Origin of the sequence: Collinsella sp. AF39-11AT (genome assembly GCF_003474585.1) — a bacterium.
Classification (GTDB): Bacteria; Actinomycetota; Coriobacteriia; order Coriobacteriales; family Coriobacteriaceae; genus Collinsella.
Genome location: NZ_QROG01000022.1, coordinates 1 through 41248, shown reverse-complemented (window position 1 = coordinate 41248; position 41248 = coordinate 1). Strand labels below are relative to the sequence as shown.

Annotated in this window: 34 protein-coding genes and 1 tRNA gene; 24 read left to right on the top strand and 11 right to left on the bottom strand. The window is 60.4% G+C overall.

Annotated elements, in window-relative coordinates; genetic code table 11:
- Positions 1-100: 100 nt before the first annotated feature.
- On the bottom strand, positions 101-568 hold the full coding sequence (locus DW037_RS08560) for a hypothetical protein (RefSeq protein WP_117801082.1): 468 nt from the start codon (positions 566-568) through the stop codon (positions 101-103).
- 275 nt (positions 569-843) lie between these two features.
- On the opposite strand from DW037_RS08560, the gene DW037_RS08555 reads away from it, so the two are divergent.
- Positions 844-1275 (top strand): Hsp20/alpha crystallin family protein, encoded by a 432-nt coding sequence (locus tag DW037_RS08555; RefSeq protein ID WP_055251783.1) that lies wholly within the window; start codon positions 844-846, stop codon positions 1273-1275.
- An 81-nt stretch (positions 1276-1356) separates the two neighbouring features.
- On the opposite strand, the gene DW037_RS08550 is transcribed toward DW037_RS08555, so the two are convergent.
- Positions 1357-2166, bottom strand: coding sequence for an MBL fold metallo-hydrolase (locus DW037_RS08550; RefSeq protein ID WP_117736951.1), 810 nt, complete (start codon positions 2164-2166; stop codon positions 1357-1359).
- A 48-nt stretch (positions 2167-2214) separates the two neighbouring features.
- On the opposite strand from DW037_RS08550, the gene tilS reads away from it, so the two are divergent.
- The 5 genes from tilS to DW037_RS08525 all read left to right on the top strand — a co-directional run bounded on the left by tilS (position 2215) and on the right by DW037_RS08525 (position 8944).
- Positions 2215-3756, top strand: a complete 1542-nt coding sequence (gene tilS / locus DW037_RS08545; protein WP_199411036.1) for a tRNA lysidine(34) synthetase TilS — start codon at positions 2215-2217, stop codon at positions 3754-3756.
- Positions 3757-3903: 147 nt separating this feature from the next.
- The gene (gene hpt, locus DW037_RS08540) at positions 3904-4452 is read left to right on the top strand and encodes a hypoxanthine phosphoribosyltransferase (RefSeq protein ID WP_055251779.1); all 549 of its coding nucleotides are present in this window, start codon (positions 3904-3906) and stop codon (positions 4450-4452) included.
- A 61-nt stretch (positions 4453-4513) separates the two neighbouring features.
- A complete protein-coding gene (gene ftsH, locus DW037_RS08535; protein ID WP_233542321.1) occupies positions 4514-6583 on the top strand; it encodes an ATP-dependent zinc metalloprotease FtsH in 2070 nt (689 codons plus the stop codon).
- A 189-nt stretch (positions 6584-6772) separates the two neighbouring features.
- Positions 6773-7963, top strand: coding sequence for a pyridoxal phosphate-dependent aminotransferase (locus tag DW037_RS08530; protein WP_117817853.1), 1191 nt, complete (start codon positions 6773-6775; stop codon positions 7961-7963).
- A 159-nt stretch (positions 7964-8122) separates the two neighbouring features.
- Positions 8123-8944, top strand: a complete 822-nt coding sequence (locus DW037_RS08525; protein ID WP_117629855.1) for a phosphatase — start codon at positions 8123-8125, stop codon at positions 8942-8944.
- Between the two features lie 78 nt (positions 8945-9022).
- Here DW037_RS08525 and rlmD read toward each other — a convergent pair whose 3' ends face one another.
- The gene (gene rlmD / locus DW037_RS08520) at positions 9023-10249 is read right to left on the bottom strand and encodes a 23S rRNA (uracil(1939)-C(5))-methyltransferase RlmD (RefSeq protein WP_370448135.1); all 1227 of its coding nucleotides are present in this window, start codon (positions 10247-10249) and stop codon (positions 9023-9025) included.
- A gap of 557 nt (positions 10250-10806) precedes the next feature.
- On the opposite strand from rlmD, the gene DW037_RS08515 reads away from it, so the two are divergent.
- The 4 genes from DW037_RS08515 (at position 10807) to DW037_RS08500 (ending at position 15792) form a co-directional block, all read left to right on the top strand.
- Positions 10807-11664, top strand: coding sequence for a transporter substrate-binding domain-containing protein (locus tag DW037_RS08515; protein ID WP_118373178.1), 858 nt, complete (start codon positions 10807-10809; stop codon positions 11662-11664).
- Positions 11665-11814: 150 nt separating this feature from the next.
- On the top strand, positions 11815-12468 hold the full coding sequence (locus DW037_RS08510; protein WP_006235606.1) for an amino acid ABC transporter permease: 654 nt from the start codon (positions 11815-11817) through the stop codon (positions 12466-12468).
- A 188-nt stretch (positions 12469-12656) separates the two neighbouring features.
- Positions 12657-13406, top strand: coding sequence for an amino acid ABC transporter ATP-binding protein (locus DW037_RS08505; RefSeq protein WP_199578359.1), 750 nt, complete (start codon positions 12657-12659; stop codon positions 13404-13406).
- A 310-nt stretch (positions 13407-13716) separates the two neighbouring features.
- Positions 13717-15792 carry a translation factor GTPase family protein gene (locus tag DW037_RS08500; protein ID WP_118373174.1) on the top strand — a complete coding sequence of 692 codons (2076 nt, stop codon included), beginning with the start codon at positions 13717-13719 and terminating at the stop codon, positions 15790-15792.
- A 129-nt stretch (positions 15793-15921) separates the two neighbouring features.
- Here DW037_RS08500 and DW037_RS08495 read toward each other — a convergent pair whose 3' ends face one another.
- Both DW037_RS08495 and DW037_RS08490 read right to left on the bottom strand, forming a co-directional pair.
- Positions 15922-16899, bottom strand: a complete 978-nt coding sequence (locus DW037_RS08495) for a DNA/RNA non-specific endonuclease (protein ID WP_118373172.1) — start codon at positions 16897-16899, stop codon at positions 15922-15924.
- A gap of 382 nt (positions 16900-17281) precedes the next feature.
- Positions 17282-18160: an ATP-dependent sacrificial sulfur transferase LarE gene (locus DW037_RS08490; RefSeq protein ID WP_118373170.1), complete on the bottom strand. Its 879-nt coding sequence runs from the start codon at positions 18158-18160 to the stop codon at positions 17282-17284.
- 173 nt (positions 18161-18333) lie between these two features.
- On the opposite strand from DW037_RS08490, the gene DW037_RS08485 reads away from it, so the two are divergent.
- Positions 18334-18984, top strand: coding sequence for an HAD family phosphatase (locus DW037_RS08485; RefSeq protein WP_089573501.1), 651 nt, complete (start codon positions 18334-18336; stop codon positions 18982-18984).
- A gap of 237 nt (positions 18985-19221) precedes the next feature.
- Here DW037_RS08485 and DW037_RS08480 read toward each other — a convergent pair whose 3' ends face one another.
- Positions 19222-20355, bottom strand: a complete 1134-nt coding sequence (locus tag DW037_RS08480; RefSeq protein WP_233542314.1) for a LacI family DNA-binding transcriptional regulator — start codon at positions 20353-20355, stop codon at positions 19222-19224.
- Between the two features lie 312 nt (positions 20356-20667).
- On the opposite strand from DW037_RS08480, the gene glmS reads away from it, so the two are divergent.
- Positions 20668-22515 carry a glutamine--fructose-6-phosphate transaminase (isomerizing) gene (glmS, locus tag DW037_RS08475; protein WP_118373168.1) on the top strand — a complete coding sequence of 616 codons (1848 nt, stop codon included), beginning with the start codon at positions 20668-20670 and terminating at the stop codon, positions 22513-22515.
- 287 nt (positions 22516-22802) lie between these two features.
- On the opposite strand, the gene DW037_RS08470 is transcribed toward glmS, so the two are convergent.
- A complete protein-coding gene (locus DW037_RS08470) occupies positions 22803-23504 on the bottom strand; it encodes a GntR family transcriptional regulator (RefSeq protein WP_117635995.1) in 702 nt (233 codons plus the stop codon).
- Positions 23505-23697: 193 nt separating this feature from the next.
- Between DW037_RS08470 and DW037_RS08465 the strand changes: the two genes are divergently transcribed.
- The 3 genes from DW037_RS08465 to DW037_RS08455 all read left to right on the top strand — a co-directional run bounded on the left by DW037_RS08465 (position 23698) and on the right by DW037_RS08455 (position 26883).
- The gene (locus DW037_RS08465; RefSeq protein ID WP_117817017.1) at positions 23698-24732 is read left to right on the top strand and encodes a YeiH family protein; all 1035 of its coding nucleotides are present in this window, start codon (positions 23698-23700) and stop codon (positions 24730-24732) included.
- Between the two features lie 273 nt (positions 24733-25005).
- Positions 25006-26223, top strand: a complete 1218-nt coding sequence (locus DW037_RS08460) for a helix-turn-helix domain-containing protein (RefSeq protein ID WP_118373166.1) — start codon at positions 25006-25008, stop codon at positions 26221-26223.
- Between the two features lie 84 nt (positions 26224-26307).
- On the top strand, positions 26308-26883 hold the full coding sequence (locus DW037_RS08455) for a hypothetical protein (RefSeq protein WP_147330885.1): 576 nt from the start codon (positions 26308-26310) through the stop codon (positions 26881-26883).
- Between the two features lie 41 nt (positions 26884-26924).
- On the opposite strand, the gene DW037_RS08450 is transcribed toward DW037_RS08455, so the two are convergent.
- A complete protein-coding gene (locus DW037_RS08450) occupies positions 26925-27446 on the bottom strand; it encodes a nitroreductase (protein ID WP_117564325.1) in 522 nt (173 codons plus the stop codon).
- Positions 27447-27740: 294 nt separating this feature from the next.
- On the opposite strand from DW037_RS08450, the gene DW037_RS08445 reads away from it, so the two are divergent.
- From DW037_RS08445 to DW037_RS08430, 4 genes are all read left to right on the top strand, one after another.
- A complete protein-coding gene (locus tag DW037_RS08445; RefSeq protein WP_055251737.1) occupies positions 27741-28031 on the top strand; it encodes a hypothetical protein in 291 nt (96 codons plus the stop codon).
- A 181-nt stretch (positions 28032-28212) separates the two neighbouring features.
- A complete protein-coding gene (locus DW037_RS08440; protein WP_118373162.1) occupies positions 28213-28674 on the top strand; it encodes a MarR family winged helix-turn-helix transcriptional regulator in 462 nt (153 codons plus the stop codon).
- A 48-nt stretch (positions 28675-28722) separates the two neighbouring features.
- Positions 28723-30438 carry an ABC transporter ATP-binding protein gene (locus DW037_RS08435; RefSeq protein WP_233542313.1) on the top strand — a complete coding sequence of 572 codons (1716 nt, stop codon included), beginning with the start codon at positions 28723-28725 and terminating at the stop codon, positions 30436-30438.
- Between the two features lies 1 nt (position 30439).
- Positions 30440-32455, top strand: a complete 2016-nt coding sequence (locus tag DW037_RS08430; protein WP_117629837.1) for an ABC transporter ATP-binding protein — start codon at positions 30440-30442, stop codon at positions 32453-32455.
- A 111-nt stretch (positions 32456-32566) separates the two neighbouring features.
- Here DW037_RS08430 and cysE read toward each other — a convergent pair whose 3' ends face one another.
- On the bottom strand, positions 32567-33271 hold the full coding sequence (cysE, locus tag DW037_RS08425; RefSeq protein ID WP_089573511.1) for a serine O-acetyltransferase: 705 nt from the start codon (positions 33269-33271) through the stop codon (positions 32567-32569).
- A 224-nt stretch (positions 33272-33495) separates the two neighbouring features.
- Between cysE and DW037_RS08420 the strand changes: the two genes are divergently transcribed.
- Together DW037_RS08420 and DW037_RS08415 are read left to right on the top strand one after the other, a co-directional pair.
- Positions 33496-34143: a DedA family protein gene (locus DW037_RS08420; protein WP_117629836.1), complete on the top strand. Its 648-nt coding sequence runs from the start codon at positions 33496-33498 to the stop codon at positions 34141-34143.
- Between the two features lie 289 nt (positions 34144-34432).
- Positions 34433-35485 carry a branched-chain amino acid aminotransferase gene (locus DW037_RS08415; RefSeq protein ID WP_089573513.1) on the top strand — a complete coding sequence of 351 codons (1053 nt, stop codon included), beginning with the start codon at positions 34433-34435 and terminating at the stop codon, positions 35483-35485.
- Between the two features lie 561 nt (positions 35486-36046).
- On the opposite strand, the gene DW037_RS08410 is transcribed toward DW037_RS08415, so the two are convergent.
- Positions 36047-36598 (bottom strand): LemA family protein, encoded by a 552-nt coding sequence (locus DW037_RS08410; protein WP_089573514.1) that lies wholly within the window; start codon positions 36596-36598, stop codon positions 36047-36049.
- Between the two features lie 212 nt (positions 36599-36810).
- On the opposite strand from DW037_RS08410, the gene DW037_RS08405 reads away from it, so the two are divergent.
- Positions 36811-37395 (top strand): TetR/AcrR family transcriptional regulator, encoded by a 585-nt coding sequence (locus tag DW037_RS08405; protein WP_117757518.1) that lies wholly within the window; start codon positions 36811-36813, stop codon positions 37393-37395.
- A 3-nt stretch (positions 37396-37398) separates the two neighbouring features.
- Here DW037_RS08405 and DW037_RS08400 read toward each other — a convergent pair.
- A tRNA-Ser gene (locus DW037_RS08400) sits at positions 37399-37488 on the bottom strand.
- Between the two features lie 51 nt (positions 37489-37539).
- On the opposite strand from DW037_RS08400, the gene tadA reads away from it, so the two are divergent.
- Positions 37540-39321: a tRNA adenosine(34) deaminase TadA gene (gene tadA, locus DW037_RS08395; RefSeq protein WP_118289254.1), complete on the top strand. Its 1782-nt coding sequence runs from the start codon at positions 37540-37542 to the stop codon at positions 39319-39321.
- A 648-nt stretch (positions 39322-39969) separates the two neighbouring features.
- Complete coding sequence (locus DW037_RS08390; RefSeq protein ID WP_118373160.1) at positions 39970-41136, top strand: IS110 family transposase; 1167 nt, start codon at positions 39970-39972, stop codon at positions 41134-41136.
- Positions 41137-41248 lie beyond the last annotated feature (112 nt).

The following is a 41248-nucleotide window of genomic DNA, read 5'->3' as shown; positions in this document are numbered from 1 at the left end:
GAAGAAGGGGGAGGCCTCGCGGCCTCCCCCTTTTTTGCGTTTACGGGGCGTGAATGACTCAATTACACCAGACGATCTTGTTGTTTTCGGTATTGAGCCTTTATTTAAAGAAAATAAATCGTATAACAAGGGCAACTGCTATGGCCGCAATGATCATAAGCAGGATTGTCAGCTGATGCTGCTTGCGTCGTTTACTTGACGAAACGAAGATTGATTTTCCCTGTTTTGGAGTCTCGAGATAGCGAGCCGAATGCGTCAAGGTTTGCTTGGGTCGAGGCCCTCTTTGTTGATGAGCGGCGGATGCTTTCATCGGCTCATCACTAACTGCACTGTTTTTAGATAATGGTGCGTCTTTCAGATATACAGGGTCTCCCGAGGCAACGCCCATATGTTTACGTCCCGTTTGGGCTTCTTCGAGCGTTTGATATCGGTTTCTTGTCACATATTTGGGCTCTGGGCCATTGATGGGCTCTTGCGAGATGTGGGGGCGATGGAATCGAATCGGTTGCGGGCTGGATGCTTCGTCCTGCTCCGGCATAAACGTGTTGTCCTGTTTTTGATCGTCCATGATGCCCTTAGCTCGTCATCAATATCGTGTATGCGCCCATTGTAAGCCAGCCGTCTAGTTTTGATGGGATTGCATACATTATTTAAGCCTTCGTGCAAATTCCGTTTATTAGACAAAACCTTAGTCAACCAGACTTAGATATGCTTATATCAATAGACTCAAAAAACTTTATAGTCGATGTATATATAAGAAGCGGCTGGGCATATATAACAGCGTCAAAAGAAGTCCCAGTCACCTAGAAGATGACTCGGCAGTCCTTAAAAGGAGTGGTAAACATGGCAAGCATGGTTCCTTATCGTTCGGTTTTTGGCGTTCGTCCTTCTGCTAGCTCGCTGTTCGATTTGTTTGATGATATGACCGATCTTGCAAACAACTCGATTGCTTCCAAGGCGTTCCCCGTTGATGTCGAGGACAAGGGCGATGGTTATGAGGTCAAGGCCTATCTGACCGGCGTCGCTAAGGATGATATCGACGTTGAGCTTAACGAGGGTCGCCTGTCGATTAGCGTGAACGTTGTGGAGGACGAGGAGAACGAGGGCAAGAACTTCCTGCAGAAGGAGTTTAGCTCGTACAGCGCGACGCGCGGCGTGTATCTGAAGGACGCTTCGAGCGAGGGCCTTTCGGCTAAGTATGCTGACGGCATCCTGACCGTTACGGTTCCCAAGATTGTCGAGAAGAAGAACGTTACGAAGATCTCCATCGACTAACGATGGCTCTGCTTCAACCGAGAGTATGAGTTAAGGGGGGCTGGGAAGTGATTCCCAGCCCCCCCTTGTTGTCTTGAGGGGCTATTGAATGGTTGTCGGTTGATACTGGCTTGCAGGGCGTATCGAGAGCTTCCGTGGCCCTTGAAGACGGGTGGCAGAACTGCCGAGTTCATCATCGAGACTTGCATCAAGCGCGTTGGCATAGCTTTTGACGGTAAGGCTTGGACGATTATTGTCCTGGCTGATATGCATGGCGATGAGCTGTTCGGTGCGATCGGTAACAAGTTCGCGCGCGGCTTCGGCGGCCTGGTTGTTGGAGAGGTGCCCCTTTGTGGACAGGATGCGCTCCTGAAGAAAGCGGGGGTACGCTCCTTCGCGCAACATAGTTACATCGTGGTTACTTTCGAGCGCGAGAACTCGACAGTCTTTGAGGATGCCTATGGCCTTGCTCGATAACTCTCCGGTGTCGGTGGCAAACCCAATGGAATCATCGAGAGCATTAAATCGATAGCCGACAGGATTGATGACATCGTGCGATGTTGAGTAGGTTTGCACGTGGATGCCGGCAATGGGGAGCGTGTCGCCGGGGTCAAATTCCTCTACGGGCAGGTGCGCGAGGTTTTCTTTGCATGAAAGGGTGTCCCTGCTGGCAAAGAGGGGACCATGCCAGTGCTTGCACCATACATCGAGCCCCTTGATATGGTCACCATGCTCATGGGTGATTACAAGAGAGGCGACGTCGTCTGCCGAGAGGCCAAGCTCCGCCATGCGTTTAAGTGTCTCGCGGCGGGACAGGCCGTTGTCGATCATGATGAGCCCCTGAGGCCCCTCGACGAGTGCGCAGTTGCCTTTTGAGCCGCTGCCGAGGATATGAAGGTGCAGGCGAGACATAAGATTCCAAAGGATACAATGAGTGCGGACGAATAGAGGAGGAAGCGAATGCCAACGGTATCTCAGCACTATGGACATCATGCCGCGCCGAGGACGGATAAGAGCGCCCTGGCAACGCGGCGGGCCGCTGCCCCCGTAGTGCTCATGGTATCAGGCGGTGCGGACTCGACGGCGCTGCTCCTTATGGCTTGCACATCAAAGCTGGATATCCAAGACGGGCGCGGCGTCGCTCCCATTGCGCGCGAGCGATTGCACGTGCTGCATGTAAACCATCATCTGCGCGGGGAGGCATCCGATGGCGACGAGGCCTTTGTACGTGACCTGTGCGCGCAATACGGCTTGCCGCTGTGTGTTGAGCATGCCTATTTTGATGACGAATCGGGCAATATCGAGGCTGCGGCTCGCGAGGTGCGCTATGCCGCGGCACGGAGATATGTTCGCGAACTTTGTGCTGAATCGGGCGCACCGCGGACGGCGGCTCGTATCTGTACCGCGCATACTTCGTCGGACCGCGCGGAAACATTTTTGATGAATGCCATTAAAGGGTCGGGTCCCGCGGGTCTATCGAGCATTCCGCGCCGTCGGAACATTGTGGTTCGCCCCTTGCTCGACCTCACGCACGATGAGCTCGTGAGCTATCTGCAGGTGCACGGTCAGCCATGGCGGGAAGATGAAAGCAACGAGGACGTTTCGTACCTGCGCAACTATGTACGCCATCGGGTGATGCCGGTGGTGGCACGGCGCAACGCGAGCGTCTGTAAGACGATTGGCGCCGCTTGCGAAATTCTGGGCGACGAAGACGCCTTTCTTTCCCAGCTTTCGGCACAGGCGTTTCGAAGCTGCCTGCGCAAGGAAGCGGCGGGCGCACTGGTGCTCGATGCGCGCCGTCTTGCCGCCGCTGAGGTTGTGATTGCACGGCGTATCGTGCGGTTGGCGATTAAGCGCATCGATCCCGACGCGCGACCGGAGATGCGGCACGTGGAGCGCGTGCTCGCCTGCGTCGCTGCGGGCTCGGGCTCGGTTACGCTTCCTGCGGGAATTGATGCCCGTGTGGAGTTTGGCATGCTGGCGTTCAAGGCCCCGGCGGCGCGCGAGGGTTTAGTGGCCGATTGGATCTCCGTTCCCGGTTGTCTGCCGCTGGGGGCGGGGCATATGCTGACAGCGGAGCCGATGGCTGTGGAGCCGGGGTGCGATATCGTGCACCGTGCCCGCGAGCTTGCTGCTGCCGGAAAGGTTGCGGCCTTGGTGGATGCGGCGGCCCTGGGGTTTGCCGACCGCGATGGCGAGCGGATGTTAGCCGGCTCGCGCGGGGAGATCCCCACCGAGGCACGATCGGCGCGCCTGTGGGTGGATAGCCCTGTGCCGGGAGACGTGATGTGCCCGTTGGGGATGAACGGCCGAAGCAAGAAAGTGTCAGACCTGTTAAACGAGGCGCGCATTCCTGTTTCAGACCGCTCTGGCGTACCCGTGGTAAGAACGGCTCCGGGAGGTGCCGTAGTATGGGTCGCGGGCGTTCGCGCGGACGAGCGTTTTAAGTGCACGGCGGCGACGCGCGTGGCCTATCTGCTTCGCGTGGTCGATGCGGAATAGCGCTTCGCGCCAGCTATTCTGTGCGACGTTGACGGTATTCCCGCGCTGATGGCGCACGTGCTGGTAAATATACCCCGTGCGCTGCTAGAATGTGTAGTTCGCGTCCATGCGGCGGTGCGTGGGCGATAAGCACAAGAAAGGGTTGTCATGGCTTCTCAACATCCGGATATCGAGAAGGTTCTGTTTACGCAGGAGGATATCGACGGTATCGTCTCTCGCCTAGGCGAGCAGATTACTCGCGACTACGCGGGTAAGGATCTGGTGCTGATTGCGGTCCTGCGCGGCGCCGTGGTCTTTATGGGCGACCTGATGCGCAAGATCGAGCTGCCGACCAACATCGATTTCATGGCTGTTTCGAGCTATGGCGACGGTGTGAAGTCCTCGGGCATCGTGCGTATCATTAAGGACCTGGATATCGACATCCGCGGTCGCGACGTGCTGATCGTCGAGGACATTCTGGACTCGGGCCTGACGCTCAAGTATCTGATGAAGAACCTCGAGAGCCGCAAGCCCGCCTCGCTGGAGGTTGCCGCCTTCCTGTGGAAGGACGTTGAGGACCGTACCTCGGCCGTCACGCCCAAGTATGTTGGAACCCATTGCCCCGATGCCTTTGTGGTGGGCTACGGCCTCGACTATGCCGAGCGCTATCGTAACCTTCCGTATCTGGGCATTTTGAAACCGGAGGTTTATTCGTAAGATGCCCGACGACCGTAACGATAACAATTCTCAGACTCCCCGGGAGCCTAAGATCCCGGGGATGCCCGGAGGCAAGAAGCCCACGCGTACGGGCTGGCTGTATTTTATTTTGGCTTGCGCGCTTCTGGGCTACGCCTTCTTTAACATGGGCTCCGGCTTTGCCAATTCCAGCAATACCGTAAAGCTCGCGACGAGCGAGATGGTCAACGCCATTAAGCAGGATCGCGTCGAAGATTTGACCTATACGGTTCAAGACGGAAGCGTGGCGGGTCATTACTGGAAGACGAAAAAGGACAAGGGCGACACGAGCGAGCTCAAGAGCTTCTCCTCGACCTATGTCGGCTCCGATTCGCTTGCCGAGCTTATGGCGGAGCACCCCGATACCAAGTACATCGTCAACACCAATGACCCCGATTTTTGGGGCGACTTGGCGATGAGTGTGCTGCCGACGATCGCCCTGATTGCCATCATGTTCTACTTTATGCGCCAGATGATGGGTGCCAACAACAGGAACATGCAGTTTGGCAAGACCAACGCCAAGACCAACGAGGCCACGCGCCCCAAGGTTAAGTTCGAGGACGTTGCCGGCGTGGACGAGGCAGTCGAGGAGCTCGAGGAGATCCGTGACTTTTTGAGCGATCCGGATCGCTATCGCAAGCTGGGCGCCAAGATCCCGCGTGGCGTGTTGCTGGTGGGCCCTCCGGGCACCGGTAAAACGCTGCTGGCCAAGGCCGTTGCCGGCGAGGCGGGCGTGCCGTTCTTTAGCATCTCGGGTTCTGACTTTGTCGAGATGTTCGTGGGTGTCGGCGCCAGCCGCGTGCGTGACCTCTTTAAGGAGGCCAAGTCCCAGGCCCCGTCGATCATCTTCATCGATGAGATTGATGCCGTGGGACGTCAGCGCGGAGCCGGTCTGGGCGGCGGTCACGACGAGCGCGAGCAGACGCTCAACCAGCTGCTGGTCGAGATGGACGGTTTTGAGGAGAGCGAGTCGGTCATCCTGATCGCTGCCACCAACCGCCCCGACATTCTGGATCCGGCACTGCTGCGTCCCGGCCGTTTTGACCGTCAGGTCACGGTCGACCGTCCGGACGTAAAGGGCCGCGAGCAGATCTTGCGCGTGCATGCCGAGAACAAGCCGATGGACGAGGACGTGAAGTTCGAGAAGCTCGCCCAGATGACCGTTGGCTTTACTGGTGCCGATTTGGCGAACCTGCTCAACGAGTCTGCGTTGCTGGCCGCTCGCCGTCATCGTTCCGTGATCTCGATGGACGAGGTCGAGGAGTCGATGGAGCGCGTGATTGCCGGACCGCAACGCAAGGGTCGCGTGATGACCGAGGCCGAGCGCACCACGATTGCCTACCATGAGAGCGGTCACGCTTTGGTGGGCCACATCCTGGAGCACTCCGATCCGGTTCATAAGATCTCGATCGTCAGCCGCGGTCAGGCCCTGGGCTACACACTGCAGCTTCCGCAGGAGGATCACTTCCTCAAGACCAAGAACGAGATGCTCGACGAGCTCGCCGTGTTCTTGGGCGGTCGCGTTGCCGAGGAGCTCATGTGCGACGACATCACGTCGGGCGCGAGCAACGATCTGGAGCGCGCGACCAAGATGGCGCGCGAGATGGTCACGCGCCTGGGCATGAGCGAGGAACTGGGTACGCAAGTGTTTGGTGAGGCGCAGCATCAGGTATTCCTTGGTCGCGATTACGCCGATCACCAGGATTACTCCGAGGAGACGGCGCGCCGCATCGATATCGAGGTTCAGCGCATTATGCGTGAGGCCCATCGTCGTGCGGTCGAGATCCTGGACGCCCGTCGCGATCAGCTCGATCTGATGGCGAAGGTGCTGCTTGAGCGCGAGACTGTCGAGGGCGATGCCGTGAATGCCCTGCTCGATAACGAGTGGGACGCCTACCTTGAGCGCGAGGGCGATATCCTGGCGGCCAAGGAGGAGCGCAATGCCAAGGCGGCTGGCATGCCGACCAAGAAGCGTGCGCCTCGTATGAGCGAGGAGGAGCTGGCGGCTGATGCCGCGGCCTTTGCGCAGGCGGCCATGCAGGAGGATGCCGAAGCCGCATCCGATGATGCTGATGATGACCATGCCGTCGTCGATGCCGACGCCGACAAATAGCCTTTGTGGCGAAAGTCTCCGCGGGGAAACCTGCGGAGGCTTTTTCTTTTGAGCGATATGGGGCCGTCTGTTGATTGGGGACAGACTTAAATGAGCGTTTTCACGCATTTAAGTCTGTCCCCAATCAACATTGCTGCGGCACTTTGCTCAGCTAAAGCGTACAATAGCGCCTATGCGAAAGGGGAACAGATGATCAACGAAACTATGTATGCTCGCGGTGCGGAAAGCTCCATCATCCGTGAGATCTTTGGCTATGGCCTTGAGCGCAAGGCACAGATCGGTGCAGAGAACGTATTCGACTTCTCGCTGGGCAACCCGAGTGTTCCGGCGCCCGCTACTGTGGCTGAGTCCATTAAGAAGGCCTTGGAGCTGCCGAGTGACCAGCTGCACGGCTACACCCCCGCTCCGGGTCTGCCGCAATGTCGAGCAGCCGTCGCCGAATCGCTCAACCGCCGCTTTGGAACGAACTATGAGGGCAAAGACGTCTTTATGACGGTGGGTGCCGCGGCTTCGCTCACCTGCACGCTCAACGCCGTTACGAACCCGGGCGACGAGGTTATTGTTATCGCCCCATACTTTCCGGAGTATCGTGTGTGGATTGAGAAGGCCGGCTGTACGTGTGTCGAGGCGCTCGCCGATGAAGATACGTTCCAGCTGAGCGTGGATAACGTGCTCAAGGCGATTACCGATAAGACCGCTGCCGTCATTATCGACTCACCCAACAACCCGACCGGTGCCGTATATACACGCGACACGCTGACGCGACTGGCCAATGTTCTGCGCGAGGCCAACGCTCAGCGCGATTCCGAGAATCCGATTATGCTCATCTCTGATGAGCCGTATCGCGAGATTGTCTATGGCGCCGAGGTGCCTTGGGTGCCTTCGATCTACGAGCACACCATCGTGTGCTACTCGTATTCCAAGTCGCTTTCGCTACCGGGCGAGCGCGTCGGGTGGATCCTGGTTCCCAATACGAATCCTCAGGCAGCTCGTCTAATGCCCGCCGTTGCCGGTGCCGCCCGTACGCTGGGCTTCGTGTGTGCACCGGCCCTCTTCCAGCGTGTAATCATCGACTGCATTGATGAACCGAGCGATGTCGAGGCCTATGCGCGCAACCGCACCGCGCTTACCGATGCACTAGCGGAGTACGGCTACACCTATGTTGAGCCGGATGGCGCGTTCTACCTATGGGTGAAAGCGCTGGAGTCCGATGCGAATGCGTTCTGTGAGCGCGCGAAGAAGTATGAGCTGCTCGCGGTGCCTTCGGATAGCTTTGGCATGCCGGGCTGGTTCCGCCTGGGCTACTGCGTGAGCTATGAGACAATCGTCAACTCGCTGCCTGCCTGGAAGCAGCTGGCCGACGAATATCGTCGAAAGTAAAGCGCTCTGCTTACAATGTTTTACGTGAAACGGGGTTTGGTTTTAAGCCAGACCCCGTTGTCTATGCCGTTGTGTGATTGGGATGAAGCAGTTTTACGACTGCCGAAAGCTATGCGTACAATGAATATACGCGACGGCCATACTGGACAAGGAGACCCGATGCCCTACCTTCTTTCTTGTGATATTCATACTCATACGATGTTCTCTGCGCATGCGTACTCAACCATCGAGGAGAACATCTATTGGGCGGCGGAACGCGGCCTTCAGGTGCTCGGTTCCGCCGATCATTTAAGCTCGATGGTTACGCCTTGTCCCAATGACCTGCGCAGTTTCCAATTCTTTATTAACCAGGATATCTGGCCGCGCATTTGGAGCGGCGTGCTGGTGCTGCGTGGTGCCGAGGCTGATATCGTTTCGCTGGACGGCAGCTTGTTTGGCGAAGACATTCCCGTTTCGCTCGATATCGCCGGCGATTCGTATAGTCGTGAGCATTCGCTGTTCGATTTGGTGACGCGTAATTTGGATTATTTGGTGGCAAGCGTGCATAACCCGCAGTTTGCCGAAGGCGCGACGCTCGCCCAAACGACCCAGATGTACATCAATGCCCTGGAGCACCCCAAGGTGTTCATGCTTGGGCATGCGGGGCGCTCGGGCGTGCCGTTCGATATCGATGAGGTGCTGTTGGCGGCCAAGGCCAAGCACAAGATCATCGAGATCAACAACCATAGTCTTGAACACGGTGTCGACACTGAGCATTGGGCCGTATGCCGCAAGATCGCCGAGCGCTGCGCCGAGCTGGGCGTGGGTATTGGCGTGTCGACCGATGCCCACATTGGCATGGCCATTGGCAAGCTCGATCACGCGCGCAAGATGCTCGACGAGATTCACTTCCCGCTGGATTTGATCGTGACGCGCGACCGCGAGACACTGCTGCGCGAGATGGCGGCAGCCGGCGTGTGTGACCTGCGCAAGGGGATGTAGCGGAGTTCATAAACCAAGCGAAGGGGGCGGTCCAGACGGGCCGCCCCCTTTCTTGTCCCGAAAATCTACCGGGGTGGATTAGCGGCGCTCGAGGACCGCTACGGTTTCGGTGTGGTCGGTATGGGGGAACATGTCGACGGGCGTGATCTTGAGCAGGCGATAGCCTCCGTCGAGGAGCTGGTGCAGGTCGCGCTCTTGGGTCACGGGGTTGCAGCTGATATAGGTGATGCGGCGCGGCTTGAGTGCGCAGGCGGCTTCGAGGAACTCGGGGGTGGAGCCGGCGCGCGGCGGGTCGATGGAAAGGACATCGATCCGCTCGTTGTTGTCGGCGGCATCTAGGATGTAGTCGGTGGCGTCGTCGGCCATAAACCAAGTGCTGCGGGTGAGGCCGTTGAGCTCGGCATTGCGACGTGCGTCGGCAATGCCCGCCGGGTTGCGCTCCACGCCGAGCAGCATAATGCCGATGCCCTTGTCCTGGACATCCTTCGCGGCGCACAGGCCGATGGTTCCGCTGCCGCAGTAAGCGTCCATAAGAATGTCACCCTGCTGCAGGTCCATGCCGTCAATGGCAAGTCGATAGAGCAGCTCGGTTTGCTGCGGATTGGTCTGATAGAACGCGGTAGGGGAGATGTCGAATTCACAACCGAGCAGCTGGTCGCGCATGCATTCGGCGCCATAGACGATACGGGTCTCCTCGCTCAAGATGGCATTTCCGGGGCGACCGTTGATGTTCTGAGCGACGGTGACGATATGCGGATCAAGCGCCGCGACGGCTTCAAAGAACTCCTGCGCATGCGGCAGGTCGCGTTGAGCGGTCACGAGGGTGACCATAATCTGGTCGGTGCGCCAGCCGCAGCGAACGACGGCATAGCGAAGCAGCCCCAGATGCTTGTCTTCGTTAAAGGCGGGAATATGCAGCCGCTCAGCTTCGCGCGCGATGCCGTTGAGAATCTGACGAGCGCCCGGCGCCTCGACAGGGCATTCAGGAACAGCAACGATTCTGTGTGTCCCACGTTCAAAAAAGCCGCAGCGGACAGCGCCCCCTTTGCCGGGAGCAAACGGAGTGGCAGCCTTATGACGAAAACCACGCGGCGCAGGATATTTGCCCGGGTCTCCCAGGGTGACTCCCATACCGCGAATGGGGTCGACGCTAATGCCCTCGCGCTCGCAGAGCTCAGCAAACAGCTCCTCCATAGCAGCCTGCTTGGCCGCCAACTGCTTCTTATAAGGACGATTGAGTGCCGTACACCCACCACAAGTTTTCATGATGGAACAAGGAGACTTGGGGTCCGTGGCCTTACGCACGGATGGAACCGAATCATTATGCGGACGCTTGGAACGAGTCCGAGGTGCTTTGTCCCCGCCCCGACGAGAGTCAGAACGCTTGGTCTTAGCCCTGCTCTTGGTCGATTTGCTTTTTGCAGCTTTAGAAGACTTGGATTTCGTGGAAGATTTCTCCTCCGACCCCTCAGCTGCCTCGATCAAAGCACGACGAGCCTTACGCTCCGCACGAGATTCTGCCATCAATAACTCCACTAATTCATGAATTAAAGCTGCAAGTATTGTACCGTGCCAAGCCAGCAGACGATATACAAGCGGTTTATTCGTGTCAGTGATAAGCCCAACGACGGTTGCCCGCCGCGTGAGGGGTGTGGGGGTTAAGTTTATCGCGAGTTCCGCACGAACAGGAGGCCACTTAATGTGGCCTCCGTCGTGAGCAGGACTGTAGAGCAGGAAACTTAACCCCCACACCCCTCACGCGGCGGGCAAACTCGCCTTGTGCTCTATCACGCTAAAGTGTATGATTCTGAACGTTACATGATTCACTTTACTTAACTAAAGTGCCATCAAGGGGGAATACCATGAATGCCGATATGTCTCGTCGTCAGTTTGTTGGTCTAGCCGGCTCACTCGCTACGGTTCTAGGCCTTGGCCTGGTTGGCTGTGGCGGTGCCGATAAGGGCTCTGCTGCCGGATCTACCGCAGCAAAGGATGTGAAGGGCGCCGCCGAGTCCAAGAAGCTCGTGGTGGGTTTTGACAAGTCCTATCCTCCGTACGGCTTTGTGGGCGATGACGGCGAGTACACGGGCTTTGACCTCGACCTTGCCAAGGCCGTTGCCGATAAGCAGGGCTGGGAAGTCGATTACGAGGCCATCGATTGGGATGCCAAGGACACGCTGCTCAACTCCGGCGCCATCAACTGCATCTGGAACGGCTTTACCATGGAGGGTCGCGAGGACGACTACACGTTCTCCGAGCCGTACATGCTCAACGAGCAGGTGCTGGTGGTAAAGAAGGATGCGGGCATCAAGAGCTGGGACGATCTTGCCGGCAAGACCGTGATTACCCAGACCGATTCCGCTGCGCAGGATGTGCTCGAGGGTGACCAGAAGGATCTGGCGGCGACTTTTGCCACGCTCGACACGATCGGCGAGTACAACACGGCCTTTATGCAGCTCGAGAGCGGCGCGGTCGATGCCGTGGCTTGCGACCTTTCGATTGCCCAGTATCAGCTTGCCGCCAAGCCCGATGCTTATACGCAGCTCGACAAGCCGCTGTCCAGCGAGCACTACGCCGTCGGCTTTAAGAAGGGCGACACCAAGTCCGCCGATGCCGTGACCGAGTCGCTCAAGGCGCTCTATGAGGACGGCACGGTCAAGGACCTGTGCGATAAGTACGCAAGCTACGGCCTATCCTTCGACAACTGGGTTCTCAAATAGCGGCTTTCCCAGGCACCCGATTTTGCCGCTCAAACCGTCGCTTGCGTACATTTAGTACGCGGCGCTCCTCTTTCACGGCAAACTCGAGCACCTGGAAAACCCGCTTTAGCATTGGGTTCGCTGTTCCGTTACTGTGAAAGAGAGCTTGGGTTGTCTATTCAGGTCATGATGCAGATGCTTGGCCAGGGATTCTTGGTCAGTTTGCAGCTGTTTGTGCTGACGCTGCTGGGGTCGATTCCGCTGGGAATCCCCGTGGCGTTTATGCGCATGAGCAAAATTGCGCCGCTCCGCTGGATTGCGCGCATCTACATTTCGGTCATGCGCGGTACGCCGCTCATGCTGCAGATGTTTGCCATCTACTTTGCCCCGTACTACGTGTTTGGCATTTCGCTCACGCCCGATTCCAAGTGGACGGCGTGCGTCGTGGCGTTCATCATCAACTACGCCGGTTACTTTGCCGAGATCTATCGCTCGGGCTTGCAGTCCATTCCGCGCGGTCAATACGAGGCTGCCGAGGTGCTGGGCTATTCGCGCGTGCAGACGTTTCTGTATATCGTGATGCCGCAGGTCGCCAAGCGTATTCTGCCGGCGATGGGCAACGAGATCATCACGCTGGTCAAGGACACGTCGCTGGCGTTTGCCATTGGCGTGGGCGAGATGTTCTCGACGGCCAAGGCGCTGGTTGCCTCGCAAGTGAGCATGGTGCCGTTTGCGATTGCGGCGCTGATTTACTGGGTCTTTAACTTTGTGGTCGAGATGCTGCTGGGTGCCGCCGAGAAAAAATTGGATTACTACCATGACTAGATCGTTCCGCCGTTCTAACGAACGGCGGACTGCTCGACGCTGCGCGCGTGCCTGACGGCCAATCTGCTCCTCAAGCCGTCGCTTGCGTACAGAAGTACGCGGCGCTCCTCTTTCGGAGCACATTGTCTCGCCAGTCACACGCTCGCTGACTTTTTAAACACATGGAGGTTCCCGTGTCCGGAACGGTAATGAATATATTGAACGCGCGTAAGGCGTTTGGCGGCAATGAGGTGCTCAAGGATATTTCGCTCGAGGTGAAACGCGGCGAGGTCGTGGCGATTATCGGGCCTTCGGGCGGCGGTAAGTCCACGCTGCTGCGCTGTGCCACGCTGCTCGAGACGCTCGATGGTGGCTCGCTTTCGTTTGGCGACCTTGCGGTTGCGACGGATGCGGGATCGGGTGCGGTCTATGCGAAGGGAGATGTTCCCAAGCAAGCGCGTTCGCGTTTTGGTCTGGTGTTCCAGAACTACAATTTGTTCCCGCACTATACCGTGATGAAAAATATCACCGATGCGCCGATCCGCGTGCTTAAGCGTCCGCGCGAGCAGGCGGAAGCCCGCGCTCACGAGCTGATTGCGCAAATGGGGCTGACGGGCAACGAGAACAAGGTGCCGTGTGAGCTTTCGGGCGGTCAGCAGCAGCGCGTGAGCATTGCCCGCGCCCTGGCACTTGATCCGGAAATCTTATTCTTTGATGAGCCGACCTCGGCGCTCGATCCCGAGCTGACGGCCGAGGTGCTGCGCGTCATCAAGGACCTGGCGGCGCAGAATATGACGATGGTAATCGTGACCCACGCGATGCAGTTTGCGCGCGATGTTGCCGACCGCGTGGTCTTTATGGACGGTGGTCGTATTGTCGAGGAAGGTCCTGCCGAGCAGGTCATCGACCATCCTCGCGAGCAGCGTACCCGTGAGTTCTTGAGCCGTATCGAGGGGTAGGCTCAGCTATTTACTCAATTATTAATTGAGGTGATGCCGCCACAGGTCTTACGGCCTGGGGTGGCATTTTATTTGCATCGACGGGGTCCAATAATCGCCTCGCATGCGTTCTCCTTCCTCTCGCCGCCCGTATCCATACGTGCGCCGAAAGGTGTGCATGGACAGTCACCTGTGAGGGTAGGGTGGTGGCATAGGACATTTGGAGGGTGAGTCGGCTCGGCTGCCGACCATGCTGCTCCCGGGACGGCACCGACCGCGAACTCTCCCCGTTGGCGTCGCGCATTGCGCGCGACCCTGCAAGGAGGTCATCATGGGTGCTCCCAAGACCGGCAATGTAAGGAACGTGGTGCTCGTAGGCCAAGGCGGGGTGGGCAAGACTTCACTCGCCGAGGCCATGCTCCACCTTTCCGGCAAGACCGCCCGCCTGGGCGGCCACGACGGCACCAAGCCTACGCTCGACTATGACCCCGAAGAGGTCAAGCGTGCATTTTCCATCTCGACGACCATTGCGCCGATCGACTGGAAGGGCGCGCGCATCAATGTGCTCGATGCCCCGTGCTATCCCGATTTTATCGGCGACGCCTTTGCCGCGATGAGCGTCTGCGAGACGGCTCTGTTTGTGGTCGACGCCGAGGCCGGCCCGCAGCCTACGACGGTTAAGCTCTGGTATGCCGCCGAGGACCTGCGCCTGGCGCGTGCGGTGTTCGTAAACCGCCTGTCGCGCTCCGAAGCCAGCTTTGCGACCACGATGGACCTGCTGCAGGAGCGCTTTGGCACGCGCCTGGGCGCCGTGACCCTTCCCTGGGGCGAGGGCGAGGACTTTGACGGCATCATCGACCTGGTGCGCATGAAGGCGCGCCATTGCAACGGCACCGAAGCCGTTGAGTCGGAGATTCCCGAGGAGTATCGTGCCCAGGCCGAGGAGGCCCATGACCATCTGTGCGAGCTGGTGGCCGAGGCCGACGACGAGCTGATGATGAAGTACTTGGAAGGCGAGGAGACGCTGACGCAGGAGGAGCTTGAAGGCCTGTTGTCGAAGGCGATCGCCGAGCGCATCTTTGTGCCGGTCTTTGCGGGCGATTGCATTAAGGAGCAGGGCGTCAACTCACTGATGGATGACATCGCCACATACTTCCCGGCGCCGACCGACTATGGCGAGATGCCGCTCATCGACGGTGATTCGCTTAAGATCTCGAGCGACGATGACCGTCCGGTGGCGTTTGTGTTTAAGACCCTGGCCGATCCGCAGCAGGGCCGCATCAGCTTTATCAAGGTGCTGACGGGCACGCTTGAGCCGGGCATCGAGCTGATCAATGCGCGTACGCGCAAGGGCGAGCGTCTGGCTCACCTGTATGTGATGTGTGGCCGTGACATGACCGAGGTCGGTCACGCTTATGCCGGCGATATCATTGTGGCTCCCAAGCTGGCGGCCGAAACGGGCGATACGCTCTCGATTACCGGCAAGGTCGAGGCTGCGGCGTTTAAGTTCCCCAACTCGCAGTACCGCATCGCCATCGAGGCCGAGAATCGCGGCGACGAGGAGAAGCTCTACACGTTTATCGAGAAGGCTTGTAAGGCCGATCCGACCATGAGCATCGACCGCGACGAGGAGACCGGTCAGACCATCATTTCCGCCGTGGGTGAGGCGCAGGTTTCGGTCCTGCTCAATCGCCTTGAGGACCGCACCAAGGTCGTGGCCAAGAGCGTGCCGATCCGCATTCCGTATCGCGAGACCATCCGCCGCACGGCAAGCGCCCAGGGCCGCCACAAGAAGCAGACCGGCGGTGCCGGTCAGTATGGCGACTGCTGGCTGCGCGTTGAGCCGCTCATTGGGCCCGACGGCACGAGCGATGGCTATGAGTTTGTGGACGAGGTCGTGGGCGGCCGCATTCCGCGCTCACTGATCCCCGCCGTGGACAAGGGTGTCCAGGAGACCATGAAGGACGGCATCATTGCCGGCTACCCGCTTACGGGCATTCGCGTGGCTGTGTACGATGGCTCGTATCACAGCGTCGACTCCAACGAGATGGCGTTCCGCGCGGCGGCTCGCATCGGCCTGCGCAAGGCATGTGCCGATGCCGACCCGGTGGTGCTGGAGCCCATCGAGGAAATCACGGTGACTATCCCCGAGAGTTACGCCGGTGCTGTAATGGGCGACATCTCGGCCTCGCGCGGTCGCGTGACGGGCATGGAAACCGATGAGCGCGGCGATACCGTGGTCATTGCCCAGGCGCCGCTGGCCGAGCTGACGGATTACTCGACGCGTCTGCGCTCTATCACGCGCGGCACGGGCGACTTTACCATGAAGCCTGCAGGCTATGAGCAGGTTCCCTATGACGTTCAGGCCAAGCTGGTCGAGCGCTATGAGGAGGGCCGCGCCAAGTAGCGCGTGGCGTTGCCCGCAACATGCATGCCGATGCAAGGGCCGCTCTGGGCAATCCAGGGCGGCCCTTTTTGATCCCTGGGGGACGGAGGAAAACGGATCATTTTAGGTTTTGGGGCAGCCTGGTCGGCGCTAGTCTCCGGATGTCTGGTTGCGGCCGGTGGCGTAGTCGATCTGCACATGCGGCTGCAGGTTGTAGCAGTACACGTGGAAGCGCAGGGTCTTGCCGTGGTCCTCGACCGATTGCGCCTCAAGGCGCACGCCGCGGCAGACAAGTTCCTCTTCGTTGTACATGGGCGTGACGCGGTAGAGCACATGGTTGCCTGTGTCGTGGATGTAGCCGAGGATCTGCTCTTCAAACGGCAGCATGCCCGTTTCGTTGAGATAGCGCGTGCCGGTGAGCAGATTCTTGCGGTTGGCGTTTTCGCCGCAGAGCGACCAGGCGATAAGGTGGCAGCGGTTGTAGAGGCTCTGACCCGGAATAAAGTCGTAGCGCTGCTGGTGCCACCCGGCGGGATGGATACGCGAGATATCGCCGCGCTTGCCCTGACCGAGCGATTCGGGGCCCACACAGGCGAGCGCTTTGCGGGTGCGGCCCAGGCTGTCGAGTTTGGAGAACTTCTTAAAGCAGCCCTCTTCGGTGGCGCGCTCGTATTCATCGAGCGTGAACGACGGTGTGCCGAGCGGGTGCGTGCTGTCGGCGCGAAGGGCAACGTAGGGGTTGCCGGCGTAGTCGGGAATGCTGCTGAGATATACGCCGCGGGCGCGGTCGAGATCGGGGTTTTCGACCTCGTCGATGGGGGTGACGTTTGAAGAGGCATCGTCAGCGGTGTCGGTCGTGGCGGATTCAGAGCCATCGCCGGAGTCCTGATCATCTTCGGAGTCCGTGGAGCTCGCTGTTCCCGATTCGAGCCGGGCGACCAAGTCCGCTTCGTCGTCGGTGCGGTTGGGGCTCTCGCTTTGCTTCTCGGCCAGAGCAGCCGCCTGCTCATCGCTTTGCGGCGAGAGCAGCTTGGGCGCTCCGTCGAGCGATCCCGTAAACAGCGCAAACCCCAGCACCACGGCGGTGCCGATGGAGAGTACTTGCTTGTAGGCGGACTTGCGCGACATTGAGGCTCCTGGATGGACGGTTGGGAATCTACCAGTCTAGCAGGAGACGCCGCAGACAGTTTTGCCGAACAGATTCTTAAAGATTGGGGAGGCGCGCTATCGGTCCATTTGTCCCAGAAGGGACTGCGATGGTTGGGATGTGCGGGGCTATCCGACGTTTCCCAAGATAAAACCTACCAAAATAAACCAGTCCCCTTTTGGCAGGTCAGTTAACGCAGTTCAGGTTGAGCACGCGCGAGCGAGCAGGTTCCGGGTGCGGCAAGGTGACGTGAAACAAGCGGGCGCTGACCTTTTGGTCGCGCCCGTGCAGTTGAACGTCAGATTGCCGTGCCCGGGGCCTGCGCAGCGCCGAGCGGTTACGCCGTTTGTAAAACGGCGTAACTTAAAGATTCATGTTGCCGTGGATGTAGGGGGCGACCTCGGGGGAGATGTGTCCGCAGCCTAGGTTGCGCAGCGCGGACTCGATGGCGGCGGGAAGCGTGGCCTTGCCCTCGTCGTTGACCGCGGTGCTGCCGAGGGCGGCGATCTTGGCGACGTCTGCCGGCGCGGCCTCGATATGCATGCAGCCGCCGACGAGGCGTGCGCGGACCTGGTCCAGGCCAAGGTCGTGTAGGTAGTCCTCACAGGTGCGGATTACATCGACCTTCTCGCGCGTGAGCTCCTCGCCCGTGGGGACTCGCGTGGCCAGGCAGGCTCCTGCCGGCAGGTTCCAGACGGGGTATCCCCAGGCGCGTAGCAGCTCGCGCTCCTCGTCCTTGGTAAAGCCGACCTCCATAAGCGGCGAGCGCACGCCGAGCTCCTGGGCGGCGCGCATGCCGGGGCGGTAGTCGCCGCGGTCGCTTGCGTTGCTGCCGTCGATGACGGTGGGAAAGCCCAGCGACTTGGCGTGGTTGACGATGGCGGTAAAGCCGGCGCGCTTGCAGTGGTAGCAGCGGTCGGCGTCGTTGCAGGCTACCTGGGGGAGCTGCAGCTGATCGACCGAGAGGTTGAGTACGGGAAGCTTAAAATGCGGCCCCTCATCGGCCTGCCCGTCAACCGCCCGCTCAAACGAAGCCTGCTCGGGCGTGCCGATGAGCGGCGTGGTGAGGTGAACGAGAAGCGTGCTGGCGGGCATGATGCGGGCGCAGACCGCGGCCAAAAAGCTGCTGTCGACGCCACCGGAAAAGCCGATGGCGACGCGTCCGTATGCTAAAAGCAGCTGCTCGAGCGCTGCGAGTTTGTCCTGAAGCCCCTCTGCGGGTGCGGTGGTGTCTGAAAGCATAAGTCGATCCTTGCCGTTGAGTACTCGGTCGAAAACTATAATCCTACCGAGTCGCTTGTCATAAGACTTCTATCTATGTAACGAAAGTGCAATATGCTATATACGTTATATACAAGTTTACAGGTGCGGTAAAGTTGCGGGAGTACAGCAGCGCGAAGCGATGGGGGACCGATATGATCAAGGCCGTTATTTTTGACATGGACGGAACGCTGGTCGATACCGAGCGTTTGGGTATCAAGGCGTGGAAGGCGGGCGCGGCCGAGCTGGGATTCGCGATTGATGATGCGCTGATCCATCAGTTTATCGGTCGCACGCTGCCCGATGTCATGGAGATCCTTGATGAGCATTACGGCAGCTGCGAAACCGCTGAGGCAATCTATCGTCGCCATAGGGAGATTCGCGACGAGATGGTCAAGACCGATCTGGAGCTTAAGGACGGTGCCGCCGAGTGCCTCGACGAGCTGCTGGCTGCGGGCTATCACGTGGGTCTTGCGACGTCATCGCGCCACGTTACGGCCGAGCGCAACCTCAAGACGGTTGGCCTCTTTGACAAGTTTGAGACGGTGACCTGCGGCGAGGACGTCGTGCGCGGCAAGCCCGACCCCGAGATGTACCTGCTCGCCTGCGAGCGCGCGGGCTTTGCCCCCGAGGAGTGCGCCGTGGTCGAGGACTCACGCAACGGTTGCGTCTCGGGCATCACGGCCGGTTGCCATGTGTTTGCCGTTCCCGACATCGTGCCGCTGCCGCAGGACGTGGTGGACGGCTGCGAGGCTGTGCTCGATACGCTGTTCGATCTGACAGCCGCGGTCAAGGTCGTGTGTTAGCGTTCGCACGCGAGTCGCCATGCCCCGCGCCCGATCCCGCAGGACGGCGACGGCAACGGCGCCCGCGCGGAGGCACTGTTCTAAAAAATGGAATTGAATCCATTTTTGCAAAAAAGCTAATGAAAAATGGATTACATTCCATAAAAATCCGTAGCCGCAGGTTCGGCTAAACGGGGAAGGCCCGTGGGGTCAGCAAAAACGCCGCAGCGGGGCTGTTTCCGTTGCGGCGTTTTTTTGTTACAGGTAGGCGCCCAGGTTGATGTCGGTTGTCGGGACTATGGGTTGGCCCGTCGGATGCGGCTTGGCATTTTGGGTGCTTACGCGCTCGAGCAAGAAGGGACGCACGATTTCCTGACGGTTGATGTCCTCGGTGGCCGGGACCGTGGTGACGGTGCGCGCGGCGGAGCCGATGCGGACTCGTTTGGTCTTGGCGGCAGGTTTATCCTCGATTTGTTCCATGAGCAGCTGCACGCCCTTGCGGCCAATCTCGTAGCCTGGGGGTGCTACCGTGGTGAGCGGGACCGATCCGCTCCAAGCGAGCGGGTTGCCGTCGCAGCCGGCCACGCGGACCTGGCCGGGGACGGAAATGCCTTTGTCGGTCAGCGCCGAGATAACGCCCGAGGCCAATACGTCGGTCAGGCCGATGACAAAATCGGGGCGCTCGTCAGCAGGGCGTTCGGCAATCTGGGTACCGATGCTGTAGCCGTCGGCTGCGGTATTCCACTCCCCGGCATCGATGACCTCAATTTTGATATCAGGATGCAGGGCAAGTGCCTTGTGGATGCCAAGGACGCGCAGGCCGAGCTGCATAAATGCCGCTCGGCCCACAACGGTGATATGGCGTGCGCCGCGGGCGATGGCGAGCTCGGCGATAATACGCCCCTGTGCCTCGTTGTCGGCGGCCACGTAGTAACCGGGCTCGGAGCAATGGATGTCCAGATAGACGATCGGCACGGGCATCTTGGTCATAGCGGGGTGCCAGTCGGGGGACGCCATGGGCTGAACCATGACGCCGGACATCTGCGTGCCCATAAAATAGCGCAGGTAATGATCCTCGAGAATATCGTCGTTATCGGCATTGGCGATGAGCAGATCGTAGCCGTGCTTGCGGGCCTCGTTGTGGGCGCCGCTGGCGATTTGGAGCGAAAAGCCGTGGTCGAGACGGGGGAGCACCAGGCCAAAGGACTTGGTGGCGCCGCCCGCGAGCTGACGAGCGCTTTGGTTGGGCAGGTAGCCCAGGCGATTGATGGTCTCGTTGATGAGCCTGAGGGTCTCGGGGCGCAACTTCTCGGGATGGTTGAGCGCGTTGGAAACCGTGCCAAGCGAAACCCCGGCCTCGCGCGCGACGTCGCTGATTTTAACCTTTGCCATAGCGGCCCCTTTGATGCGTTTCAAGTACAAGCCAGATTGTAGCATCCTAAACCAACCAAAAAGTGACAGGTTTATTTTGGCAGGTTTTATCTGGGGAAACGCCGTTGCCAGCGCGACCACCACAAAGGTGCCTGTCCCCATTGTGGCGGTTTGGACCGGCTGGGCATGTGTGCATCGGGTGGTATCTAAGTTGAGATACCACTTCTGGTATATCAGCTTGCGCTTGCGTGAGTACAATACTCGAACGTTATACGTCTCAGCGCCCCCTGTGCGTGGACGTCTTGCAGTCACGCGAACGAAGGGATTTATCCTATGTGCGGAATCGTCGGCTACACCGGCTCTGATATTGCAAAGAACATCCTGGTCACAGGCCTTAAGCGCATGGAGTATCGCGGCTATGACTCCTCGGGCGTTGCGCTCGAGGTGGGCGAGGGCGCCGCGGCACACCTCGACGTCATCCGCCGCGTGGGCAAGGTTGCGGGCCTGGAGAGCGAGCTTTCCAATATCGATAGCGACGCAACCTGCGGCATCGGTCACACCCGCTGGGCCACCCACGGCAAGCCTTCTGTCGTTAACGCTCACCCCCACACCAGCTGCGACGGTCGTATCGCCATCGTCCACAACGGCATCATCGAGAACTTCGCCGAGCTGCGCGAGGAGCTGGAGGGCCGCGGCCATCACTTTAAGAGCGAGACCGATACCGAGGTCTTCGCGCATCTGATCGAAGAGGCCTATGCCGAGACACACGACCTGATGGCCTCCGTGCGCGAGGCTTGCACCCACGTGGTGGGCGCCTATGGCTTGGCCGCCGTGTGCGCCGACGAGCCTGGCGTAATCGCCGTTGCCCGCAAGGACTCCCCGATCGTGGTCGGCGTGGGCGAGACCGGCTCCTACGTTGCCTCCGACGTGATTGCGCTCATCGACGCCACCCGCGATGTCGTGGTGCTCGAGGACGGTCAGTTTGCCAAGCTCACGCCTGCGGGCGTCGAGTATACCGACGAGGCCGGCAATGTCATCGAGCCCAAGGTCACCCACATCGATTGGGATCTGGATATGGCCGAAAAGGGCGGTTATCCCGACTTTATGCTCAAAGAGATTCACGAGCAGCCGCGCGTCGTGCGCGATACGCTGGTGGGTCGCATGACCCCCGCCGGTGAGCTCGATATCGACGAGCTGGGCCTGTCCCTCGAGGAGCTCAACGATATCGACCGCGTGTATGTGATTGCCTGCGGCACCAGCTACCATGCCGGACTCATCGCTAAGAACCTTATTGAGGGCTGGGCTCGTATTCCTACCGAGGTCGAGGCTGCCAGCGAGTTCCGCTACCGCAACCCCATCATCACACCGACGACGCTCGTCGTTGCCGTGTCCCAGTCGGGCGAGACGGCCGATACCCTCGCCGCCATTCGTGACGCGCGTATCAAGGGCGCCAAGGTCTTTGGCATCACCAACGTGGTGGGTAGCCCCGTGGCGCGCGAGAGCGACGGCGTCATCTACACCAAGGCCAACAAGGAGATCGCGGTCGCCTCGACCAAGAGCTTCATCGGTCAGGTCGTTAGCCTCACGCTTTTGGCCCTGCTGCTGGCGCAGGTCAAGTACCGCCTGACCACCAAACAGGCACGCATGATGTTCCGCGAGCTTTCCGATACGGCCGAGCAGATCCAGTGGATTTTGGACACGCAGACCGAGGCCGTTCATGAGGCCGCCCTGCTGTGCAAGGACGCGCAGTCGGCACTGTTTGTGGGCCGCGGTATGGGCGCTGCCATCTCCTACGAGGGCGCGCTCAAGCTCAAGGAGGTCAGCTACCTGCACGCCGAGGCCTACGCCGCCGGCGAGATGAAGCACGGCCCCATCGCGCTGATCGATCCGGGCTTCCCCGTCATCGCCGTGGCCACCAAGAGTGCCACCTACGACAAAACCGTGTCGAACCTTATGGAGTGCAAGGCGCGCGGTGCCAAGGTCATCGTCGTTGCCACCGAGGGCGACGAGGAGATCAACAAGATCGCCGACTGCATCATCCGCGTGCCGGCCGTCCGCGACGTGTTCAGCCCCATCACGGCGAGCGTCCCGCTGCAGCTGCTCGCCCGCGAGGTGGCCATCCTGCGCGGTTGCGACGTTGACCAACCTCGAAACCTCGCTAAGAGCGTGACCGTCGAGTAATTGTTGTTCCGGCGTTTTACCAAACGCCGGAACTGCTCGACGCTGCGCGAGCCGCATTCACGCCAATCTGACGTTCAATTTCGAGGGCGCGACCAGAAGGTCAGCGCCCTCTCATTTCACGTCACCTTGGCGCAAATGCGGCTCGCTCGCTGTTGGTGACTGACATCAGGTGCTCCGTTGTCGAAACGCGCTAACAAGAAGGGCCCGGCTCCGTTGTGGCGGAGTCGGGCCTTGTTGCGTTTGCCCAGATAAAACCTGCCAAAATAAACTTGTCCCTTTTTGGCAGGTTAGCGGAGCTTGCTGGTCTCGAAGTACTTGGGATATTGGTCCAGGACCTCGGTCTGGTTGCGGAACATCATATGCAGGTGCTTGCTGACCAAAAAGCTCGCCTCGATGGGGTCGCGACCGGCGATAGCGCGGCGGATTTTCTTGTGCTCGTTAACAATCTCCTGATTGTCGAGCCTCTGCGTGGCGGCGCGCAGCCAGCGGAAGCGCTCCAGGTCGGCATTGGTCGCCTCGAGCCACGACCACACGGTGCTGCGGCACGCGATGTTAAAGATCATGCGGTGCATGAGGTTGTCGCTTAAAAAGAAGCCGATGCGATCCTCCTCGGCCATGGTCTTTTCCTGCAGCGCGATGGCTCGGTCGAGCTGCTCGATGCCTGCCGAGGTGGCACGGGCGCAGCACTCTACAATCACCTGCTTTTCCAGGTGTTCGCGAATGTAGCAGGCGCTCTCGGCAAGAGTGAGGTTGATGGGCGAGACATAGGTGCCGCTTTGGGGCACGGTACGCACCAGGCCCTCTTGCGCCAGACGCACCAGCGCCTCGCGCACAGGGGTGCGCCCCATATCCAGGTCGTCACAAAGCTGCTTGACACCCAGTTTTTCGCCCGGTTTGTAGTCCAGGTAGACGATTTTGCGTCGAATGGTGTGGTAGGACTGGTCCTGTAGGCTCGTTTCCTGCTCGCCGACGTGCATCGATTCTTCCATAGTGCCTCGCAACCGTTCTATCACACTGATATGTCAGCTGTTAATTATGCCGCGAATCGGCTCTCCGCGGTGGGTAATTCGACTGTTGCCCAAGAACTATTGCGGCATCTTGGTCTGTGTTTACGCATGGCTGTGCTCAACGTTGCCGTATCATAAGCCGTCGCAAACGTGAAATAGAAAGAAGGAATCCCATATGCAACTGGCAAATATCGTACGCGAGCGCTGGAAGGGCGTTTTGTTCTGCCTGATCATCGCCATTCCCGCAACGCTGCTCGGCAAACAGATCGAGGTGGTCGGCGGGCCGGTATTCGCCATCCTCATCGGCATGGTTCTGGCACTTGTCTTTCCCAAGCATCGTCGTGAGCCGCTTGCCGCCGGCGTTACCTATACGTCTAAAAAGATCTTGCAGTATGCGGTCATCCTGCTTGGCTTTGGCATGAACCTCTCCCAGATTCTGTCCAAGGGCGCCCAGTCGCTGCCGATTATCGTGGCGACGATCTCGACCTCGCTTGTCATCGCCTTTGTGCTCTGCCGCGTTATGAACGTGCCGGGTAAGATCTCGACGCTTGTGGGTGTGGGTTCGTCGATTTGCGGCGGTTCTGCCATCGCCGCGACCGCACCCGTCATCGATGCCGACGATCGCGAGATTGCCCAGGCTATTTCGGTCATCTTCCTGTTTAACGTTATCGCGGCGCTCGTGTTTCCGACGCTCGGTGGTATGCTCGGGCTGACCAACGAGGGCTTTGGCCTGTTTGCCGGCACCGCCATCAACGACACCTCGTCCGTAACGGCTGCGGCGAGTGCTTGGGACAGTATGCATCCCGGTGCCAATGTGCTCGAGAGCGCCACGGTGGTCAAGCTCACCAGGACGCTGGCCATTATTCCCATCACGTTGGTCCTCGCATGCTGGCAGATGCATCTGGCGCGTAAGGCCGGCGGCGACGCCAAAAGCACGTTTTCGCTTAAACGCGCGTTTCCCATGTTCGTGCTGTTCTTTGTGCTGGCAAGCGTGGTCACCACGGTGTTTCAGCTTCCCACGTCCATTACGGCGCCCATCAAGGAGCTTTCGAAGTTCTTTATCGTGATGGCCATGGCGGCTATTGGCTTTAATACCGATATCGTCGAGCTGGTCAAAAAGGGCGGCAAGCCCATCGCGCTGGGCTTTTGCTGCTGGATTGGCATTGCGTGCATGAGCTTGGGAATGCAGCACGTGCTGGGAATCTGGTAGAGAAGTAGCTTATTCGCGTGCTGGTTGCTGGTTGCTGGTGAGCGCAAGCCTGCGGTGGAGCGATAGGAGCTCTTGCGGGTATGGCTTGTCCGCAGGTTTATAAGTCCCGAAGAGCTCTTATCGCCCCGCCAGGATGGCGATGCGGGGCAACACCTATACTCGCAGGACGGCGCTTTCTGCCCTATAGTGTTTGGTGAGCAATATCGTTCAATTTTGAAACACTCGGTCGTGCGACCGTCGGCGGTTGCACGTCGCCGCGGACAGGGGCAAATCATGGATAGCGATGCCAAGCTGAACATCTTGACCGAGGCCCTGGCTGCTGCCGGGGCCTCGGCATTGGCAATCGATGCGCGTGGGGACGTCGCGATTTCGACCATGAATGACGCGGCGCTTGAGCGGGATGTGGCAGCTTTTGTTGCCGAACGCCTCGACCGTATAGGAGACGGCGCGCGTCTGGTTATGGGGCGTGCGGGTACGCGCCTGAGCCTGACCGTTCGCCCCGCCGACAAAGAGGGCGGGGGCCTTTGGGTCGTCGTGGTCCGCGAGGTGCGCGGCGCCGCGGCGCACGCGGGCATCGAGTGGCTCAACGCCGACGAAGTTGAGGCCCGCTACGAATCGAGCGCGTACGGCATCGTTGAGGGGCCTGCCTCGGTGGCTGCGCCGGTCGCCGAGAGCTACGCGCGCGGTGTGCCCCTTATGCTCGAGGGCGAGCTGGGAACGGGTCAGGTCGAGATTGCCATGCGCCTCTATCTGGACGGTCCTTTTGTCGATCAGCCCTTTGTTGCCGTTGCGCTCGATGAGCTAACGGATCGCGGCTGGCGCCATCTGCTCAAAAGCGCCGAATCGCCGTTGTTCCAAACGGGGCTGACGCTTTGCATTGAGGGCTGGAACACGGTTGGCCCCCAGCGTCTCCGCGAGCTCGTTTCCACGATGGCCGACACCGCGTTGGCGACGCGCTGCCATGTGGTGCTGACGGCGAATGACATGCCGGGCGGCAGCGAAAGTGATCAAGCCGCCTTTGTGACCGAGCGCTTCGCCTGTGCGGTGAGCGTGGCGCCGGCAATCGTCGAGCAGGGAGCCACGTCGCAAAAGATTGCGCGCTATTTGGAATATCTCGCTGGTGCATTTGGGACGGCAGCGCCCACGCTGTCTGCCGCGGCGACGAAGGCGCTCGATGCTTACCGCTGGCCGCGCAATTATCTGCAGCTCCGCGAGGTCTCGGAACGACTGTATATATTGGTGGGGGCGGGCACGGTGGATCGCGCTGTGGCGGAGGAAGTGCTAGCCCAAGAGGACGTGATTAAGACCGCAACCTTTGGCGCCCCGACACTCGAAAGCGACCTGTATATCCTGCGACCGCTGGCCGATACCGAGCGAGATATCGCGCATCTGGTTGTAGATCATCTCCACGGCAACCGAACCCGTGCGGCGGAGGTGCTGGGCATAAGCCGAACAACGCTGTGGCGCTTACTGAAGGACGATGACCGTTGAGCGAGGCGCCCGTGACCGCGCGCGACGCGTGTGCTACAGTCCAAAGCGTTATTGTTTCGATTTGGTTACGGCGTGCGGGGGCGTATGGCTGAGACTACAAAACCGAGCCGCAGAAGGCGGAGCGCCGCGCCGGTTAACCGACGCACAACATCGGTGACGTGGGGCAAACACGCCTCGGGGTTTGACGGCTCGTTCAAGCGCACTAAATACGGCTATCCTTCGACAGGTGCCCGCTTGGCAATGCAGGCAGAGTCCTCGCTGTGGGACCGCAAACGCGTGGTGGGTTCAAAGCTCAAGCACGACGGCACGCTCGGCTACATCAGCCGCGGGGCGGCTCGTCGCAGCGGACTCAATCCGGCTGGTTGGCATCGTTATGTTCCGATCGCGGTCGTCGTTGCAGTGATCGTCATCGCACTCGCTGCGCTTGGCTACGCCGGCGACGGTGCCAACTTGGACGCGATGTTTAAATCGCCCGAGCTCGCGCATGCAGGCACAGAAATTGTCGAGGGCGCTCAGACCCAGACGGGCGTCGCGCCCCAGCGCGGTATCGTTGCGGCGGCCTCCACCATCGCCGACGCTCAAAAGGACGAGGGCGAACAGGGCGACGGCGCCGAAACGACCCACACGAACGAAACGACGACAACTCCATCGGCAAGATAAGTTGCGAGCGGGTCCGCCGTTCGTTAGAACGGCGGAACTAATTACCTAACGTACACCACGTTGTCGCGGCGGGGTTTGGGCTCGGGTAGCGTGTCTTCGGCATAGCCCAGAATGCAGTGACCGACGCCGCGCAGGCTGCCGTCGGCGGGCAGGCCCCAGCTGGCCAGCAGCTCCAGGCCCTCGGGCGAGTCAAAGACCTCATGCGCGCGGTGAATCCAGCATGAGTCGACACCCAGTGCATAGGCGGCGTTGAGCAGGTTGCCCATGGCGAGCGATCCGTCTTCCAGGTGCGTGGGCACGCTGCGGTCGACCAGTACCACCACAACGGTCTTGGCGCCATAGAAGGGGTCGCTGTTGCTGCCCATGACCTGTGCGTTGAGCTGCGAGAGGCGCTCAACGGTCGTGGGGTCGGTGACGGCGACAAACGTCACCGGCTGGCGCCCCATGCCACTGGGTGCATACTGGCCGGCCTCGATAATGCGTGCGAGCTTTTCGGCCTCGACGGGACGATCACTGTATTTGCGGCAGCTGCGGCGGTGGATGAGTGCTTCGATAGTCTCCATGGTGTCTCCTTGCGGTGGCGTTGCAGATGCCCCGTTCATACCCGTCGGGCTCAAACGATAGACGGTCAATTGCCCGGCCAAAAGGGTAGATCCCAATTGGGAAAGTAGGTTTGCATAAAAGTACCTTCAGAATGTGACAAACAAATGGGATGGTTAAACGTTTTATCCCGTCTACCCTGCGGTTTTTTACCACTTGCCTAAATGACGAACGCATAACCTCTGATAAAGGTTTTACTAAAGGAGTACCAACGTTTATCAATGCGCCGTGGTGGCGCCGGGCCAGGAGGTAACATCATGTTCCAGGCTGGAGATGTCGTCGAGACCGACTTCGAAGGATTTCTGAAGCTGCTGCGTTCCAAGACGCGCGCTTTTGTGACGATTGACGATCACGAGTACTACATCACGCACACCGATGGCTATTGGCGTGTTCAGGATTGCGAGGCCCTCAACGACAAGGGCCACTTTACTGACTGCTCCGAGCTGGTCAACACGGTCTGCGAGGTCGTCGAGCTGCCGTGGATTGCCGGCAAGAGCCTGCATGACAGCTTCTCGGGCGCTACGGTCTATGAGGCCGTCGCCGCTTAACGGGCAATAAAACCCGATTTTCACGTGACCGCTGGCGCTGCCCCCGCGCCGGCGGTCTTTTTCTGCCGATAGGCCATAAAAGTGCAAGCATTTGCGGAGAGCCTGTTGACGATAGTCAAAACTCGGACTAATCTAGAGATACAAAATTGGTCAAAAATCGGACAATCGAATGGTGGGATAGATGAATAGTGCGGTTACGCTGGTCGACTTCGACCGGTTGCTCAATGGACTCGACCATATCTATTCGGAGTTCTCGCGCGCCTGCGGTCTTTCGGACTGCGCTTACTGGATGCTCGTCGATACCAGCACGGCGGGCGGCAGTGTTGCCGTAAGCTGTCTGACAAGCGAATGGTTCTACAGCAAGCAGACTATCAACTCGGCAATTAAAACCTTGACGGCGCGGGGCTTCGCAACGTTGGAGTTTGCCGAAGGCAGCCGTAAGAACAAGGTTGTGCGTTTGACCGAAGCGGGCATGCGGTTTGCCGAGCGTTATGCGTTGCCGGCACTCAAGGCCGAACAGCGAGCCTTTGGTGCGCTTGAGCCATGTGAGCAGCGCGAGATTATGCGCTTGATCGGCAAATTCTCTCGGGTGCTCGGCGATGAGTGCGATGCCTTTAAGCAGCATATCGCTGCCGAGAGCTAGGCCGAGAATCAAGGTGAGGGGGGAGTCGTGCGACTCTTAATGAGGTTTATGAAGCCGTATCGCAGGCTTGTCGCGGTGACGTTGTTGGTGCTGCTAATCGACAACGTCGGTACGCTGTTGGTTCCCACGATGCTGGCGAACATGGTCAACACCGGCATCACCACGGGCGATGTCGACTACATCCTGCGCAACGGCCTCTACATGCTTATCGCGACCGGCATGGCCAGCGGCGGCGCGGTGCTGGGCTGCTATCTTTCGGCGCGCCTGGCCGCCAACGTGGCCTGCGATATCCGCAACGCCGTCTACGACAAGTCGCTTGAGCTGTCTGCCAGCGACTTTGAGCGCTTTGGCACGGGCTCGATGATCACGCGTTCGCTCAACGACATCAACGTGATCCAGCAGGCGATTCTGCAGACGATTCAACTGGTGCTGCCGGTGCCGTTTTTGGCCGTGGCGGGCATCATCTTCGCCTGGTTTATCGATCCCGCCATGGGCACGCTGCTGGGCGTCGTGGTTGCGATCGTGCTGGTGGCGGCGGTCTTTACGGTCGCTAACGCCGCGCCGATTTTTATGCGCCTGCAGAGCTTTATCGACCGCATGAACGTGGTGCTGCGCGAGAACATCGTGGGCGTTCGCGTCATCCGCGCCTTTAATAAAGAGCGCCACGAGGAGCAGCGCCTGGACGAGGTGTTTAGCGAGTACGCGGACAACGCCATTAAGGTCAACCACCTTTTTGTGGGGCTCGACAGCTCCAGCTTCTTTTTGATGAACATTGCCGAGGTGGCGGTGCTGTGGGTGGGCGGCAACCGCGTGGGCGCCCACGCCATGCAGATCGCGAGCATCTCGGCGGTGCTGGAGTACGCGCTTCTGATCCTGTTCTTTGTGATGATGGCGCAGATGGTGGTGCTGACGCTTCCGCGTGCCGCCGCATGTCTGAACCGCGCACAGCAGGTGCTGGAGATTAAGCCGAGCATCGTCGATGGCCAGCGTACGCTCGATGCGGCCGCGTCCGACTCAAAGGACGGGGCCGATACGGTCGCCGTGTTCGATCACATGTCGTTTCGCTTTGACGATGCCGACGAGGACACCCTGTGCGACCTGAGCTTTGCCTGTCGTCGCGGGCAGACCACCGCGATCGTGGGCTCGACGGGCTCGGGCAAGTCGACGGTGGCAAAGCTTCTACTGCGCTTCCACGATGCCACCAAGGGCATCATTCGCCTGGACGGCGTCGATCTGCGCGAGCTTTCGCAAGGTGAGATTCGCGGGCGCATTGCCTATGTGCCGCAGAAGGCGTGGCTGTTCTCGGGTACCGTGGCAAGCAATCTGCGCTTTGGCAACGAGGACGCGACCGAGGCGGACATGCTTCATGCGCTGCAGGTTGCCCAGAGCACCTTTGTGCTCGATCAGCCGCAGGGGCTCGATACCCCGGTGGTGCAGGGCGGTACGAACTTTTCGGGCGGCCAGCGCCAACGTCTGGCCATCGCCCGTGCGCTCATGAAGCATGCCGATCTATATATCTTCGACGATAGTTTTTCGGCCCTGGACTTTAAGACCGATGCAGCCCTGCGCCATGCGCTGCAGGACGAGACGCGCGACGCCGCGGTGCTCATCATCGCGCAGCGCATCTCGACGATTCTGCACGCCGACCAGATTGTCGTGCTCAAGGATGGCGAGGTCGTGGGCCTGGGCACGCATGGCGAGCTTATGGAAACCTGCGAGGTGTACCGCGCCATCGCGGAATCGCAGATGAAGGGAGGTGAGTAGCATGACCGAGGAGCTCAAGAAGCAGGGCGACCTTGTCGATGCCGCCGCTGCGGACGCTGCCGATAAAACGGTCGACCAGGCTGCCGCGTCGACCGAGCTGGATGACGCCGCCAAGGCGGCGGCCGGGCGCGAGGCTCGTCGTCAAGCGCTTTACGAGGAAAACGAACGAGCCGAGGATGAGCGTGCCCGCGCCGAGGCAGAGCGCATGCGCGACGTGGATGACGAAGACGAAGACGAGACGCCCCGTGATACCTGGGCGACGGTGCGCCGCCTGTGGAGCGAGGCTGCCGGCGACCATTGGCGCTTCTATATCGTGTTTGCGAGCATTGTGTTCTATGTCATCTTTAACACCGCCGCGCCGGCATATAGCGCCCGCGTGATCGATGAGCTGTGGGGCCACATTCAGGTGGCGTTTGCCAACGGAACCACCTTCAACATCACCTGGGAGAACTGCGGCAAGACCATCTTCGTCTACTTTATGATCTGGACTGCCGCCGCCTCGTTCTATGCGCTCCAGAGCTTTTTGATGTCGAGCGTGGCCGAACGCCTCAACCTGCGTCTACGCAACCGCATCGCACAAAAGCTCAACCGTCTGCCGCTTGCCTTCTTTGATGCGCATCGTCCCGGTGAGGTCGTCAGCCGTGCGACCAACGACTTGGACAAGATGTCCGAGAGCATGCAGCGCGGATTGCTGCAGCTGCTTGTGTCGATCGGCACCGTGGTGGGCGCCGTGGGCGTGATGTTCGTGTTTAGCGTGCCGCTTACGCTAGTCTTTTTGTTCTTTACGGCGTTGTCGCTGCTGGTGACCAAGGTGGTTTCGCGCCGTACGCATGATGTGACGGGCGAGCGTCAGGAGTGGGTGTCCAAAATCACGAGCGCGGTCGAGGAAGGCTATTCGGGCCGTTTGGTGATTCGCGCATTCAACCGCGAGCACCAGAGCTCTGCCGAGGTGCACGAGGCCTCGGGCGAGCTGGCGCGCGTGAGCACCAAGGCCGACTTTATGATTAACGCCGTCGGACCCGCGGTTCGCTTTATCGGTCGCCTGGCGCAGATTGTGATTGCGCTCGTGGGCTGCAGCATGCTGGTCGCCGGTCACATGACCGTCGGCGTGTTCCAGGCGTTCTTCCAGTTTATCTACGAGGCGTCCGAACCCATGACGCAGCTGTCGTTCACTTTTAACTCGCTGCAGAGCGCGCTGGCGAGTGCGGAGCGCGTGTTCGACCTGCTTGATGAGCCCGAGATGGAGGCCGATCCGCTGCCGGACGAGGCCGCCAAGCTGCCGGGTCGCATTGAGGGCCGCGTCGCTTTTGAGCACGTGCGCTTTGGTTATTCGCCCGACAAGCCGCTTATGCGCGACGTGTCGTTTGCCGCCGAGCCGGGCCAAAAGATCGCCGTGGTGGGAACCACGGGTGCGGGTAAGACCACGCTCATCAACCTGCTTATGCGCTTTTACGAGATCGACGGCGGCCGCATTACGCTCGACGGCGTGGACACAAGCTGCATGGACCGCGGCGAGCTGCGCCAGCAGTTTGGCATGGTGTTGCAGGACGCCTGGCTGTTCGATGGCACCATTGCCGAGAACATCGCCTATGGCTGTCCCGAGGCGACGCGCGAGGAGATTGTCGCGGCCGCACGTGCCGCTCAGGTCGACTTCTTTGTGCGCACTATGCCGCAGGGCTACGACACACGGGTGGCTAACGATGCCGAGAGCATCAGCCAGGGCCAACGTCAGCTGCTGACCATCGCGCGCGTGCTGCTCAACAACCCGGCGATCCTCATCCTGGACGAGGCGACGTCGAGCGTGGACACGCGCACCGAGCTTGCCATCGGCCGCGCCATGGACGCGCTCATGCGCGGGCGCACGAGCTTTGTGATCGCGCACCGTCTGTCGACGATTGTTGATGCCGACCTCATCCTGGTCATGGATCACGGCAATATCATCGAGCAGGGTACGCACAAGGAGCTGCTGGCTGCCGAGGGCGCTTACGCCGACCTCTACCTAAGCCAGTTCGCATAAGGTGACAAAGGGGCAGTCCCGCATGTCGCATCGAAAAGAAGGCGCGCCGGGGGCTGATTCCCTGGCGCGCCTTTTGTGCTGGCGTTCATGCTGTGGCGGCTGCCCACGGCCCTAGCGCTCGTCCACGAGCTTGGCGACGAGGGCTTTGAGCTCGGCCACCTCTCGCTCGAGTTCCTTGACGCGACGGGCGTTTTCGTTGATGCCCTGGCGGTTGAGGGCGCTCTGCTCGGCGGCATCGTCGGGCATGTACTCGCGATGCTGCTTGGCGTCGAAGCTCTCCTCGAACACGCGGCAGCCGTTGCGCTTGATGATGCGCCCGGGCACGCCCACGACGGTGCAGTTGTCGGGCACGTCCTTGACGACGACCGAGTTGCCGCCGATCTTGACGTTGTCGCCAATGTGGATGTTGCCAAGCACCTTGGCGCCCGTGCCCACCGTGACATTGTTGCCCAGGGTGGGATGGCGTTTGCCGGTCTCGTTGCCGGTACCGCCGAGCGTGACGCCTTGGTAGAGCACGCAGTTGTCGCCCACAATGGTGGTCTCGCCGATGACAACGCCCATGGCGTGGTCGATAAAGAAATGTTTGCCGATCTGTGCAGCGGGATGAATCTCGACGCCGGTGATGTGGCGGGTGATTTGCGAGAGCACCCGGGCGAGCGAGCGATGGCCGTGCTCCCACAGCCAGTGCTCGGGCACGTGGTTCCACTTGGCGTGCAGGCCGGGGTACGAAAGAAAAATGACCAGACCGTTTTGCGCGGCGGGGTCCTGCGCTTGGACGGTCTTGATGTCCTCGCGAATGGTATTGATAAAGCTCACTGGCCGCCCTCCCTCAGCGCCGTGACAATGCGATTCAATAAAGTATAGCGATTCGCTAGGGATTAAGAAGGGCGATCTTGCTTTGCTTTGGGCGACAAGTGTCAGTTATGCAAACTTGCTGGTAATGGAGTCATGCTTTTGTGGGGTTGCGCACGAGGGGGCGCCGCAACCGTATACTGGTCAACTTGGACGTGTCCGCGCCCACAACTGAGAGGTTTTACTTCATGGGTTTCATTAACTTTATCGCCGAGCTGCTCAAGGACCCGCGCACCGCGATCGCCAGTTGGATCGCCGCCGGCCCGCTTATGGCCTACGGCTGCGTGTTCCTAATTATCTTTATCGAGACGGGCGTGGTGTTCTTCCCGTTCCTTCCCGGCGATTCGCTGCTGTTCGCTTCGGGCTTCTTTGCCCACAACGGCGGCTTTAACATCGTGGCCCTGTTGGCCGTCGCATGGACGGCCGCCATCTTGGGCGACCAGTGCAACTTTATGATCGGCCATTTCTTTGGCCGAAAGATCATCGTCTCGGGCAAGGTCAAGGCCATGACGCCCGAGCGCATTAAAAAGTCCGAGGACTTCCTTGACAAGTGGGGCCACCTGGCCATCTTCCTGGGTCGCTTCTTCCCGTTTATCCGCACCTTTGTGCCCTTCATCGCCGGTATGGGCGGCATGCACTGGCGCAACTTTGTCATCTATAACGTGCTGGGCGGTATCACCTGGTCGACGGTCTTTACACTGCTGGGCTATTTCTTTGGCGGCATTCCCTTTGTGCAGGAGCACTTTGAGCTGCTGATCGTGGGCATTGTTGCCGTGTCGATTATTCCGACCGTGGTCGGTTTGGTTAAGGCAAAGCTGGGCAAAAAGAACGCGTAGCTCGAGCCGGCGCACAAATCGTGTCGTTGAGGCCCGTCACCGTTTACGGTGGCGGGCCTCTCTAGCTTCGGTCAAATGAAAATACTTTAGTTAGTTAAAGAAAAACGTTTTATCCGATGCGTGTGCGGAGTACAATCTCGTGCATGCGAATCGACGTGTCATCGGCTTCGATGTCGTCCGCGTGTCCCGTCCGGCTCTACGCTCCGGGCGTGTGACGTTGCGACACGGTCGGCCCCGGTCCTTGCGTGCGGGTTCGCGAGTATGCAACTGTGTATGTAAGGAGCGACATATGACTGTCGAGAAGAAGGATATCGATTGGGGTAGCCTCGGCTTTGGCTACATGAAGACCGATTACAGCTACGAGGCTCATTGGAAGGATGGCGAGTGGGACGAGGGTGGCCTGACCACCGACCACACCCTGCATGTCTCCGAGTGCGGTGGTATCTTCCACTACTGCCAGGAGGTCTTTGAGGGCCTGAAGGCCTACACCGCCGAGGACGGCAGCATCGTCTGTTTCCGTCCCGACATGAACGCTGAGCGTATGTACAACTCTGCGCAGCGCCTCGAGATGCCCCCGTTCCCCAAGGACAAGTTTGTCGAGGCCGTCAAGCAGGTCGTCTCTGCCAATGCCGCATGGGTTCCGCCCTTCGGCTCTGGCGCAACCCTGTATGTGCGTCCGTTTATGATCGGCTCCGGTGACGTAATCGGCGTGGCTCCCGCTCCTGAGTACACGTTCCGCATTCTCGTGACCCCGGTCGGTCCGTACTTTAAGGGCGGCCTTAAGCCCGTCAAGCTGCGCGTTTCCGAGTACGACCGCGCCGCACCGCACGGCACCGGCAACATCAAGGCCGGCCTCAACTACGCCATGTCCCTGAAGCCCACGATGGAGGCTCACCGCGAGGGTTATGCCGAGAACCTGTATCTCGACTCCGAGTCCCGCACCTATGTCGAGGAGACCGGTGGCGCTAACGTCCTGTTCGTGAAGGAGGATGGCACCCTCGTCGTTCCGCAGTCGCACACCGACTCCATCCTGCCCTCCATCACCCGCCGTTCGCTCGTTCAGGTTGCTCAGGACCTGGGCATGACCGTCGACCAGCGTCCCGTCGAGTGGGCCGAGGTCAAGGCCGGCACCTTTGTTGAGTGCGGCCTGTGCGGCACCGCTGCCGTTATCTCCCCGGTCGGCGAGATCGACAACAAGGTCTACGGAGCCGACGAGACCGTGACCTTCCCGGCTGGCTACACCGAGATCGGTCCTGTGATGAAGAAGCTCCGCGAGACCCTGACCGGCATCCAATCTGGTGCTGTCGAGGATAAGCACGACTGGGTTTACACCGTCGCGTAAGCTGCCATAGCTGTTCGGCCCGAGGGCAACCTTCCTTTCCGGCGCGTCCTCGGACATGCAAGAACCTCCGCAGCGCACTTCGTGCGGCGGAGGTTCTTTCGTCCTGCGGAGTGCGCCGGAAAGGAAGGTTGCCCTCGGGCCTGCGTTACCTCGGCGCTGCCGTTACGGGCAATATAGATCTGAATGAAAGATGGCGCGCGGCCTTTTAGGCCGCGCTTTTGTTTTGCGTCGCGCCATGTGGGGGTGGTGGCGACGTGCATTTTTGCGAGTATTCTGCAATCGAAGGCCCTTGCATACCGACCTCGGGCGAAAAATCGGGATTTATCGATGTTTTCTACGAATGATGGGCGGGGTTATGGGCTGACAGCATTTGATTTGCAGGGATATTCGCGGTCTTTGGCATTTATCGTGGCGCTCGAAGCTGTCGGGCATGCTGAATACTCCCAAAAATGCACGGCGCCTTGAGGGGGACCTTCGCGACAAGGGAAACCGCCCCGTCGAAGTATGCATTCGACGGGGCGGTTTATGCATATAGCGGATTAAGGATGCGCTGGCAACCTGTTAGAACTTGACGGTCGGTGCCTGGCGGGCTGCTTCGGCGGCCTCGAAGCCCTGGCGCTCCTTAAACTGGAAGATGCCGGCAAAGATGACGGCAGGGAACGTCTGGATGGCGTTGTTGTAGCTGAGCACGCAGTCGTTGTAGCTCTGGCGCGCGTAGCTCACCTTGTTCTCGGTGTCTTCGAGCGTGGCTTGGAGCTGCGTAAAGTTGGTGTTCGCCTTAAGATCGGGGTAAGCCTCGGCCACGGCGAAGAGCTGGCGCAGAGCGCCGGTCAGCACGTTGTCGGCTTCCATCTTGGCTTCGGGCGTGGTGGCGCTTACGGCGGCGTTGCGCGCGTTGACCACGGCGGCAAGCGTGTCCTGCTCGTGTTTGGCATAGCCCTTGACGGTCTCGACTAGGTTAGGGATCAGGTCGTTGCGGCGCTGCAGCTGCGTGTCGATATTCTGCCAGGCGTTATCAATGCGATTGCGCTTGGTGACCATGTTGTTGTAGATGCCGGCGATGGCGCAGACAATCACAACGACAACAACGATACCGATGATGACGGGAATCATGGTGTCTCCGTTTCGAATGGCCGCGGCGTCTTCCGCCGGCTGCCGTTGGTGTAACGCTACTAGTATACCCGCAACCCTTGGCGATACCGAACTTTCCGGTAAGCGTTATGTTTCCACCAAGGTGAGGCCGTTCGCCAGGGGGTGGGCGATACAGGTGTAAGATATGCGACAGATTAGTGAGCGATGTCTTTTCCTTGAGGAGGGCGATACGTATGGACCTTCGCATCAAGAAAACCTATCGGGCCCTGTTCGAGGCCTTTACTGAGCTGCTCGAAGAGCATCGGTTTGAGGACGTGACGGTTGCCATGCTGTGCGACCGCGCTATGATTCGTCGGACGACGTTCTACAAGCACTTCCGCGACAAAAACGATTACTTTGCCTTCTATATCGATGAACTCATGTCGGGTCTGCCGCAAAAGCGGGCCGATGCGGATGGCGCGGAGGGCGCCGAGGACGTGCGCGCGCTTCGCCACGAAGTGTTCGCCGATGCCATGGATCTGATTCTGGCGCATGAGCAGCTCATGGATAACATTTTGGCGAGCAGTATGTCGGGCATGCTGACCAGCATGATTTGCGACCGCATCGCGCGCTCCATACGCGGGCGCGTGATGAGCGCGCTTGACGAGGATGCGCTTGCGCCCGTATCGCTCGAGACGACGTCTGAGTTTGTCGCCGGCGGCATTATTCGGCTCTTCACCATGTGGTGGGAATCGGGCCACGTACTGGAGCGCCGATCCGAAATCGCCGACGTGGTCGATGCGCTGTTCGAGCGGACCATGACGCCGGTGAGTCACTAAGAGTGGCGGAGAGAGGGGGATTCGAACCCCCGGAACGCTCTCGCGCTCAACGGTTTTCAAGACCGCCGCATTCAACCGCTCTGCCATCTCTCCGTGAGTCGTAATGATAGCATCGTTTTGGATTTGCAACAGGGGAGGCGAACGATGACGAGCACCGGAATCGATGAGAAGTTCATGCGTGAGGCGCTGTCGGAGGCGCGTGCCGCCGCGGCGGTGGGCGAGGTGCCGATCGGTGCCGTAGTGGTGCGCGCGGGTGAGATTGTCGCGCGGGCGCATAATCGCCGCGAGCTCGACCAGGATCCTTCGGCGCATGCCGAGTTTGCGGCCCTATGCGCCGCCGCTCAGTCGCTCGGTCGTTGGCGCCTTTCCGATTGTACGGTCTACGTGACGCTCGAGCCCTGCTGCATGTGCGCGGGGCTTATGGTTAATGCGCGCGTGGGGCGCTGCGTGTACGGCGCGGCCGATGCTAAGGCGGGCGCCCTGGGGTCGCTATACGACCTCAATGCCGATTCGCGCCTGAATCATCGGTTTAATGTGACGGCTGGGGTCTTGGCGGATGAATGCCGCGAGCTGCTGAGTAGCTATTTTGGCGGTCTGCGCGGAGCGGGCGGCGCTGATTGCGGTTGTGGGGCCGATCTTGAAGCACACGCCGCTCACGCCGCAGCGCTTGCAGGTGCCGGTGAGGATGCTGGCGCGGCAGTTGACTTTGGTCCTGCGTGCCGCCGGCCCCGCCGTGTGCTGCTGGCGATTGACTCCTTTAAGGGCAGCGTGTCGAGCGCGCAGGCGGAGGCGGCAGTTGCCGGGGGCGTGCGCCGCGTGTGGCCCGATGCCCAAGTAAGCGCGCTGCCGCTGGCGGATGGCGGTGAGGGAACGCTCGATGCCGTTGCCGCGTGCGGCGGTGAGATTGTGACCTGCGAGGTGGCGGGTCCCTTGGGCAAGCGCGTGGCTGCCCGGATGCTGGTGGACGGCGAGCACGAGTCGGCTGTCATTGAGATGGCCGAAGCCGCGGGCATCGGGTACTCGCCGTGCACGGAGTCGGCGGCGTTGGCCGCGACGACCTATGGCGTGGGCGAGCTGATGCTTCGTGCGGTTCGCGCGGGGGCGAGGACCCTATATATGGGACTGGGCGGCAGCGCCACCAACGACGGTGGCGCCGGCATGCTGCAAGCGCTGGGCGCGCGTCTTGTCGATGACCGTGGCTGCAATATCGCTCCCGGTCTTGCGGGCCTTGAGCAGGTGGCGAGCGTTGATTTGGCGCCAGCGCTGCAGGCTTTGGATGGCGCGCGTGTCGTGGTGCTTTCCGATGTCGAAAACCCGCTCGTGGGGCGTCGCGGGGCACTTGCGGTGTTTGGCGGGCAAAAGGGCCTGCCGACAGACGATGTCGAAGCGCTGGGCGGGTGCGACGGCTGGATGGTCGGCTACGGCCGCCTGCTCGATACGGCGATTGCCGAGGTACGGGCTCAGGGATTGCTGCGCGTGTCCGAGGGTGCGCGGACGTTTGGCTCGGTGCTCGGCGTGCCCGGCGCCGGTGCCGCTGGCGGTCTGGGCGCCGCGCTGCTAGCGCTCGGTGCAGAGCTACATTCGGGCGTGGAGACGGTGCTTGATCTGATTGGGTTTGACGAGCGCGTGCGGGATGTCGATCTGGTCATAACGGGCGAGGGCAATATGGACGAGCAATCCGCCGCCGGCAAAGCGCCGGTGGGTGTGGCCCGCCGTGCCAAGCGCTATGGCAAGCCGGTGGTCGCCGTCGTGGGCGGTCGCGCTGACAACCTGGATGCGGTGTATGAGCAGGGCGTCGACCTGGTTTTGACGATCTGCCGCAAGCCCATGGGCCTTGAGCTGGCGCTCGATCCCCAAGAAGCCATAACCAACCTTATCTGCGCCGGCGAGTCTGCCGCTCGATCCTACGACCTCGCCCGCCTCTAAAACCCATCCCCTCGATAAGTTGCGGTGAAATACGGAGTGTTTTTGCCTTTAAGGTGCCAATTCAGTCCGTATTCCACCGTAACTTCGTGAATGGTCATCCGAGGCTGGTCGACATGGGTTTCGAGTCGGACCGTTTGCCACGAAACACGGCTATCTACTACGTTTAACCGACCACCCTCGACTATCTCGGAATTTGCAAAAATGAAACCGCAGGTAGAGAGCTTGCCGATTTCCGAAAAAGTCGGCTATGGTCGACCCCTGCGACCAAAACGTAGTAGATGGGGCCTTTTCGTGGCGCAGCACCAGATCAGTCTTTTTGGGACGGGGCTTTCTTGGCTACTTTCGTCACCCTGATGTCCCCAGTCAAAAAGTAGTCAAAAAAGCCCCATTACAGTTTGAGTCGTCCGAAAGGGCGGCTCTTTTCCGTTGCACGGTTATACGATTGAGCCGTACCGGTGGTCGCTGGCCGACCGCCCCGGACGGCCGTCAGCCCCTGCCCCGTAGAGGGCCCGGGACGTGTTGCCGCCGGGGCGGGAGGGGCCGCGGGGAACGACTGATAGAGATGTGCCGGGCCCGGACCGGGCCACGGCCGGGTAATGTGGGTGTCGCTTCCGCGGCTAACGGCCGGCTCAAGGGAGAGGATACACCATGCCAGCAGCAGAGACGCCCGTGGCCTACCTGGGGATCGACGTCGGGAAGAGCTCGCACAGCGCGTGCGCGCTCGACGCGGGAGGGGGCGTCGCCTTCAGGGCCGAGCTGGCAAACAGGCCCGACGACATCGACCGGCTGCTCGAGCGGGCCGGCTCCGGCGCGCTGGTCGTCGTCGACCAGAAGCGAAACATCGGCGCACTGGTCCTCGCGCGCGCCCATGCGCACGGGAACCCCTGCGCCTACCTGCCCGGATACGCCGAGAAGCAGGCCCGCGGGATGTTCCCCGGCATCGCGAAGACCGACGCCATCGACGCCGAGGTGATCGCGCGCACCGCGCTCGGCGCGCCCCGCGCCCTCAGACCGGCGCCCGAGGAGCCCGAGGGGACCGCCTCGCTTCGGATCCTGTCGTCGCAGCGCGAGTTCGCGTCGTCCGCCAGGACCCGCGCGAAGAACAGGCTGCGCGCGACCCTGCTCGAGGCCGACCCCGCGCTCGAGGGCGCGGTCGACCCGTCGAGCCGCTGGCAGGTGTCGATGCTGGCCGAGTTCGGCGGGGCCGCCGGGTGCTCGGCCGCCGGCTGGCGCAGGTTCTCGAACGCCGCCAGGCGCGCGGGCGCCCCCGCGGCGGGGGCCAGGAGGCTCTGGGAGGCGCTGCTGGCCTCGTCGCGCTCGGGAAGGCGGCTCCCGGCCGGCGAGGACGTCGCGGTCCGGATACTCGCCCGGGAGATAGCCTCCCTCGACGCCGACATCGAGGAACTCGACTCGCTCGTGGCCGACTCGCTGGCGGGAGACGAGGTCTACGAGTGCCTCCTCACGGTGCCCGGGATCGGCCCCAAGACCGCCGCGGCGCTGGTGACGTCGATCGACATATCCGCGTTCAGGGGGCACGACGAGCTCGCGAGCTATTGCGGCGTGGCGCCCTCCGACAGGCGCTCCGGGAGCAGCATCAGGTCGACGTCGCCGCAGCACGGCGGGAACAGGCAGCTCAAGAACCTGCTCATATTCAGCTGCAACTCCCTCATCGGCACGGACAACAGGTTCGGGAGGTACTACGGGGAGTGCAGGGCGAGGGGGATGAGGCACAGCAAGGCGCTGAAGGCGGTCGCGAGGAAGAGGCTCAAGGTCATTTACGCGATCATGCGCGACGCCGTCCCGTACGCGGCCTAGCGGGCGGCGGGATCAACCAAAGAGGAAACCAAGCGGGGGCGCCTGGCGCCCGGATGCGTCATGCCGAAATGGCGCGAAGCACGCGGTTGACAAAACCATAGAGACACGTCCC

What these genes read in the sequence shown, in the direction of transcription:
- DW037_RS08485 (WP_089573501.1), top strand. Translation starts at nt 18,334, where the DNA reads ATGATCAAGGCCGTTATTTTTGACATGGACGGAACGCTGGTCGATACC.
- DW037_RS08410 (WP_089573514.1), bottom strand. Translation starts at nt 36,598, where the DNA reads ATGATTCCCGTCATCATCGGTATCGTTGTTGTCGTTGTGATTGTCTGC.
- DW037_RS08515 (WP_118373178.1), top strand. Translation starts at nt 10,807, where the DNA reads ATGAATGCCGATATGTCTCGTCGTCAGTTTGTTGGTCTAGCCGGCTCA.
- DW037_RS08490 (WP_118373170.1), bottom strand. Translation starts at nt 18,160, where the DNA reads ATGCTTTCAGACACCACCGCACCCGCAGAGGGGCTTCAGGACAAACTC.
- DW037_RS08495 (WP_118373172.1), bottom strand. Translation starts at nt 16,899, where the DNA reads ATGTCGCGCAAGTCCGCCTACAAGCAAGTACTCTCCATCGGCACCGCC.
- DW037_RS08555 (WP_055251783.1), top strand. Translation starts at nt 844, where the DNA reads ATGGCAAGCATGGTTCCTTATCGTTCGGTTTTTGGCGTTCGTCCTTCT.
- DW037_RS08500 (WP_118373174.1), top strand. Translation starts at nt 13,717, where the DNA reads ATGGGTGCTCCCAAGACCGGCAATGTAAGGAACGTGGTGCTCGTAGGC.
- DW037_RS08465 (WP_117817017.1), top strand. Translation starts at nt 23,698, where the DNA reads ATGCAACTGGCAAATATCGTACGCGAGCGCTGGAAGGGCGTTTTGTTC.
- DW037_RS08560 (WP_117801082.1), bottom strand. Translation starts at nt 568, where the DNA reads ATGGACGATCAAAAACAGGACAACACGTTTATGCCGGAGCAGGACGAA.
- DW037_RS08505 (WP_199578359.1), top strand. Translation starts at nt 12,657, where the DNA reads ATGAATATATTGAACGCGCGTAAGGCGTTTGGCGGCAATGAGGTGCTC.
- DW037_RS08420 (WP_117629836.1), top strand. Translation starts at nt 33,496, where the DNA reads ATGGGTTTCATTAACTTTATCGCCGAGCTGCTCAAGGACCCGCGCACC.
- DW037_RS08480 (WP_233542314.1), bottom strand. Translation starts at nt 20,355, where the DNA reads ATGGCAAAGGTTAAAATCAGCGACGTCGCGCGCGAGGCCGGGGTTTCG.
- DW037_RS08435 (WP_233542313.1), top strand. Translation starts at nt 28,723, where the DNA reads ATGAAGCCGTATCGCAGGCTTGTCGCGGTGACGTTGTTGGTGCTGCTA.
- DW037_RS08470 (WP_117635995.1), bottom strand. Translation starts at nt 23,504, where the DNA reads ATGGAAGAATCGATGCACGTCGGCGAGCAGGAAACGAGCCTACAGGAC.
- tilS (WP_199411036.1), top strand. Translation starts at nt 2,215, where the DNA reads ATGCCAACGGTATCTCAGCACTATGGACATCATGCCGCGCCGAGGACG.
- DW037_RS08415 (WP_089573513.1), top strand. Translation starts at nt 34,433, where the DNA reads ATGACTGTCGAGAAGAAGGATATCGATTGGGGTAGCCTCGGCTTTGGC.
- DW037_RS08445 (WP_055251737.1), top strand. Translation starts at nt 27,741, where the DNA reads ATGTTCCAGGCTGGAGATGTCGTCGAGACCGACTTCGAAGGATTTCTG.
- DW037_RS08390 (WP_118373160.1), top strand. Translation starts at nt 39,970, where the DNA reads ATGCCAGCAGCAGAGACGCCCGTGGCCTACCTGGGGATCGACGTCGGG.
- DW037_RS08550 (WP_117736951.1), bottom strand. Translation starts at nt 2,166, where the DNA reads ATGTCTCGCCTGCACCTTCATATCCTCGGCAGCGGCTCAAAAGGCAAC.
- DW037_RS08440 (WP_118373162.1), top strand. Translation starts at nt 28,213, where the DNA reads ATGAATAGTGCGGTTACGCTGGTCGACTTCGACCGGTTGCTCAATGGA.
- hpt (WP_055251779.1), top strand. Translation starts at nt 3,904, where the DNA reads ATGGCTTCTCAACATCCGGATATCGAGAAGGTTCTGTTTACGCAGGAG.
- ftsH (WP_233542321.1), top strand. Translation starts at nt 4,514, where the DNA reads ATGCCCGGAGGCAAGAAGCCCACGCGTACGGGCTGGCTGTATTTTATT.
- DW037_RS08525 (WP_117629855.1), top strand. Translation starts at nt 8,123, where the DNA reads ATGCCCTACCTTCTTTCTTGTGATATTCATACTCATACGATGTTCTCT.
- DW037_RS08455 (WP_147330885.1), top strand. Translation starts at nt 26,308, where the DNA reads ATGGCTGAGACTACAAAACCGAGCCGCAGAAGGCGGAGCGCCGCGCCG.
- DW037_RS08460 (WP_118373166.1), top strand. Translation starts at nt 25,006, where the DNA reads ATGGATAGCGATGCCAAGCTGAACATCTTGACCGAGGCCCTGGCTGCT.
- DW037_RS08450 (WP_117564325.1), bottom strand. Translation starts at nt 27,446, where the DNA reads ATGGAGACTATCGAAGCACTCATCCACCGCCGCAGCTGCCGCAAATAC.
- DW037_RS08430 (WP_117629837.1), top strand. Translation starts at nt 30,440, where the DNA reads ATGACCGAGGAGCTCAAGAAGCAGGGCGACCTTGTCGATGCCGCCGCT.
- glmS (WP_118373168.1), top strand. Translation starts at nt 20,668, where the DNA reads ATGTGCGGAATCGTCGGCTACACCGGCTCTGATATTGCAAAGAACATC.
- tadA (WP_118289254.1), top strand. Translation starts at nt 37,540, where the DNA reads ATGACGAGCACCGGAATCGATGAGAAGTTCATGCGTGAGGCGCTGTCG.
- DW037_RS08405 (WP_117757518.1), top strand. Translation starts at nt 36,811, where the DNA reads ATGGACCTTCGCATCAAGAAAACCTATCGGGCCCTGTTCGAGGCCTTT.
- DW037_RS08530 (WP_117817853.1), top strand. Translation starts at nt 6,773, where the DNA reads ATGATCAACGAAACTATGTATGCTCGCGGTGCGGAAAGCTCCATCATC.